The 57,671-nt window shown below is 63.8% G+C and carries 46 protein-coding genes and 1 riboswitch (2 of these 47 only partly in view); of the genes, 14 read left to right on the top strand and 32 right to left on the bottom strand.

Translation table 11 applies throughout. From position 1 onward, the window contains the following. The 3 genes from P353_RS00470 to P353_RS00460 form a co-directional block, all read left to right on the top strand. Positions 1-76 carry the 3' portion of a TRAP transporter substrate-binding protein gene (locus tag P353_RS00470; protein ID WP_034364182.1) on the top strand. It extends 908 nt beyond the left edge of the window, so only the last 76 of its 984 coding nucleotides appear in the window; the start codon falls outside the window, past its left edge; its stop codon occupies positions 74-76. 79 nt (positions 77-155) lie between these two features. Continuing rightward, positions 156-662 carry a TRAP transporter small permease gene (locus P353_RS00465; RefSeq protein ID WP_034364180.1) on the top strand — a complete coding sequence of 169 codons (507 nt, stop codon included), beginning with the start codon at positions 156-158 and terminating at the stop codon, positions 660-662. Continuing rightward, positions 655-1,950 (top strand): TRAP transporter large permease, encoded by a 1,296-nt coding sequence (locus tag P353_RS00460; RefSeq protein WP_034364178.1) that lies wholly within the window; start codon positions 655-657, stop codon positions 1,948-1,950. Before P353_RS00465 ends, P353_RS00460 begins: the two co-directional genes overlap by 8 nt. A 398-nt stretch (positions 1,951-2,348) precedes the next feature. Here the strand turns inward: P353_RS00460 and glmS are convergent, their stop codons facing one another. Continuing rightward, entirely contained in the window at positions 2,349-4,265 is a 1,917-nt protein-coding gene (gene glmS / locus P353_RS00455; protein ID WP_034364176.1) for a glutamine--fructose-6-phosphate transaminase (isomerizing), read from the bottom strand. A gap of 136 nt (positions 4,266-4,401) precedes the next feature. On the opposite strand from glmS, the gene P353_RS00450 reads away from it, so the two are divergent. Next, the gene (locus tag P353_RS00450; RefSeq protein WP_034364174.1) at positions 4,402-4,902 is read left to right on the top strand and encodes an Lrp/AsnC family transcriptional regulator; all 501 of its coding nucleotides are present in this window, start codon (positions 4,402-4,404) and stop codon (positions 4,900-4,902) included. Between the two features lie 127 nt (positions 4,903-5,029). Then, positions 5,030-6,163, top strand: a complete 1,134-nt coding sequence (locus P353_RS00445) for a diguanylate cyclase AdrA (protein ID WP_034364172.1) — start codon at positions 5,030-5,032, stop codon at positions 6,161-6,163. Positions 6,164-6,167: 4 nt separating this feature from the next. On the opposite strand, the gene P353_RS00440 is transcribed toward P353_RS00445, so the two are convergent. After that, on the bottom strand, positions 6,168-6,965 hold the full coding sequence (locus P353_RS00440; protein ID WP_052084610.1) for a sensor histidine kinase: 798 nt from the start codon (positions 6,963-6,965) through the stop codon (positions 6,168-6,170). Continuing rightward, positions 6,965-8,422: a bifunctional UDP-N-acetylglucosamine diphosphorylase/glucosamine-1-phosphate N-acetyltransferase GlmU gene (gene glmU / locus P353_RS00435; RefSeq protein ID WP_034364170.1), complete on the bottom strand. Its 1,458-nt coding sequence runs from the start codon at positions 8,420-8,422 to the stop codon at positions 6,965-6,967. Before glmU ends, P353_RS00440 begins: the two co-directional genes overlap by 1 nt. Before the next feature lie 104 nt (positions 8,423-8,526). Here glmU and P353_RS00430 point away from each other — a divergent pair, with 104 nt between their 5' ends. Next, a complete protein-coding gene (locus P353_RS00430; RefSeq protein WP_034365349.1) occupies positions 8,527-9,507 on the top strand; it encodes a LysR substrate-binding domain-containing protein in 981 nt (326 codons plus the stop codon). Positions 9,508-9,702: 195 nt separating this feature from the next. Here P353_RS00430 and tyrS read toward each other — a convergent pair whose 3' ends face one another. Then, positions 9,703-10,935 (bottom strand): tyrosine--tRNA ligase, encoded by a 1,233-nt coding sequence (gene tyrS, locus P353_RS00425; protein WP_034364168.1) that lies wholly within the window; start codon positions 10,933-10,935, stop codon positions 9,703-9,705. A 191-nt stretch (positions 10,936-11,126) separates the two neighbouring features. Between tyrS and P353_RS00420 the strand changes: the two genes are divergently transcribed. Both P353_RS00420 and P353_RS00415 read left to right on the top strand, forming a co-directional pair. Continuing rightward, positions 11,127-12,485, top strand: coding sequence for a M23 family metallopeptidase (locus tag P353_RS00420; RefSeq protein ID WP_034364166.1), 1,359 nt, complete (start codon positions 11,127-11,129; stop codon positions 12,483-12,485). 141 nt (positions 12,486-12,626) lie between these two features. Then, complete coding sequence (locus tag P353_RS00415) at positions 12,627-13,766, top strand: anhydro-N-acetylmuramic acid kinase (RefSeq protein WP_052084607.1); 1,140 nt, start codon at positions 12,627-12,629, stop codon at positions 13,764-13,766. A 33-nt stretch (positions 13,767-13,799) separates the two neighbouring features. Here P353_RS00415 and P353_RS00410 read toward each other — a convergent pair whose 3' ends face one another. The 11 genes from P353_RS00410 to rplM form a co-directional block, all read right to left on the bottom strand. After that, positions 13,800-15,152, bottom strand: a complete 1,353-nt coding sequence (locus P353_RS00410) for an LLM class flavin-dependent oxidoreductase (protein ID WP_034364164.1) — start codon at positions 15,150-15,152, stop codon at positions 13,800-13,802. Positions 15,153-15,165: 13 nt separating this feature from the next. Then, positions 15,166-15,891 carry an ABC transporter ATP-binding protein gene (locus tag P353_RS00405; protein WP_034364163.1) on the bottom strand — a complete coding sequence of 242 codons (726 nt, stop codon included), beginning with the start codon at positions 15,889-15,891 and terminating at the stop codon, positions 15,166-15,168. Beyond that, positions 15,888-16,745, bottom strand: coding sequence for an ABC transporter permease (locus tag P353_RS00400; RefSeq protein ID WP_034364161.1), 858 nt, complete (start codon positions 16,743-16,745; stop codon positions 15,888-15,890). Before P353_RS00400 ends, P353_RS00405 begins: the two co-directional genes overlap by 4 nt. Positions 16,746-16,757: 12 nt before the next feature. Beyond that, positions 16,758-17,747, bottom strand: coding sequence for an ABC transporter substrate-binding protein (locus P353_RS00395; RefSeq protein WP_034364159.1), 990 nt, complete (start codon positions 17,745-17,747; stop codon positions 16,758-16,760). A gap of 413 nt (positions 17,748-18,160) precedes the next feature. Beyond that, on the bottom strand, positions 18,161-19,462 hold the full coding sequence (locus P353_RS00390; RefSeq protein ID WP_034364157.1) for an NCS2 family permease: 1,302 nt from the start codon (positions 19,460-19,462) through the stop codon (positions 18,161-18,163). A gap of 162 nt (positions 19,463-19,624) precedes the next feature. Next, on the bottom strand, positions 19,625-22,051 hold the full coding sequence (xdhB, locus tag P353_RS00385; protein ID WP_034364155.1) for a xanthine dehydrogenase molybdopterin binding subunit: 2,427 nt from the start codon (positions 22,049-22,051) through the stop codon (positions 19,625-19,627). Between the two features lies 1 nt (position 22,052). Continuing rightward, entirely contained in the window at positions 22,053-23,657 is a 1,605-nt protein-coding gene (xdhA, locus tag P353_RS00380) for a xanthine dehydrogenase small subunit (protein WP_034364153.1), read from the bottom strand. 318 nt (positions 23,658-23,975) lie between these two features. Continuing rightward, positions 23,976-25,556, bottom strand: coding sequence for a multidrug transporter subunit MdtD (mdtD, locus tag P353_RS00375; RefSeq protein ID WP_269799944.1), 1,581 nt, complete (start codon positions 25,554-25,556; stop codon positions 23,976-23,978). Beyond that, positions 25,513-25,878: an iron-sulfur cluster insertion protein ErpA gene (gene erpA / locus P353_RS00370; protein ID WP_034364149.1), complete on the bottom strand. Its 366-nt coding sequence runs from the start codon at positions 25,876-25,878 to the stop codon at positions 25,513-25,515. The genes mdtD and erpA overlap by 44 nt, the downstream gene beginning before the upstream one ends. 212 nt (positions 25,879-26,090) lie before the next feature. After that, positions 26,091-26,483, bottom strand: a complete 393-nt coding sequence (gene rpsI / locus P353_RS00365) for a 30S ribosomal protein S9 (RefSeq protein ID WP_003059002.1) — start codon at positions 26,481-26,483, stop codon at positions 26,091-26,093. A gap of 10 nt (positions 26,484-26,493) precedes the next feature. Then, positions 26,494-26,922 carry a 50S ribosomal protein L13 gene (rplM, locus tag P353_RS00360; protein ID WP_003059004.1) on the bottom strand — a complete coding sequence of 143 codons (429 nt, stop codon included), beginning with the start codon at positions 26,920-26,922 and terminating at the stop codon, positions 26,494-26,496. A gap of 332 nt (positions 26,923-27,254) precedes the next feature. Between rplM and P353_RS00355 the strand changes: the two genes are divergently transcribed. Continuing rightward, the gene (locus P353_RS00355; RefSeq protein ID WP_034364147.1) at positions 27,255-28,121 is read left to right on the top strand and encodes a 23S rRNA (adenine(2030)-N(6))-methyltransferase RlmJ; all 867 of its coding nucleotides are present in this window, start codon (positions 27,255-27,257) and stop codon (positions 28,119-28,121) included. A 93-nt stretch (positions 28,122-28,214) separates the two neighbouring features. On the opposite strand, the gene P353_RS00350 is transcribed toward P353_RS00355, so the two are convergent. The 12 genes from P353_RS00350 to P353_RS00295 form a co-directional block, all read right to left on the bottom strand. Beyond that, on the bottom strand, positions 28,215-28,892 hold the full coding sequence (locus P353_RS00350) for a septal ring lytic transglycosylase RlpA family protein (protein WP_034364145.1): 678 nt from the start codon (positions 28,890-28,892) through the stop codon (positions 28,215-28,217). A 139-nt stretch (positions 28,893-29,031) separates the two neighbouring features. Then, positions 29,032-29,859, bottom strand: a complete 828-nt coding sequence (gene metF / locus P353_RS00345) for a methylenetetrahydrofolate reductase [NAD(P)H] (protein WP_034364143.1) — start codon at positions 29,857-29,859, stop codon at positions 29,032-29,034. Positions 29,860-29,937: 78 nt separating this feature from the next. After that, positions 29,938-31,134 (bottom strand): TlyA family RNA methyltransferase, encoded by a 1,197-nt coding sequence (locus P353_RS00340; protein ID WP_034364141.1) that lies wholly within the window; start codon positions 31,132-31,134, stop codon positions 29,938-29,940. A gap of 343 nt (positions 31,135-31,477) precedes the next feature. Beyond that, a complete protein-coding gene (gene ahcY / locus P353_RS00335; RefSeq protein ID WP_034364139.1) occupies positions 31,478-32,908 on the bottom strand; it encodes an adenosylhomocysteinase in 1,431 nt (476 codons plus the stop codon). 75 nt (positions 32,909-32,983) lie between these two features. Further along, positions 32,984-33,081, bottom strand: a riboswitch (S-adenosyl-L-homocysteine riboswitch). 18 nt (positions 33,082-33,099) lie between these two features. After that, positions 33,100-33,807, bottom strand: coding sequence for a response regulator (locus tag P353_RS00330; RefSeq protein ID WP_034364138.1), 708 nt, complete (start codon positions 33,805-33,807; stop codon positions 33,100-33,102). Between the two features lie 35 nt (positions 33,808-33,842). Further along, positions 33,843-36,536 carry a sensor histidine kinase gene (locus P353_RS00325; protein ID WP_034364136.1) on the bottom strand — a complete coding sequence of 898 codons (2,694 nt, stop codon included), beginning with the start codon at positions 36,534-36,536 and terminating at the stop codon, positions 33,843-33,845. Between the two features lie 29 nt (positions 36,537-36,565). After that, complete coding sequence (locus P353_RS00320; protein WP_034364135.1) at positions 36,566-37,453, bottom strand: TorF family putative porin; 888 nt, start codon at positions 37,451-37,453, stop codon at positions 36,566-36,568. 88 nt (positions 37,454-37,541) lie between these two features. Further along, complete coding sequence (kdpB, locus tag P353_RS00315; RefSeq protein ID WP_034364134.1) at positions 37,542-39,632, bottom strand: potassium-transporting ATPase subunit KdpB; 2,091 nt, start codon at positions 39,630-39,632, stop codon at positions 37,542-37,544. A gap of 3 nt (positions 39,633-39,635) precedes the next feature. Further along, positions 39,636-40,349, bottom strand: coding sequence for a K(+)-transporting ATPase subunit C (kdpC, locus tag P353_RS00310; protein WP_034364133.1), 714 nt, complete (start codon positions 40,347-40,349; stop codon positions 39,636-39,638). A 64-nt stretch (positions 40,350-40,413) separates the two neighbouring features. After that, on the bottom strand, positions 40,414-42,120 hold the full coding sequence (gene kdpA, locus P353_RS00305) for a potassium-transporting ATPase subunit KdpA (protein WP_034364132.1): 1,707 nt from the start codon (positions 42,118-42,120) through the stop codon (positions 40,414-40,416). A gap of 115 nt (positions 42,121-42,235) precedes the next feature. Then, positions 42,236-42,331: a K(+)-transporting ATPase subunit F gene (gene kdpF, locus P353_RS00300; RefSeq protein ID WP_003059029.1), complete on the bottom strand. Its 96-nt coding sequence runs from the start codon at positions 42,329-42,331 to the stop codon at positions 42,236-42,238. A 108-nt stretch (positions 42,332-42,439) separates the two neighbouring features. After that, positions 42,440-43,714: an MFS transporter gene (locus P353_RS00295; RefSeq protein WP_034365344.1), complete on the bottom strand. Its 1,275-nt coding sequence runs from the start codon at positions 43,712-43,714 to the stop codon at positions 42,440-42,442. Between the two features lie 265 nt (positions 43,715-43,979). On the opposite strand from P353_RS00295, the gene P353_RS00290 reads away from it, so the two are divergent. The 5 genes from P353_RS00290 to P353_RS00270 all read left to right on the top strand — a co-directional run bounded on the left by P353_RS00290 (position 43,980) and on the right by P353_RS00270 (position 49,955). Then, a complete protein-coding gene (locus P353_RS00290) occupies positions 43,980-45,608 on the top strand; it encodes a peptide chain release factor 3 (RefSeq protein WP_034364131.1) in 1,629 nt (542 codons plus the stop codon). A 151-nt stretch (positions 45,609-45,759) separates the two neighbouring features. Beyond that, positions 45,760-46,560, top strand: a complete 801-nt coding sequence (locus P353_RS00285) for an HAD-IIB family hydrolase (protein WP_034364129.1) — start codon at positions 45,760-45,762, stop codon at positions 46,558-46,560. A gap of 251 nt (positions 46,561-46,811) precedes the next feature. Next, positions 46,812-47,798 carry a TRAP transporter substrate-binding protein gene (locus tag P353_RS00280; protein ID WP_034364127.1) on the top strand — a complete coding sequence of 329 codons (987 nt, stop codon included), beginning with the start codon at positions 46,812-46,814 and terminating at the stop codon, positions 47,796-47,798. 201 nt (positions 47,799-47,999) lie between these two features. Next, positions 48,000-48,515 (top strand): TRAP transporter small permease, encoded by a 516-nt coding sequence (locus P353_RS00275; RefSeq protein ID WP_034365341.1) that lies wholly within the window; start codon positions 48,000-48,002, stop codon positions 48,513-48,515. Between the two features lie 153 nt (positions 48,516-48,668). Next, entirely contained in the window at positions 48,669-49,955 is a 1,287-nt protein-coding gene (locus P353_RS00270) for a TRAP transporter large permease (protein WP_034364125.1), read from the top strand. A gap of 75 nt (positions 49,956-50,030) precedes the next feature. Here P353_RS00270 and P353_RS27440 read toward each other — a convergent pair whose 3' ends face one another. The 5 genes from P353_RS27440 to P353_RS00245 all read right to left on the bottom strand — a co-directional run. Beyond that, a complete protein-coding gene (locus P353_RS27440) occupies positions 50,031-50,642 on the bottom strand; it encodes a 4'-phosphopantetheinyl transferase family protein (RefSeq protein ID WP_052084605.1) in 612 nt (203 codons plus the stop codon). Continuing rightward, entirely contained in the window at positions 50,642-54,748 is a 4,107-nt protein-coding gene (locus tag P353_RS00260) for a Pls/PosA family non-ribosomal peptide synthetase (protein WP_034364123.1), read from the bottom strand. Before P353_RS00260 ends, P353_RS27440 begins: the two co-directional genes overlap by 1 nt. Before the next feature lie 335 nt (positions 54,749-55,083). Next, positions 55,084-56,322 (bottom strand): alpha-hydroxy acid oxidase, encoded by a 1,239-nt coding sequence (locus P353_RS00255; protein WP_034365335.1) that lies wholly within the window; start codon positions 56,320-56,322, stop codon positions 55,084-55,086. Positions 56,323-56,478: 156 nt separating this feature from the next. Beyond that, a complete protein-coding gene (locus P353_RS00250; RefSeq protein WP_034364121.1) occupies positions 56,479-57,459 on the bottom strand; it encodes a Bug family tripartite tricarboxylate transporter substrate binding protein in 981 nt (326 codons plus the stop codon). A gap of 28 nt (positions 57,460-57,487) precedes the next feature. After that, positions 57,488-57,671: the final stretch of an RraA family protein gene (locus tag P353_RS00245; protein ID WP_034364119.1), read on the bottom strand. It continues 512 nt past the right edge of the window; only the last 184 of its 696 coding nucleotides appear in the window; its start codon lies off the right edge, out of view; its stop codon occupies positions 57,488-57,490.

The following is a 57,671-nucleotide window of genomic DNA, read 5'->3' as shown; positions in this document are numbered from 1 at the left end:
CGTGATCAAGGAATGGACGGACAAGGCCGGCGCTGACGGCCAGGCCATTCTCGACGGCTACAAGGCTGGCAAGTAAGGCGCAGATTGCATCGGCTCGCCCGGCCCCGGCATTCGGGGCCGGTGGCCGATGACCTCATCCCCTCAGGAAGACAAGCATGCGCAAGTTACTCAACGGCCTCTATGACGGCAGTGCCTGGCTTGCCGGCATCGCCATGATCGGCGTGCTGGCGATGGTGCTTCTGACCATCACCAGCCGACTCTTTGGCTTCAGCGCCCCGGGCACCGATGCCTACGCAGGCTACGCCATGGCGGGCGCCGGCTTCATGGCCCTGGCCAGCACCTTGAAGAAAGGTGAACATATCCGCGTCACCCTGCTGCTCGGTGCACTCAAGGGCAAGGCCTACAAGGCGCTGGAGCTGACCGCCCTTGGCATCGCCACCATTCTTTCGGCCTTTCTGGCTTTCTATTCCACGCGCCTGGTCTGGCAGTCCTGGGAGATCGAAGACATCTCCGTGGGCATAGACGCCACACCGATGTGGATTCCGCAGATTTTCATGGCTCTGGGCACGATTGTTTTCTTCATCGCGTTCTGCGACGAACTGGTGCTGGAGCTGCTGGGCAAACGCAAGGCGGTAGAGAAGGAGGGAACCCCTCATGAATGAAATCACCGCAAGCATTGCACTGATCGTGGTACTGCTGGTCCTGCTTGGCGGCGGTGTCTGGGTCGGACTGACTCTGGCAGGCGTTGCCTGGTTCGGCATGGAATTCTTCACCGCGCGCGCTGCGGGCGATGCCATGGCCATGACCATCTGGGGCTCTGCGAGCAGCTGGACCTTGACGGCCTTGCCGCTGTTTGTCTGGATGGGCGAGATTCTCTACCGCACCAATCTGTCCGAGAGCATGTTTCGCGGTCTGGCGCCCTGGGTCAATGCGCTGCCGGGCCGCCTGCTGCACACCAATGTCATCGGCTGCACGATTTTTGCGGCGGTCTCCGGCTCCTCGGCCGCCACCTGCGCCACCGTGGGCAAGATGAATGTGCCCGAGCTGCGCAAACGCGGCTATCCCGAGAACATGGTGATCGGCTCGCTGGGAGGCCCCGCCACACTGGGTCTGCTGATCCCGCCCTCCATCATCTTGATCGTCTATGGCGTGTCGGCCGAGCTGTCGATCTCCAAGCTCTTCATGGCGGGCGTGCTGCCAGGCATCATGCTGGCACTGATGTTCAGCGGCTGGATCGTGGTCTGGGCCCTGATGAACCCGGACAAGGTGCCCAAGGCCGACAGCTCCATGAGCTTCAGGCAAAAAGTCTACGAGTCGCGGCACCTGATCCCCGTCGTGCTGCTGATCTCGGGCGTGATTGCCAGCATCTACAGCGGCATTGCCACGGCGACCGAAGCGGCCGGCATAGGCGTGATGGGAGCGCTGATTCTGTCAGCCCTGCAAGGAGCTCTGAGCTGGAAGAACTTCAAGGAATCGCTGTTCGGAGCCACCCGTCTGTACTGCATGATTGCGCTGATCCTCGCCGGTGCAGCCTTCATGACCTTGTCCATGGGCTATATCGGTCTGCCACGCCAGTTGGCCCAATACGTGGGCAGCCTGAACCTGTCGCCTGCCATGCTGATTGCGGTGCTGGGCCTGTTCTACATTCTCATCGGCTGCTTTCTGGACGGCATCTCCACCATTGTGCTGACCTCCAGCGTGGTTCTGCCCATCATCCAGGCCGCAGGAATCGACCCCCTGTGGTTCGGCATCTTTCTAGTGATCACGGTGGAGACCGCCCAGATCACGCCACCGGTGGGCTTCAACCTGTTCGTGCTCCAGGGCATGACGGGCAAGCAGATCACCTATCTGGCCCGCGTCTGCGCACCGTACTTCCTGCTGATGGTGCTGGCACTGGTCATACTGTGGTTCTTCCCGCAGATCGTGACCGTGCTGCCCAATAATATGTAAGCAAAATCGCTCTGCACAAACGCCCCGAAAGGGGCGTTTGTCATGGGCGAGCCAGGATGGCTGCATGCATGCCAGGACATGCGGACTTCAGCGCCGGGGTGTGGATGTCGAATCCCTCTGACAGGGTGTTACGAAAAATGCGCACTACGCTGTTAGATTAGTTGGGTTAGCCATCCAGACACATCGCAATGAAAGAAAAAATCAACTTCATTGAGAGGGAGCGCCTCTACCGACATGAACTCAAACGCCGCCGCGTGAAATTTCTGCCCATGCAGGTACTGCGCCGGGTCTTCAAGGCAGCAGGAGTCTAGCCAGCGCTGAAGCCAGCCATCCACCTGCAATGCCACAACAAAAAAGCGCTCCCATGGAGCGCTTTTTCGTGGCACGAAGCAATAGGCTTATTCCACCGTGACCGACTTGGCCAGGTTGCGCGGCTTGTCCACATCGGTGCCGCGTGCCACCGCCGTGTGATAGGCCAGCAGCTGCAGCGGCACCACGTGCAGGATGGGGCTCAGGGCACCATAGTTCTCGGGCATGCGGATCACATGCATGCCTTCGCTGCTTTCGATATTGGTCTTGGCATCGGCCAGCACATAAAGGACGCCGCCGCGGGCACGCACTTCCTGCATATTGCTCTTGAGCTTTTCCAGCAGTTCGTCGTTGGGTGCCACGGTGACCACAGGCATCTGGCTGTCCACCAGTGCCAGCGGGCCATGCTTGAGCTCGCCGGCGGGATAGGCCTCGGCGTGGATGTAGCTGATTTCCTTGAGCTTGAGTGCACCTTCCAGTGCAATGGGGTAGTGAATGCCGCGACCCAGGAACAGTGCGTTTTCTTTTTTCGCAAAGTCTTCAGCCCAGCTGATGATTTGCGGCTCCAGCGCCAGCACGGATTGCAGGGCAACGGGAAGGTGGCGCATGGCCGTCAGATATTGCTGCTCCTTGTCTTCCGCCAGGCGTCCCTTGGACTGAGCAAGCGCCAGCGTCAGCAGGAACAGGCCGGCCAGCTGCGTCGTGAAGGCCTTGGTCGATGCCACGCCGATTTCCACGCCGGCGCGCGTGATATAGGCCAGCTCGCACTCGCGCACCATGGCGCTGGTGGCCACATTGCAGATGGTCAGGCTGTGCTTCATGCCCAGGCTCTGGGCATGACGTAAGGCCGCCAATGTATCAGCGGTCTCGCCCGACTGGCTGATGGTCACGATCAGCGTCTTGGGATCGGGCACGCTGGTGCGATAGCGGTACTCGCTGGCCACTTCCACATTGCAGGGAATGCCGGCAATCGCCTCTATCCAGTACTTGGCCGTGCAGCCGCTGTAATAGCTGGTGCCGCAGGCCAGAATCAGGACCCGGTCGATCTCCTTGAACACGCGCCAAGCCGCCGCGCCGGTCTTGCCTTCCGAGGTGACGCCGTCAAACAACTCAGGGGCAATGTTCTTCAGGCCTTCCAGCGTATCGCCCAGGGCGCGCGGCTGCTCGAAGATTTCCTTTTGCATGTAGTGGCGATAAGGGCCCAGTTCGGCTGCGCCGCTGTGAGCCATCACGGTCCTGACCGGACGCTGCTGCTCCGTCAGGCGCTCGCCGCTCCTGCTGATGACCCAGTAGCGTCCCGGCTGCAGATCGATCAGATCGCCCTCTTCCAGGTACACGATCTGGTCGGTCACACCCGCCAGCGCCATCGCGTCGCTGGCCAGGAAATGCTCCGCGCCGTCCTTGCCCACACCCAGAATCAGCGGCGAGCCGGCGCGGGCACCGACCACGCGCTGGGGCTCGTCCCGGTGCATCACGCCAATCGCATAGGCGCCATGCAGACGGGCCGTCGCGGCCTGCACGGCTTCGAAAAGATCGCCGCTGTAGAGGCTGTCCACCAGGTGCGCAATGACCTCGGTATCGGTCTGGCTGGCAAATACATAGCCCTTGGCCTGCAGCTCGGTGCGCAGGGCTTCGTAGTTCTCGATGATGCCGTTGTGCACCAGGGCCACGCGTGCCGGTGCATCGGTATCGGCCACGGGCGAGATGCCGGGGCCATGGCTGAAGTGCGGATGGGCATTGCGCACCGCAGGCTCGCCGTGGGTGGCCCAGCGGGTATGGGCAATGCCGGTGAAACCTTCCACATGTTCGGTCTTGACCTGCTCCATCAGCTCGGCCACGCGGGCGGTGGAACGCGCACGCTGCAGCCCCAGGCTCAAGCCGTTGGCGTCAGTGGCCTGCACCGCCACCCCACAGGAGTCATAACCGCGATACTCGAGTCGCTGCAGACCCTGGACCAGAACCGGAACGATATTGCGATGAGACACCGCAGCAACAATGCCACACATAGAGGTACACCTTAGGTTGTTTGAGCGAGCATGCTAACGGTTGCAATGGAAAATTTTCAATCAATAAAAGCAACGAAATGATTGAAAATTTCATCGAATTAGAATATTGATTATTTATTCAATAAAATTCATATAAATGAATGAAAATTCCATCAATCTCGACGACATCGACTTGCAACTGCTACAGCAATTGCAGCTGGATGCCAGCCTGAGCAACCAGGCCCTGGCCCGGCATCTCGACCTGTCTGCCCCTACCTGCCTGCGCCGGGTCAAGCGCCTGCAGGAGCTGGGCCTGATCGAGAAACAAGTCGCCATTCTGAGCAGCGAACACATCGCCCGCCTCACCGGTCATGGCCTGCAGGCCATTGTGGAAGTCTCGCTGGACCGACAAGACAGCAGCTCACTGCTGCAATTCGAGCACAAAGCCGTGGCCGAACCCGGCGTGCAGCAATGCTGGCGCGTCTCTCCCGGCCCCGACTTCATCCTCGTTATTGCCAGCATCGATATGCCCGCCTACCTGGCATTGAGCCAGAAGCTGTTCACGCAGGATGCCAATGTGCGCAATGTCAAGGCCTTCTTCAGCATCAAGCGAGCCAAATTCAGTACCGCACTGCCCTTGCCCGTCCCCAATCATTAGGGACTTGCACGCCTTTATTTTTGAACCGCCATGTGTGGTGCGGATGCCGCGCAAGCCCCTCAATACTTGATACAAATTGTATTAATTAGATTATTCTCGCAACCTTGACTTAAGCCAATTCCACCAGATGCCCTTGCATCGAGATATTCACCGCCGGACCTACCCTCTGCGCGCCTCTTATATGGCACTGGGCGGAGCGGTGGTGGCTGCGAGCCTGTCATATCTCCCGACCAATCTCGCCTGGTGGGCATTCACGACGGTCAGTGCGCTGCTATGGCCGCATATTGCTTTTTTGCATTCGAGCCGGCAACAGGATCAGTTCCATGCGGAGTATTTCAATTCTCTGATAGATGCGCTGATCGTCGGCTGCTGGATTTCTCTGATGCACTGGAGCCTGCTGCCCAGCATCTGCATTCTGGCCATCGGCGTGGCCGACCGCTTCTATACCGGTTTGAAGCGCCGCTGGCTGCCTTCCTTGATCGCGCTGCTGTGCGGCATGCTGTTCATGAGCATCGCCATAAAGCCCACCCCGCAATGGGACGCACCACTGGCGGTGCAACTGAGTCTGCTGCCGCTGATCATTTTGCACAGCGCCTATGCAAGCTGGTCCAACAGCCGAATGCTCAAGACTCTGGCCAGGCAGAACCTGCAGCTCAAGTTACTGGGGCGCATTGATCCGCTGACCACGGTATACAGCCGCGACTACTGGTGGAAGAAAGCCCGTGCCGCGCTGCACCAGCACCGCACCGTCAAGGAGCAGACCTGCCTGCTGGTGATTGACATTGACCGTTTCAAAAGCGTGAATGATCTGTACGGCCATATTGTGGGCGACGATGTTTTGAAAATGATCGGGCTGGCGATTAGAAACAGCCTGCGCAGCAACGATATTGCAGGGCGCTACGGCGGCGATGAATTCACCGTGCTTTGCAAGCACACCACGGCCAAGGAGGCATATTCGGTTGCCATGCGTATTTGCGAGAAAATTGCTCAGATACGCATTCGCGAATATCCACAGCTGCACATCAGTGCGAGTATCGGCGTTGCTGCAGCCGATGAGGGTTTTGGCTCGGTGACCGAGTGGATAAAAGCGGCCGACAGTGCGCTTTACAGCGCCAAGAGCGGCGGGCGCGACCAGGTGATGGATGCCACGCAGCAACCCGAGCGGCAGCACAGTCCCTCGACCATGCCCATGCGACCGGAATCCACGCGAATCAGCCCGGCAAGTGCCGGCCAGGAAAGCCTGGACCGCGACGTGGTCTGAGCACTCAGGGCAGGCAGGTGGGCCAGTGCATCTGCAACTGGCATCCCGCATTGAGCTGGGCTTGAATTTCCGCCTCGCCGCCATGACGGCGACAGACATCTCGCACCAGTGCCAGACCGACGCCGAGGCCCTCGAACTCGGCCTCGCGATGCATGCGCTGAAAGACGCCAAACAGCTTGCCCGCGCGCGCCTGCTCGAAGCCGACTCCGTTGTCCGTCACCGAGATGCAGCAACCGCCTTGCCCGTCGCGCTGCACATCGACCTGAATGCGCGCCAAAGACATGGTGCGCGTGAACTTGACGGCATTGGCAAGGGCCGCACTCAAAGCCTGCTCCAGCAGATGAGGATCGGCCTGCAACATGGGCGCTGCAGCAGGCAGACACCACTCGATGCTTCGGCCTTTCGAGCCAGCCTGCAAACGCTGCCCAATACCGAGCAGCAAGGCCTGCAAGTCCACGGGCTGAAGCTGCAGCACATGGCCCTGAACCCGATTCAGCTGCAGCAACCCGTCGAACATGGCCGCCATGCGCTGGGAGGACTGCTCCATGGTCTGCAAGAAGCTGCGCGCCTCCTCCAGGTCCTCGGCACTGGGGCTGGCGGACTCCAGCAACTCGGCCACCAGCGGATTGAACGCCAGCAGATGGCGCAGCGGCGCCCGCAAATCATGCGAGACGGCATGCATCCATTCCTGCTGGGCCATGCGCAAGGCGGCCAGCTCGGCCTCGCGCCTGGCCAGCAGCGCCAGCGCTTCGTCCAGCGTCTGCGGCGCCACGCAGCCAAAAGTCTGCTGCACTTGTTCCATCAGGCTTTGGGCAGCTTCTCGGGGCGCTTCCAGTTGCGGATGCTGACCTGCCTGCCACGTCCTACCGTCAACGCTCCTGCCTCCGTATCCTTGGTCACGGTGGAGCCACCGCCCACCGTGCCGCCGGCGGCAATGGTCACCGGAGCCACCAGCACGCAGTTGCTGCCGATATGCACATCGGCCTCGATCACGGTGCGGTGCTTGTTCACGCCGTCATAGTTGGCGGTGATGCTGCCTGCACCATAGTTCACGCGCTCGCCCACCGTGGCGTCGCCCAGATAGGCCAGGTGGTTGGCCTTGGCGCCGTCGGCCAGGGTGGAGTTCTTCACTTCCACGAAGTTGCCGATATGCACTTCGCGGCCCAGTCTGGCTCCGGGGCGCAGGCGGGCAAACGGGCCGATCAGCGCGCCCTGGCCCACTTCCACGCCGGCCTTCTCGCCATCGATGTGCGTGAAGGGGTGGATCACGGCATCGTCGGCAATGCTCACATTGCTGAGATGGCAGTTGGCCCCAATCCTGGCGCCGGCGCCAATCGTCACCTTGCCGGCAAAGATGCAGTTCACGTCGATTTCCACATCCTGGCCGCAGCTCAGGCTGGCCTTGGTGCCGCGGGCATCGTCACGCAGGTCGAAGCGCGCAGGATCGGCCATGCGCACGCCCTGCTCCATCAGCTCGCGCGCCTGGCGCAGCTGGTGGGCGCGCTCCAGCTCTGCCAGTTGCAGCGGACTGTTGACGCCCGCCACCTGCAGTGCATCGGCAATGCGGTGGCCCACCACGGGCACGCCGTCGGCCACGGCCATGGCGACGATATCGGTCAGGTAGTACTCGCCCTGGGCATTGTTGTTGTCGAGCTTTGCAAGCCAGGCCGTCAGATGCCTGGCTGGCACGGCCATGATGCCGCTGTAGATCTCGGTGATGGCGCGCTCGGCTTCGCTGGCGTCCTTTTGCTCGACGATGCGCTGCACCGTGCCGGCATCGTTGCGCACGATGCGGCCGTAACCCGTGGGATCGGCCATGGTCACGGTCAGCAGCGCCATCTTGTCGCTGCCTGCAGCATCGAGCAGACCTTGCAGCGTATCGGCCTGGGTCAGCGGCACATCACCCGACAGCACCACGACCAGACCATCGTCCTTGAGTGCAGGCACGGCCTGCTGCACGGCATGGCCGGTTCCCAGCTGGGGCTCCTGGCGCACAAACTTCAGGTCCATTGCACCATGGGTGCCATCCGCGCCATCCGCGCCATCCGCGCCATTGGCAGCGGCGATGGCCGCTTCCACCTCTGCTGCACCATGGCCCGTCACCACCACGGCCGAGCGCGCCTTGAGCTGTGCAGCGGTATCCAGCACATGCTGCAACAGGGCACGACCGGCCAGCTTTTGCAGCACCTTGGGATGGCGGCTTTTCATGCGGGTGCCTTTGCCGGCAGCCATGACGACGATGTCCAGAGGTGCAGTCATATTGATTTGTGGGATGAAAACCGCCTGATTATCGACCCATAGCCGTGGTCGGCAACTGCAAGCGCAGGCAACAGTGGCCGCAAACGCCTTATGCTTTCCCTGCCATGCCTCATGCAACCACCAGCCCCACTCCGCTGCTTCGCACCCGCGCCGTCGGCGCCGGCCATCTGCGCGCCTTTGTGGCCGTAGCCCGACACCTGAACTTTCGTGCCGCAGCCGACGAGCTGGCACTGACCCAGTCTGCCGTCAGCCGCCAGATCCAGTCGCTGGAAGACGAGGTTGGCATCCCGCTGTTTCTGCGCCATTCGCGCGCCGTGGAACTCACGGGTGCCGGTGCCCAGCTGCTGCATGCCGTGCAACCTGCATTGGAGTCGATCGACGCCACCGTGCGTCAGATCCGCCAGACCGTGGGCCGCAAGAGCGTGGCCATCACCACCTGGGCCAGCTTTGCCGCCATGTGGCTGATTCCGCGCCTGGAAGCTTTCCAGCGCGCCTATCCCGATATCGACATTCGCATAGACACGGGCGACGCCGTGGTGGATCTGGAGACCACCGATGTGGACCTGGCCATACGCTACAGCGCCGGAGTCTCCGATGCCGCAGCAAAGGCCCTGTTCGGTGAAGAGCTGGTGCTGGTCGCAAGCCCAGCCCTGCTCAGGAGCGGCCCCGCCGTGCGCAGCCCCGCCGATGCGGCCCGCTATACGCTGATTGAAACCGGCGACGTGCACCGCATGCCCCAGCTGGAGTGGCTGAGCTGGCAGCGCTGGTTTGCCGCCAACGGCTGCGACCAGCTGCAGCCGCCGCGCTGGCTGTACTTCAACTACGCCCACCAGATCGTGCAGGCCGCGCTGGCGGGCCAGGGCCTGGCCATCGCGCGTCTGCCGCTGGTGGCCGATGCGCTGGCAGCCGGCACCCTGATCGAGGTATTGCCCGAGCATCGCCTGGCGTCGCCCCTGTCGTACTGGCTGCTGCAAGGCCCGCGCAGCAGCGAGCGGCCCGAAGTGCAGGCCTTCTGTCAGTGGCTGCTGGAGCAGGCCGGCCAGACGCGCGACGCCATGCAGAGCACGAGCCAGCAGGCTCAATAAAAAAGAGAGCTGCTTGCGCATGACCTGTAACGATTTCAAATACAAATTGATTTGAAACGTATATGTATCAAGCGTAAACAGCTCTCATTTTTACCATCCCTCTTTAGACCGCGCCACAGCGGCAAAGGCCTTGCCCTGTGGCACTCAACGCCAAAGAGGCAAAAGAGGCGAACGAGGCGAGGCGCCTCGGGGCGCTCAGCTCAGCGTGACACGCGCAAACTTGCGCTTGCCCACCTGCAGCACAAAGGTGCCGGCATCCAGCTTGAGCGCGCGGTCGCTGATGACGTTGCCGTCAACGCGCACACCTCCGCCATCGATCAGACGGTTGGCTTCGCCGGTCGATGCAGCCAGATTGGCCTGCTTGACCAGCGCACCGATGCCCAGCGGAGCGCCGGGCAGGCTGATTTCAGGGATGTCGTCGGGGATGCCGCCCTTGGAGCGGTTGATGAAATCCTGCTCGGCCGCATCGGCGGCTTCGGCGCTGTGGAAGCGCGCGGTGATCTCCTTGGCCAGCGCCACCTTGGCATGCTTGGGATTGCCGCCGGCCTCGATCTCGGCCTTGAGCGCGGCGATCTCGGCCAGGCTCTTGAAGGACAGCAGGGTGTACCAGTCCCACATCAGCTCGTCCGAGATCGACAGCACCTTGGCGAACATGGTGTTGGCGTCCTCGGTGATGCCGATGTAGTTGTTCTTGGACTTGGACATCTTGTGCACGCCGTCCAGGCCCACCAGCAGCGGCATGGTGAGCACACACTGCTGCTCTTGACCATACTCTGCCTGCAGATGCCTACCCATCATCAGATTGAACTTCTGATCGGTGCCGCCCAGCTCCAGATCGGACTTGAGCGCCACCGAGTCATAGCCCTGCAGCAGCGGATAGAGAAACTCGTGCAGGCTGATGGAGCTGCCGTCGGTAAAGCGCGTATGGAAGTCGTTGCGCTCCATCATGCGCGCCACCGTGTACTTGGCCGACAGCTGGATCATGCCGCGCGCGCCCAGCTGGTCGCACCACTCGCTGTTGTAGCGCACCTCGGTCCTGGCCGGGTCCAGCACCTTGGCGGCCTGGGTGTAGTAGGTCTCGGCGTTGAGCTTGATCTGCTCGGCCGTCAGCGGCGGGCGTGTGGAGTTGCGGCCCGAAGGGTCGCCGATCAGCGTGGTGAAGTCGCCGATCAGGAAAATCACCTGGTGACCCAGATCCTGCAGCTGGCGCATCTTGTTGAGCACCACGGTATGGCCCAGGTGAATGTCGGGAGCTGTCGGATCCAGACCCAGCTTGATGCGCAGGGGCACGCCGGTGGCTTCGGACCTGGCCAGTTTCTGGACCCACTCGTCCTTGGGCAGCAGCTCATCGACTCCACGCAGAGTGACTTCCAGCGCCTGGTTCACTCTGTCGGTCACGGGAAAACTTGTAACAGCAGATTGATTCATAAGGGTTTTTCGGCAGGCGAGGTAGGACGCGGCCGATATACTTGGAGGTTTGGTGTTACGGTCAATTCTAGACTGCTCCCTCATAAAGACCTCTTTGGATGGACTTATGGCACGGTAGAGCTGCTGGAGACGTGTCAGTCGTAACAAATACCAACTCCACCGACACGCTTTCCCAAGGATTTGATGTTTTGATGACTGGCTTGAAAAATGCCGGCGGTGCTCTGCTTGCGCGGTTGACATCGGCTCTGCAAAAACACCCCAAGCGCGCCACGGCGGCGCTGGCGACGGTTTTGCTGACCGGTGGCAGCGGCGCCTTCGCAGTGGCCAGCCTGGGCCCCGACCCCGCCGACCTCCCCGTACGCACACTGACCGAACCCGTCACCTCCCTGGCCGCCGGCCAGGATCTGGCCGATCTGACGGATCTGCAGTCTTTCTCCCTCTATCGCTCCGAATACACCCGCAGCAACGACACCACCGAGTCGCTGCTGCAGCGCCTTGGCATTGCCGACCCGCAGGCCGCAGCCTTCATGCGCAGCAACGAAGCCGTGCGCCAGAACGTGCTGGGCCGCGCCGGCCGACTGGTGTCAGCGCAGACCACGCCCGACCAGCAGCTGAGTCAGCTGACCGTGCGCTGGGCCCCCAGCGAAGACGGCAGCTTTCAGCGCCTGACCGTGGAACGCGTGGACGGCAAGCTGCAGTCCAAGATCGAGACCGGCAAGCTCACGGCCAGCCCCCGCCTCGCCGGTGGCGTGATTCGCTCCTCCTTCTTTGCCGCCACGGATGCCTCCGACATTCCCGACAGTGTCTCCATGCAGATGGCCGACATCTTCCAGGGCGAGCTGGACTTCCGCCGCGGCCTGCGCAAGGGCGACCGCTTTGCCGTGGTCTATGAATCGCTGGAAGCCGATGGCGAGCCGCTGCGTGCCGGCCGCGTGCTGAGCACCGAGTTCTACAACAATGGCAAGTCGCATCAGGCCATGTGGTTCCAGGAAGCCGGCAAGAAAGGCGCCTACTACACGCTGGACGGCAAGAGCCTGCGCCAGGCCTATCTGAACTACCCCGTGGAGTTCTCGCGCATCAGCAGCGGTTTTTCCATGCGCGTGCACCCCATCCAGAAAACCTGGCGCGCTCATCTGGGCACCGACTTTGCAGCCCCCACGGGCACCAAGGTGCGCACCGTGGGCGACGGCGTCGTGTCCTTTGCCGGCGTACAAAACGGCTACGGCAATGTGATCTTTGTCGATCACGCCAACCAGCACACCACCGTGTATGCCCACCTGAGCCGCGTCGACGTCAAGCGCGGTCAACGCGTGGACCAGGGCGACATCATCGGCGCCGTGGGCTCCACGGGCTGGGCCACCGGCCCTCACCTGCACTTCGAGTTCCGCGACAAGGGCGAGCAGCGCGACCCGCTGACCATTGCCCAGATCACCGACGCCGCCCAGCCCATCTCCAAGGCCGCCCGCCCGGCCTTCGAGCAGCAGGCCGCGCAGATGCGCATCGAACTCAACGCCGGCACGCAGTCGTATGCCTTGGCCAGCGCGCGCTGATCCACCGCGCAAGACAACCTGAGGGCTGCAAATTGCAGCCCTTTTTCATTTGCCGCATCAGGATCGTTTGCAGCGACCGCCAGGAAAGCCGCAAACGCTACAGCTAAGATAGTAAACCGCACGCCAACCCTCTGATCTGCCATGCCCAATGCCATTGAACAAGCCGCTCAAAGCTCCCTCTATATCGGCCTGATGTCCGGTACATCGCTGGACGGCGTCGACGGGGTTCTCGTGGACTTCAGCCAGGCAACGCGAGTGCTGCAACATGCCAGCTGCGGCTTCGACGCGGCCTTGCGCACCGAGTTGCTGGCCCTGAACACCGCTGGCGGCCAGGACGAGCTCCATCGCGCCGCCCTGGCCGCCAACGCACTGGTGCGCCACTATGCACAGGTGGTGCAGCAACTGCTGACCGCAGCCGGCATCGAGGCCGGGCAGATCGCAGCCATTGGCGCCCATGGCCAGACCGTGCGCCACCGTCCGCAGATGTTCGATGGCACGGGCTATACGCTGCAGCTCAACAGTCCCGCCCTGCTGGCCGAGCTGACCGGCATCACCGTCGTCGCCGACCTGCGCAGCCGCGATGTGGCAGCAGGTGGCCAGGGCGCGCCGCTGGTGCCGGCATTTCATCAAAGCGTGTTCGGCAAGCCCGGGGAAACAGCCCTGGTGCTCAATATCGGCGGCATTGCCAATCTCAGCGTGCTGGGTGCCGACGGCTCGGTGCTGGGCTTCGATACCGGCACCGGCAATGCGCTGATGGACGGCTGGTGCCTGGAGCATACCGGCAAGAGCTATGACGAGAGCGGCCGGTGGGCCGCCAGCGGCAAGGTCCTGCCCGAGCTGCTGGCCGCCATGCTGGGCGATCCCTATCTGGCCCAGCAGCCGCCCAAGAGCACGGGGCGCGATCTGTTTCATGCCGGCTGGCTGGAGCGGCATCTGCAGCAACATGCGGCGCAGGCCGCCGCGGTCGATGTGCAGGCGACCCTGGCCGAATTCACGGCCGCCAGCTGCGCCCATGCCGTGCAGTGTTTCGGCAGGGGCGGCACCGAACTGCTGGTCTGCGGCGGCGGCGCACTGAACACCTATCTGATGCAACGCCTGGCCGCGCTGCTGCCCGGTGTGAAAGTAGCCTCCACGGCAGAGCGCGGCCTGCCCCCGCTTGAAGTGGAGGCCGCCGCCTTTGCCTGGCTGGCACGCCAATGCCTGCTGGGCCTGCCCGGCAATCTGGCCAGCGTGACGGGCGCCAGCGGCCCGCGCATTCTGGGCGCCATCCACCCCGCCTGAGACTGATAGCCGGCTGCCCTCCCGCCTGCAGGTTCAGGCCGCTACTGCGGCATCCGCCTGCAGTCTGTGCTGCACAGCCGGCAGATCGGGCAAGCCGAAGTGACCGCGCAGCGTGCTGCTCTGGTAGTCGCTGCGGAACAGCCCGCGCTTGCGCAAAATGGGCACGACCTCGCTGGCAAACAGCTCCAGCTGCTGCGTGATGACCGGTGGCATCACATTGAAGCCATCGGCGGCGCCCGTGCGGAACCAGTCTTCAATCGTGTCCGCCACCTGCTCGGGCGTACCGGCAATCGCCAGATGCCCGCGCGCGCCTGCCAGTCGCTTGAGCAGCTGACGCAGCGTGAGCCCGTCGCGCAGCGTGGTCTCCACATAGCCTATGACGCGACTCCTGGAAGCCTCGACCAGCGCGGGGTCCGGAAAGTCGTCGCGCGTGAGCCGACGGTCCAGCGGCAGACTGCTGAAATCATGTCCGCCAAACCGTGCCGACAGGCGCCCCAGTCCCACTTCGATGCTGGTCAGGCTGTCGAGCTCCTCCCACACCTGACGGGCTTCGTACTCCGTCGATCCAATCGCGGCGCTGATGCCCGGCAGGATCACGATGCCCTCGGCACTGCGCCCCAGCGCCTTCGCCTGTCCCTTGATGTCGGCATAGAAGCCTTGCGCCGACTCCTTGCTGCCATGCGCCGTGAATATGGCCTCGGCCCATTGCGCGGCAAAGGCCCGGCCGGTTTCGGACTGCCCGGCCTGCACCAGCACCGGACGGCCCTGGGGACTGCCCGGCACATTCAGCGGTCCGCGCGTACGGATATGCGTGCCCGCATAGTTGACGGGGCGTACCTGGCCGATGTCCAGGTACTGGCCCGATTCGGCATCGTCCACCACCGCACCGCCCGGAAAGCTGCGCCACAGCGCATCCACTGCGGCCACGAATTCTTCGGCGATGCGGTAGCGCTCGGCATGCTCGACGTTGTGCTGCAGTCCGTAGTTTTCGCCGGCCCTGGGCAGCCAGGAAGTCACGATATTCCAGCCAGCCCGGCCCCTGGAGAGATGGTCCAGCGTGGCGAACTGACGCGCCAGCGTATAGGGCAGGCTGTAGGTGGTGGACGCCGTGCCGATCAGCCCGATGCGCTCGGTATGCTGCGCCAGTGCAGCCAGCAGCAGCAGCGGCTCCAGCTGGCCTGAAGAGGCCATCTGCCCGCTGTCGGGCCCGACCAGCCCGTCGGCCAGAAACACGGCATCGAACTTGGCGGCCTCGGCGATGCGGGCCGCATCCACATAGAGCTCAAGATCAGTCAGGGCCTTGCGATGGGCTCCGGGGTGACGCCAGGCACCTTCGTGGTGGCCGCGCGTCATCAGAAACAGGTTCAGGTGTAGTTGTCTTGTCATGGCAGGGCTTCTTTCAGGCAAATTCGGTTTCCACACCCAGACTGCGCAGCAAGATCGCGCGCAGCTGCATGAAAGCGGGGTGATCGGGGCGCCGCGGATGGGCCAGATCCAGCGCATGGTCTTCGGCGATCTTTCCGTTCCTGAGCACCAGAATCCGGTCTGCCAGCAGCAGGGATTCGTCCACATCGTGGGTCACCAGAATCACCGTCGGACGTATGCGCTCCACCATGCGCCTCAGCAGACCCTGCATGCGCAGGCGGGTCAGCGCATCCAGGGCGCCAAAAGGCTCGTCGGCCAGCAGCACATGGGGCTCGCGCAGCAAGGAGCGAGCCAGTGCCGCGCGCTGCTTTTGACCGCCCGACAAGCTGGCGGGCCAGGCCGCGGCCTTGTCTGCCAGCCCCACCTCGCGCAGCAACTGAGCTGCGGCAGGCCGGGCAGCCTGTGCGTCCAGCCCCAGCGTCAGGTTGTCCAGCACCGTGAGCCAGGGCAGCAGGCGCGAGTCCTGGAACAGCACGCTGACATTTCCGTGGGCCAGCGCCACTCCCGAACTCCAGGCCTCGACATCGAGGCCGGCCAGGGCTCGCAACAGCGTGGTCTTGCCCGAGCCCGACTCCCCCAGCAATGCCACGAACTGCCCGGGTGCGATATCGAGCTGGATGTCATCGAGCACCTGCCTGCCTTGGAAGCTGCGGCTGAAGCCGTGCAGTTGCACGGAACCGGTCAATGATGGATTGCTCATGATCCCAGCGACCTCCGGTAGGAGAGCACGCGAGCCTCAAGGCGCCGCACAGCGGCGTCCGACAGCAGACCCAGCAGCGCGTAGATCAGGATGCCCACCACGATCACATCGGTCTGCCCCCAGTCGCGCGCACGGTTCATCAGATAGCCGATGCCGGTCTGCGTGTTGATCAGCTCCAGCACCACCAGCGCCGTCCAGCACAGCGAGACCGCCATGCGCAGGCCCACAAAAAAGCCCGGCAAGGCACCCGGCAGCGCCACCTTGCGGATGAATTCGGCACGCGACAGTCCCAGCGTCTGCGCCAGCTCCACATGGCCGATGTCTATGCTGCGCAGCGCTGCATGGGTGTTGATGTAGATGGGAATCAGCACTGCGGTGAAGATGAGGAAGACTTTCATCGCCTCGCCTATGCCCAGCCAGATGATGGCCAGCGGAATCAACGCCAGCGTGGGCACGGCCCGCTTGATCTGCACCAGACCGTCGATCAAGGCCTCGCCGCTGCGGCTCAGTCCGGCGGCCAGCGCCAGCAGCACCCCCACCACAATGCCCAGAAACAGCCCCGTGTAGGCGCGCCCAGCTGAAGCCAGCAGATGCGGCAGCAGGCTTCCATCAAGGGCCATTTCATAGCCTGTGCGCAATGCCTGCGACGGCGCGGTCAGCGTCTCGGGCGAGAGATACCCCAGGCGCGATGCAGCCTCCCACAACAGCAGCAGCAGGGCCGGCCCGGCCAGCAGCATGCCCGGCGACAGGCGGGCCGGCACCAGCGCCGGGGCTTTGCGGTGTGGCGCGGCAAGCGGCGATCCGGCCTGAGACTGCCAGCCGGCCAAGCGCGCTTCCAGAGGAATCGGTGTCATCACGGCAGCTCCTCAGCGATTGGCGACGATCACGCCGTCATAGCTCGCCACAAAGGAGTCCCTGGCATCCAGACGTCGGGGCAGACTGCCTGCACTGTGCAGGATGTCGATGAGCTTTTGATGATGAGGCTGGGCCTGTGCAGCGGTCTGGAACTCCAGCGGAGCCTGCGCCGCCTGTATGGCCGCCGCGCTCTCGACATCGAGACGCTGGAAATTGCGCAGGTAATGCTGCTCCCATTCCTTGCGATGGGTATTGCTCCAGCGCCCTGCACGCACGAAGGAGCCCAGGAATTCGCGGATGGCCTCGGCCTTTTGCGGATCGGCCAGCACCTCCGGACGGGCATAGATATAGGAAGTGGAAGGCAGCAGCTGACGCTCCAGGGGATCGGGCACCACACGCGCACCGACCTGCCTGGACAGCCGCGTGACATGCGGCTCGGCAATGGTGGCGACATCCACGGCACGGGTGCGCAAGGCATCGTTGAGTTCGGCCACGCGCAGATGCACCAGCGTGACATCCTTGAGCGTCAGGCCCGCCCGGTTCAGCGCCTCGATCAGAAAAACCTGACGACCCGAGCCCTCCACATAGCTCACGCGCTTGCCGCGCAGATCACTCAGGCGCTCCACCCCCGCGCCGGCATGCTGGAGCAAGCGATATTCCGCTCTGGCTCGGGTGAAGGTCGCGATGATGGGCAGGTTCACGCCTGCGGCCCGCGCCTGTATGGGAGGCGTATCTCCCACATAGGCCATGTCCAGTGCCCCGGCGCGGATGGCCTCGAAAATGGCCGGACCGCCGGCAAAATTGGGCAGCTCCAGCTGAAAACCGGTCTTCTTGCGTTCGCCGCTGGCATCCAGCAGATGGCGAATCAGCTCGCTCTGGTCAGCGACAACCAGCCTGGTCCTGGCGTCTGCCGCAGCATGCGCAGCACCGGCTGCGCCCATGGCAGCCACTGCCAACACCGAAGGCCCTGCCAGCAGGAATCGACGCTTGTCCACTTCCATCTCCCATGTATGCAATGGGACGGATGCTAGGGAGCAGTCGGCAGATCAAAAAATATTGATTTCAAATTTGGAAACAACCAACTCATCCGAGCACCGGAGTCAGCTCACCGGCCTCGCATGAATTTCACTGTGCTGCCAAGTACTTAAGACTGCACGAGTTGATTTCCGCAACCCGCAAGGCGCGCAACAAGCTTTGATTCAGCAATATGCTCATGAAATCAATGTTGTTGAAGCCCGGGGAAATCGGCGCCCGCCCGGGCTCTGTCCATCAAGGCACAGGCCATCGGCAGGCCTGCCGCTCGCAATGCAAAAAGCAGCCCGACCCACCAGTAGCCGGACTGCTTTTCGCATCTTGGATGTCCTGCCCGGCCGGCTCCATCGAGCCAGGCCGGGTTAGATCGGCGCATGAACGCTCAGTGACCGCCGACGTAGATGAACTTGAACAGGAACAGGGCAGCAATCACCCACATGATCCAGTGCACCTCCTTGACCTTGCCCGTGCACAGCTTGAGTACGGCATAGGTGATGAAGCCGAAGGCCAGACCGTTGGCGATGGAGTAGGTGAAAGGCATCATCAGCGCGGTGACGACTGCCGGTATGGCTTCGGTGGTTTCATCCCACTGCACTTCCGTCAGGTCACGCAGCATCAGGCAGGCCACGAACAGCAAAGCAGGCGCAGTGGCATAGCCGGGCACCACACCGGCCAGCGGCGCGATGAACAGGCAGGCCAGGAACAGCATGGCAACCGTGAGAGCCGTCAGACCGGTACGACCGCCAGCCTGCACACCGGCAGCGCTCTCCACATAGGCGGTGGTGCTGGAGGTACCCAGGATGGAGCCCACGAAAATCGCGCCCGAATCGGCCAGCAGCGAGCGGTTGAAACGCCCCATGCGCTCAGGCACCAGCAGGCCGGCGCGACGCGCCACGCCCATCAGCGTGCCGGTGGCATCAAACAGCTCCACCAGGAAGAACACCAGCACCACATTGAGGAAGCCCGTGGTCAGCGCCGTCTTGATGTCGAGCTTCATGAAGGTGGGCTCGATGGAGGGAGGTACCGAGAAGATGCCGTGGAAGGTATTGCCGCCGAAGAAGAACGAGGCCACCGTCACGGCCAGGATGCCGATCAGCAATGCGCCCGGCACCTTGAGACGATCAAGTATCACAATCAGCAAAAAGCCCAGCAGCGCCATGATGACCTCGGGCTTGTGCAGATCGCCCAGCGTCACATAGGTATTTTGGTCAGCGGCAACCACACCGGCGGTCTTGAGCGCAATCAGCGCCAGGAAAAGACCCAGACCCACGGTGATGGACACACGTATGGACTGCGGTATGCCCTTGATGATGAGCTCACGCAGGCCCAGCATCGTGCAGATCAGGAACAGACATCCCGAGACGAACACCGCCCCCAGGGCCGCCTCCCACGTATAGCCCATCTTGAGCACCACCACGTAGGCAAAATAGGCGTTCAGCCCCATGCCCGGCGCCAGCGCGATCGGGTAGTTGGCATACAGCGCCATGATGGTCGAGCCCAGCGCTGCGATCAGGCAGGTGGCGACAAAGACCGAGCCTTTTGGCATGCCCGCATCCCCCAGAATGGAGGGGTTGACGAACATGATGTAGGCCATTGAAAGAAAGGTCGTCAGTCCTGCGACCAGTTCGGTGCGCACATTGGTGTTGTGCTCCCTGAGTTTGAATATCCGCTCTGTCCAGTTCATTGCATAGTCTCCGTGTTGTTTTGCATGCGAGGCGCAACGCGAGGAACGCGCCCGGTCCTGCGCCGCCAAATGAGCGGCGCAGCACATGGCCTTGCCCCGCGGCAAACAGCCATGACTCAAATGGCTGCCGCCCCGCAAGGCGACAACACCTGTGAGGAAAAACTAGCCAGTGTGCCCTTGAACGGCTTCCACTGCGCGCAGGATGGCTTCTGACGTGGCAGGTGCCTGCAGTGGAGGGTTCATCCGGTGCTCGCCGGCGGCCGACACCGCATCGCGAATCGCGAAGAACACCGAGAACGGCAGCAGCAGCGGCGGCTCGCCCACGGCCTTGCTGCGGTGGATGGAGTCTTCATAGTTGTCACCCTCGAACAGGCGCACATTGAAGACCGGCGGGCAGTCATTGGCAGTAGGAATCTTGTAGGTGCTGGGCGCATGGGTCGTGAGCTTTCCGGTTTGCGGATGCCACACCAGCTCCTCGGTGGTCAGCCAGCCCATGCCCTGGATGAAGGCGCCCTCCACCTGGCCCACATCGACGGCCGGGTTCAGCGAGCGGCCCACGTCATGCAGCACATCAGCGCGCAACAGCTTCCATTCGCCCGTCAGCGTATCGATGACCACTTCGCTGACGGCCGCGCCATAGGCAAAGTAGAAGAAGGGGTGGCCCTTCATGCGCTTGCCATCCCAGTGCAGGCCGGGCGTCGCATAGAAGCCATCCGACCACAGCTGCACACGCTGCAGATAGGCAGCGCGCACCAGCTCGGCAAACGGCACATTCTGGCCATTGACCTGCACCGCATTGTTGGCAAAGCGCACGTCATGGGCATCGCCGCCATGCAGGCGCGCGGCGCATTCGGCCAGGCGCTCGCGCAGCTGACGTGCGGCATCCTGTGCGGCCTTGCCGTTGAGGTCGGCCCCCGTCGAAGCCGCCGTGGCCGAGGTGTTGGCCACCTTGCTGGTATCGGTGGCCGTCACACGCACATTCTCGAAGGCCACGCCCAGCTCATGCGCCACCACCTGAGCCACCTTGGTGTTCAGGCCCTGGCCCATTTCGGTGCCGCCATGGTTCACGAGAATCGAGCCATCGGTATAGATATGGACCAGTGCGCCGGCCTGATTGAAGTGGGCCACATTGAAGGAGATGCCGAACTTCAGCGGCGTCAGCGCCAGGCCGCGCTTGAGCACGGCACTGGTGGCGTTGAAGGCATTCACGGCCGCACGGCGCGCACGGTAGTCGCTGGACTCCTCCAGCTCGGCCACCAGCTCGTGAATCACGTTATCGGTCACGACCTGCTCGTAGGGTGTGATGTTGCGCTCGCCCTTGCCGTAGAAGTTGACGCGCCGCACATCGAGCGGATCGCGCCCCAGGCTGCGGGCCACCGTATCCAGAATGTTCTCGATGGCAATCGCGCCCTGAGGTCCGCCAAAGCCACGGAAAGCCGTATTGCTCTGGGTGTTGGTCTTGCCCATATAGCCATGCATGAGCACATCGGGCAGCCAGTAGGTATTGTCGAAATGGCACAGCGCACGCGTCATCACCGGCGCCGACAGATCGGCAGAGTGACCGGAGCGCGAGACCATGGAGATCTCGGCTCCCAGCACGCGGCCTTCATCGTCATAGCCCACGTCGTACTCATACCAGAAGCAGTGACGGCGACCGGTGATCATGAAGTCGTCGTCGCGGTCCAGGCGCAGCTTGACCGGCTTTTGCAGCCGGGTGGCCGCCACGGCAGCCACACAGGCGAACAGCGCCGACTGCGACTCCTTGCCGCCGAAGCCGCCGCCCATGCGCCGGCATTCCACATGCACGCTGTGCGAAGCCACGCCCAGGGCATGCGCCACCAGATGCTGCATCTCGCTGGGATGCTGGGTGGAGCAATGAATATGCACAGCCCCGTCTTCCTTGGGCGTGGCGTAGCTGATCTGCCCTTCCAGATAGAACTGCTCCTGCCCGCCCACATCGAAGGAGCCCTTGAGGCGGTGCGGCGCGGCATCCATGGCGGCGCGCGCGCCGCCTTCGCGGGTGCTGCGCTCCAGGTGCATGGGCGGCATCACATACTGCCCCAGCTCATGGGCCCGGCGCGGCGTCAGCACGGGCGCCAGCTCACTGATGGTGGCGGCCGCCTTGGCCAAGGCGGCCGCACGCCGCGCCGCATCGCGCGAGCGGGCAATCACGGCAAACAGGGGCTGGCCTACGTAGCGGATCTCGCCATCGCAGAGGATGGGGTCGTCATGAATGATGGAGCCGCAGTCGTTGACGCCGGGAATATCTGCCGCCGTGATCACGTCCACCACTTCGGGCATGGCGCGCACGGCCTCCAGCGCCAGCGCCGTCAAACGGCCGTGGGCCACGGGAGAGAGACCCAGTGCGCAATGCAGCGTGCCTTCCAGCTCGGGCAGGTCGTCGATATAGGCGGCTTCGCCGGCCACATGCAGGTGTGCGGACTCATGCTTGCGGCTGACACCCACGCGCGCGCCCTGATCATGGGCCTTGGCCTCGGTCACTTCGTCAATGCGATAGGCCTGATTCTTGCGGTAATCGGCAAAGGCTTCGGCCACCAGTTCATTCGTCAATTCAAGGGGGTGGTTCATTTCAGACTCCTTGCTCCACGGCGGCGGGAACGACATGGGGCATCACGCTCCAGACACTGGTCGCATCAGTGCCCTGCGGCTGATCGGCGCGCGTTTCCAGCCACAGGCGCTGGATCAGGTTCTGCGCCACCTTGAGGCGGTAATCGGCGCTGGCGCGCATATCGCTCATGGGCTTGAAATCCTGAGCCAGCGCGGCCTGAGCAGCCTTCACGTTTTCAAGGCTCCAGGGCTTGCCCAGCAGGGCCGCTTCGGCTGCCGCCGCTCTTCTGACCGTGGCGGCCATGCCGCCAAAAGCCAGCCTGATGGATTGCACGATCTCGCCATCGAGCTCGATGGCAAAGCCGGCGCACAGGGCCGAGATATCGCAGTCGAAGCGCTTGCTGATCTTGTAGCCGCGCACCTGGCGCTGCATGGCCGCCAGCGGCACCGCCAGGGCCTGCACGAACTCGCCCGCCTCCAGCTGGTTCTTCATATAGTCCAGATAGAAATCCGTCAGCGGCATGCGGCGCACACGCTCGCCCTTGCGCAGCTCGATCTGGGCATCCAGCGCCATCAGCACCGGCGGCGAATCGCCGATCGGCGAGCCGTTGGCCACATTGCCGCCCATGGTCCCCGCGTGGCGGATGGGTGTGGAGGCAAAGCGCAGCCAGACATCGGTCAGGCTGGGCCAGCGCTGCACCAGCGCACTCCAGGCCGATTCCAGCGAAGCCCCGGCGCCGATATACAGCTCGCCGCCCTCGGCGTCGGGCCGCACTTCGATGCGCTTCATCTCGGCCACGTCGCCGACGTAAATCATGTCGCCCAGGTCGCGGAACTGCTTGTTGACCCAGAGCCCCACATCGGTGGAGCCTGCCACGATGCGCGCCTTGGGCTTGGCCTCGCACAGGCTGGCCAGATCTGCCAGCGTGCGCGGAGCGTGGAAGAAGTCAGTGCGCAGGCCCTGGGGCGCCGCATAGTTCAGCCCTGCATTGCCGGCCTGCAGGCCTTGCAGTGCAGCCACCACGGGCGCCGTGTCCAGACGCACCGCAGGCAGATCGAACATGCGCTGGCCGGCATCGAGAATCGGGCGGTAGCCCGTGCAGCGGCACAGATTGCCCGAGAGCTCGTCGGCCAGTTGCTGACGCGTGGGCTCGCTGCCCTGCTGCTGGTGATGCTCATAGGCCGACCACAGCGTCATCACGATGCCGGGCGTGCAGAAGCCGCATTGCGAGCCATGGCACTCCACCATGGCCTGCTGTACCGGATGCAGGCTTTGCGGGCCTGCAGGCTTGCCGGCGCAGGCAGACTTGCCAGCGCACTGGCTCTTGAGGTCTTCCACCGTGAACAAGGCCTTGCCATGCAGGCTGGGCAGGAACTGAATGCAGGCATTGACGGTCTGCAGGCGCAGGCCGTTGATGGCCTCGGTATCGCCGGCTTCGGCCAGCTCGCCGATGACTACCGTGCAGGCACCGCAGTCGCCTTCGTTGCAGCCCTCCTTGGTGCCGGTGCAATGGGCATCCTCGCGCAGCCATTGCAGCACGGAGCGTGTGGGGTGCGGGCCTTGCACTTCCACCACCTCGCCGCGGTGGAAGAAGCGTATCGGTTGAGAGTTCTGACTGGTGCTCATGATCGTGGGACAGGGTGAGATTGAATGCCTGCATGCAAGATGCATTCCAAACGCAGCATTCGTCAAGATCGAAGGCTACGCCTGCATGGGCAGCTTCTCATACAGACGCGCTCATAGGGGCTATGTAGCGCGTCATATATCCGTGACCAAAATCAAGGGTGAACCCGTACAAAACCCGGCTTCCTACGGGTAAGTCCCAGGAGAAGGGAGCATGGCAATGCTCCCCTATCAATAGCTAATAGTGCCTTCTAATCAACGATTTCAGATTGAAAACAATTTGAAATCGTTGATTGACAAGCGCCTCAAGCTATCAAATTTTCAGGCGTCGCCGCCATCCGGAGCCGGGCGCACAGGCTCGTCGGCATCGAGCTGGCTGAACACCAGCGTCGCCGCCAGCGTCATCAGAGCCACCGTCACAAAGGTGGCGCGAATGGCCTGCATGCGCTCGTCGCTGTGCGCCGGCCACATATCGCTGAAGCCTGTCAGCAGGGCTCCGGCCAGTGCCACGCCCATGCTCATGGCCAGCATCTGCACCATGGACAGCAGGCTGTTGCCGCTGCTCGCAGACTCGCCCTCCATATCCTTGAGCGTGACCGAATTCATGGCCGAGAACTGCATGGAGTTGAAGCCGCCGAAGATGAACAGCTGCACCAGCAGCAGCCACACCGGCGTTCCCGGCACCACCAGCCCGAACGAGGCCAGCATCACCGCCAGCATCACCGAGTTGACCTGCAGCACGCGCTTGTAGCCGAAGCGCTGCACCGTGCGCACGGCAATGCGCTTGACCAGCATGCTGCCGGTGACGGTGGCCAGCATCATCAGACCCGCGTTCATGGGCGACATCTTGAGGCCGACCTGCAGCATCAGCGGGATCAGGAACGGAGCGGCGCCGCTGCCGAAACGCGTGAACAGATTGCCCAGCAGGCCCACGCGCAGCGAGCGCACCTTGAACAGGCCCGGCGCAAACAGCGGCTCATCCACGCGCAGCGCATGCATCCAGTAACTGGCCAGACTGGCCAGGCCGAACACCATGAGCACCACCACCAGCGCCATGCCCAGCCCCATGCCGGACAGGCCGTCCAGCGCGATGGAAATGGCCACCATGCCGAAGGCCAGCATGGCGTAGCCCGCGCCGTCAAAGCGGTGCACGGGCACGGGCGCGCTGCGCGGGAACCAGCGCCAGGTCGCCCACAGCCCGATCAGGCCCACGGGCACATTGATCCAGAAGATCCAGTGCCAGCTGGCGTACTCCACCATCCAGCCGCCCAGGGTAGGCCCCAGCAACGGGCCGACCTGGCCGGGAATGGCAATAAAGCTCATGGCGCGAATGAACTCGCCACGCGGATAGGTGCGCAGCACGGCCAGCCGCCCCACGGGCAGCATCATGGCGCCGCCCACGCCCTGCACCACGCGCGCCGCGATCAAAAACGGCAGGCTGGGCGAGAGCGCGCACAGCACCGAGCCCAGCACAAACAGGCCGATCGCCCAGCCGTAGACGCGCCGCGTGCCAAAGCGGTCGGCCACCCAGCCCGTGGCCGGAATCAGCATGGCCGTGGTCAGTGCATAGGCCACGATGACCGACTGCATCTTCATCGGGCTCTCGCCCAGCTCGGTCGCCATGGCCGGCAAGGCCGTGTTGAGAATGGTCGCATCCAGCGACTGCATGAAAAAGCCGATGGCCACCAGCCACAGCAGTCTTTCTTTATGGGGGGCGCTATGGTGCGCGGCGGGCATCTCACCCATGGGCAGCTCCGAAACGAGGCGGCAAGGCAACAAAAAAGCCGCTGACAGGCAGCGGCTTAAGCAATATGCGGGCGCCAGACCAGAGCGGCCGGCGCGCAGACAATCATTCGACTCAGACCGAGAAGCTGGAGCCGCAACCGCAGGTGGTCGAGGCATTGGGGTTCTTGATCACGAACTGAGCGCCTTGCAGGTCTTCCTTGTAGTCGATCTCGGCACCCACCAGATACTGATAGCTCATGGAGTCGATCAGCAGCGAGACACCGTTCTTGGTCATGGTGGTGTCGTCGTCGTTGGTGATCTCGTCGAAGGTGAAACCGTACTGGAAACCGGAGCAGCCACCACCTTGCACAAAAACGCGCAGCTTCAGCTCGGGATTGCCTTCTTCGGCGATCAGGTCGGCCACCTTGGCAGCAGCGCTGTCGGTGAAGACGATGGGGGAAGGCATTTCGGTGGTCGTGGTTTCAGCAACGGCGCTCATGGCAGTACTCCGTAGTTTCTTGATTGCCTGAAATGGTACAGCAAGGGGCTCGGGAATACCGGCCGTATCTCTTTGTCGCCAGAGCAAGTGGGGGCTTTGCGCAAGCGCTGGACAAGGCGTAAGGCGCCCATGAAAAAACCGCCAGGAACTTGCATTCGAGGCGGTTTTTTCGTGAAAAGACTCCGAAGAGTCTTTCCTGCAGGGGAGGCGGATTAACGCTTCGAGAACTGCTTGGCGCGGCGTGCGGAATGCAGACCGACCTTCTTACGTTCGACTTCACGAGCGTCGCGAGTCACGAAGCCGGCTTGGCTCAGTGCAGGCTTCAGAGCTGCGTCATAGTCGATCAGGGCACGGGTGATGCCGTGACGGGTTGCACCGGCTTGACCGGATTCGCCGCCGCCATGGACGTTCACTTGAATGTCGAAAGTCTCCAGGTTCTCAGTCAGAACCAGGGGTTGCTTTGCGATCATGATGGAGGTTTCGCGGCCGAAGTACTGCTGAATGTCTTTGCCATTCACAGTAATCTTGCCGGAGCCCTTCTTCAGGAAAACGCGAGCGACGCTGGACTTGCGACGGCCTGTGCCATTGTTCCAATCACCAATCATCTAGGTCTCCTTAGATTTCCAGAGCCTTAGGCTGCTGTGCGGTATGGGGGTGCTCAGCACCGCCGTAAACCTTCAGCTTCTTGATCATGGCGTAGCCCAGAGGACCCTTGGGCAGCATGCCCTTGACGGCCTTCTCGAGAGCACGGCCAGGGAACTTGGCTTGCAGGTCGCGGAAGTTGGTAGCAGTGATGCCACCGGGGAAACCGGAGTGACGGTAGTACACCTTGTCCAGGTTCTTGGTACCAGTGACCTTGAGCTTGGAGGCGTTGATGATGACGATGTAGTCACCGGTGTCAACGTGAGGTGTGTAAATGGCCTTGTGCTTGCCGCGCAGACGGAGTGCCACTTCGCTGGCGACACGTCCGAGCACCTTATCGGTGGCGTCAATCACAAACCACTCGTGTTGCACCTCAGCGGGCTTTGCGCTGAATGTAGACATGAGTTTTCTCTTTCAAGAAGGTTTGGCGGTCCCTTTTCCGCGGTCGGTGCTTCTTCTTGAAAAAGACAGGTCTTTTAAAGGAAGCCTCTTAGGCGGGGTTACTCGGACCAATTTAAACTTGGCCCAAGCCTTCGCCGCGGGAACCATAAAATCGCTGCGAAGCCCGCCATTATACAAAAACGCCAGAATCTGCGTGTTTTCGTGCAGCAGCCTGTTGTGAAACAGCCCCTAGTGCCTGTTTCTGCCTCTGCACCCAGGCGCCGACAGCCTTTAAAGACCACAGGGTAAAAAGTGCTGTTCCCCTCTTGCCCTGCTGGTTACCATCCATCTCTATGTTCAGTTACCGCCACGCCTTCCATGCAGGCAATCACGCCGATGTGCTCAAGCACACCATTCTGATTGCCACCGTGCAATACCTCACGCAAAAAGAGGCTGCGCTGACGGTGCTCGACACCCACGGCGGCGCCGGCCTGTACCGCCTGGACGGCGACTACGCCAGCAAGAGCGGCGAGGCCGAAGAAGGCGTGCAGCGCCTGGCTGCCGCCAAGGAGGCCGAGCTGGCCCCGGTGCTGCAGGACTATCTGCAGATGGTGCGCAGCTTCAACCAGGGCAATGCCATCCGCAACTACCCCGGCTCGCCCTTCATCTCCCAGGCACTGCTGCGCGGCCATGACCGCCTCAAGGCCTTTGAGCTGCACCCCACGGACATGCGCTCGCTGACCGGCAACATGGCCCAGCTGGAAGCCAGGCGCCAAGTCGCCATCCTGCACGAGGACGGCTTCGAAGGCGTGAAGAAATTCCTGCCTCCGCCCTCGCGCCGCGCATTGCTGCTTTGCGATCCGAGCTACGAATTGAAGACCGACTACGGCCGCGTGCTGGATATGGTGGCGGACGGCCTCAAGCGCTTTCCCACAGGCACTTACGCCGTCTGGTACCCCATCATCCCGCGCCCGGATGCCCATGATCTGCCCAAGCGGCTCAAGACCATGGCCACCAAGTCCGGCAAGAGCTGGCTGCATGCCACGCTCACGGTCAAGAGCAACAAGACCTCCGAGCGCGGCGGCCTGCCCGCCAGCGGCATGTTTCTGATCAACCCGCCGTTCAATCTCAAGGATCAGCTCAAGCCCGCCATGCCGCAGCTGGTCAAGCTGCTGGGTCAGGACAGCAATGCAGGATTCACGCTGGAGTCTGGCGGCTAACTGCGCGGCTGTGGGGCAGCCCTTGCCGGCCCTCTGCAGTCCGGGCGCACCAGCTGCGCAGGCGGCGCGCCGCCTTCAACCAGCAATAATGGTTCAGCGCTTGCGCTTGGCGGTCTGGGAGACCTTGCGCGAAGGCTGATTCGCGGACGCCGCGCGCGTCTTGGCGGCGGCAGCGCCCTGAGTCACACTTTGGTGACGCTTTCGGCTCGACGCATTGAGCGTGGCCGGGCACTCGTCTTCGTCGGCGTCGAGCTGCCACAGCTCCACGGGCTTGATGCCCAGGCCCAGCATGCCAAGCTCCTGGGCCGCGGCCTTGCTCAGGTCGATGACGCGACCGGGCGCGAAGGGGCCGCGGTCATTGATACGCACCACCACGCTCTTGCCGGTCACGGAACTGCGCACGCAAACGCGCGTCCCGAAGGGCAGGGTCTTGTGCGCTGCCGTCATGTCCATGCTGTCAAAGCGCTCGCCGCTGGCCGTCTTGCGGCCGTGGAACTGCTCGCCATACCAGGAGGCCAGGCCCGCCTGGTCGCTTTCACGCGGCGGGCTCAGCTCGTACTTGGTGCTGTCTTCGGGCAGGTCTGCCTTGTCGGCATCCGCAGGCTTGTTGGCCTTGACGCCCAGGCCCTTGTCGCGATAGTTGCTGCGCGCATAGGCGTCGGGCAGCAGGGGGGCGGAGACCGTGGGCTGCGCGCCCTTCTTTCGGGACTGGCTCTGGACGACGGGAGGCTGTTGCTCGGGCTCTTGCGGCAGCGGAGCACAGCCGGCCATGGTCGCAGTGACGACGGCAAGACCTATCCACTGACAACAACGCAAACGCCAAAATTTCGGTTGCACGGGCGCAATCTCCTTGAAAGCTCAAGTGAGAGCCGCCCAAGACCGGCCGCCTCGCGGCCGGCAAGCTTTTGGCTTACAGACCCAGACGGTCGCAGATCTCCAGAGTGGCGACGCTCTGGTTCATCGTATAGAAGTGCAGCCCGGGAGCACCCTGGCTGCGCAACTGCTCGCATAGATGAGTCACGACATCCAGACCGAACGCACGAATGGAAGCGGTGTCATCTCCGAACGCCTGCAGACGCAGACGAATCCAGCGCGGAATCTCGGCACCACATGCATCCGAGAAGCGCATCAGCTGCGTAGAGCTGGTAATTGGCATGATTCCTGGCACGACCGGCACGTCGAGCCCCAGGGCCTTCACCTCATCGACAAAGCGCATGTATGCGTCGGCATTGTAGAAGTATTGCGTGATGGCGGAATCTGCACCAGCGCGCACTTTAGCAACAAATGCGTCCAGATCGCTGCGAGGGGACTTTGCTTGGGGGTGAGTTTCGGGATAAGCGGCCACTTCGATGTGAAACCAGTCGCCGAACTCCTGGCGCACGAATGCCACCAGATCGCTGGCGTACTGGAACTCGCCGCCCAGGCCGTAGCCGCTGGGCAGGTCGCCGCGCAAGGCGACGATGCGCTTGACGCCCATGGCCTTGAGTTCGTTCAGTTCGGCGCGAACTTTTTCATGCGTGGCGCCGATGCAGGAGAAGTGCGAGGCCGCGCCCACGCCCTCGTTCTGGATGTCGCGCACCATGGTGAAGGTGCCGGCCTGGGTGGAGCCGCCCGCGCCATAGGTCACGGAGCAGAACTCGGGCTTGCGCGCATACAGGGCCTGGCGCACGCCCACATGCTTGGCAGCGCCCTCGGGGGTCTTGGTAGGAAAAAACTCGAAGCTGACGGGAAAGCTCATGGCGGTCTATGTCTCTGAATCCTGGATCATGTGCGGGCGTCGAAGGCTCGGCACCCGCCACGCTTTTTTACTCAACGCTCAACGTTCGTTGCGCTTTTTCTGCTTGCTGCGGCCCGGGCCGGGCTGACCGAAGCTGGCCACCTCGGGGTCTTCGTAAAGCTCCTGCTTGGCGCGCTGGGCCTTGATGTCGGCACGCGAAGGGCGCTTGGCGGCCGCCTTGACGGCTGGCCTGGCCGCAGCCGATTCGTCTGCAACAGCCGGGGCCGGAGCCTTGACTTCAGCGCCCTGCTGGGCCCAGACAAAGAATTCGTGATTGCCGTCGCCGCCTTCAATGGACGAGTCCAGCCACTGCTTGACGCTCAGCCCCAGATCGCCGAGGCAGTCGCGAATGCGCTTTTCGACTTCGGCGTACAGGGCCGTGTCGCGCACAATGCCGCCCTTGCCGATCTGGCCGGGCTGCAGCTCGAACTGGGGCTTGACCAGCATCAGCAGCTGACCATGGGGCTTGAGCAACTGCACCACGGCAGGCAGCACCAGGGTCAGCGAGATGAAGGACAGATCGCCGGTCACGAAATCAAAGGCCGGGCTGATGTCGATATTTTCGGTGCCGGGCTTGCGGCGCAGCTCCACCGGAGCCAGACCTTCGGCCCGGGCCTTGGCCTTGGCGGCGCGCTCGGCCTTGAAGCTCTCGACATCCTGCTCCTTGGCATCGTCGCTGTCGTCATAGTCTTCATCGACCTGACCGCCGTTGCGCATCCAGGCATAGGGGGCGACGGGCTGGGTGTCGTTGTCCTCTTCTTCCTCGATGACTTCGCACAGCGCCTCGTCGCAGGCCTTCTCCAGCAGCTCGGGCGTCAGCGCGCGGGCGTTGAAGCCCTCGACGCAGACCACGCGCTCGTCACTTTTCAGGCGCTCGTGCAGCTGGCCGTGCCCCACGTCGATGCCGATGACCTGGGTCGCACCGGCCTGCAGCAGGCAATCGGTGAAGCCGCCCGTGCTCTGACCCACGTCCAGGCAGCGCAAGCCCTTGACGCTGAGGCCAGTCGCGGCCAGCGCGCCCTCGAGCTTGAGCCCGCCGCGCGAGATGTATTTGGCCTCGGCGGCATCCAGCAGCTGCAGCTCGGCACCGGCAGGAATCTCGTCGCCGTTCTTGGCCACTTTCTTCCATGGCGCCAGCGGCGTCAGGCGCCACTCCACACCCGAGGCGATCAGGCGCTGGGCCTGGGAACGGGTGGCAGCATGACCTGCTTCAACCAAAAAAACATCTGCGCGCATAGCGTCGCTTCCTTTGAAATAAACCGGCGCCAGACGCTGCACGGCGTGCAGCGGGCAAATAAATCACATTTTTGATAGCTGCTCGCGCCCGCCTTGATTGAGATTCAGATAGATAACTATCTGAAATCATTACCCAACAAGCGAAAACAGCTATCAAATAAGTCAACACAGTCTCAGTACTGGCTCACACCAAGCAAGTGACAGCGAGCAAGGGCCTGGGCGGCCCCGCCGCCCCGCAGCGAGTGCTGCCCCAGCGAGGCTGTCGTCCCCCTCCCGCATTGCGAAGCAAAGCGAGAGAGGGGCGCCCGGCTAGGGGGAAGCGGCGGGGCCGCTCAGGGGGTGCTTAGTAGCGGTATGTTTCAGGCTTGTAAGGGCCTTCCTTCTTCACGCCGATATAGGCGGCTTGCGCTTCGGTCAGCTCGGTCAGCATGGCGCCCACCTTCTTCAGGTGCAGGCGAGCCACCTTTTCGTCCAGCACCTTGGGCAGCACATAGACCTTGCCCACTTCGTAGGCGTCGGGGCGGGTGAACAGCTCGATCTGCGCCAGGGTCTGGTTGGCGAAGGAGTTGGACATCACAAAGCTGGGGTGACCGGTGGCGCAACCCAGATTCACCAGACGGCCCTTGGCCAGCAGGATGATCTTCTTGCCATCGGGGAAGGTGATGTGGTCAACCTGGGGCTTGATCTCTTCCCACTCGTACTTCTCGATCGATGCGACATCGATTTCGTTGTCGAAGTGACCGATGTTGCAGACGATGGCCTCATCCTTCATCGCGACCATGTGCTCGTGGCGGATGATGTCCTTGTTGCCGGTGGTGGTCACGAAGATGTCGCACTTGTCGGCGGCATATTCCATGGTCACTACACGATAGCCTTCCATGGCGGCCTGCAGGGCGTTGATGGGGTCGATCTCGGTCACCCACACCTGGGCGCGCAGTGCGCTCAGAGCCTGAGCGCAGCCCTTGCCCACATCGCCGTAACCGGCCACCACAGCCACCTTGCCGGCGATCATCACGTCGGTGGCGCGCTTGATGCCGTCCACCAGCGATTCGCGACAGCCGTACAGGTTGTCGAACTTGGACTTGGTCACCGAGTCGTTCACGTTGATCGCGCGGAACAGCAGGCTGCCGTTGGCCGACATTTCGTTCAGACGGTGCACGCCGGTGGTGGTTTCTTCGGTCACGCCCAGGATCTGGGCCGACTTGCGGCTGTACCAGGTGGAGTCCACGGCCAGCTTGGCCTTGATGGCGGCAAAGACGATGCGCTCTTCTTCCGAACCGGGGTTGGCCAGCACGGACAGGTCTTTTTCGGCGCGCTTGCCCAGGTGCATGAGCATGGTGGCATCGCCGCCGTCGTCCAGGATCATGTTGGGGCCTTCGCCCTCGGTGCCAGCGGCGCCGAATTCAAAGATGGAGTGGGTGTAGTTCCAGTAGTCTTCCAGCGACTCGCCCTTGATGGCGTAGACAGGCACGCCGGTTTCGGCGATGGCGGCAGCTGCGTGGTCCTGGGTCGAGAAGATGTTGCACGAAGCCCAGCGCACTTGTGCGCCCAGAGCCGTCAGCGTCTCGATCAGCACGGCCGTCTGGATGGTCATGTGCAGCGAGCCGGTGATGCGCGCGCCCTTGAGGGGCTGGGCAGCGGCGAACTCTTCACGCACAGCCATCAGACCGGGCATTTCGGTTTCGGCGATCCTGATTTCCTTGCGGCCCCAGGCAGCCAGGGAAATATCGGTAATGGCCGAATCAGCGGGGTTGAAGCGCACGGCAGCGTTCATGGTTTTCTCCAAATCTTGAATGAAAAACCACGTTCTGCAGCAGAGGGGGAATAAACCGGCTCACCGCACAGAAAGCGTGGGCGAGCGTCGTTGCGGGATGAAATCCGAGCCTCACGCCCCGCGCAGACCAGCTCATGGCTGGCCGGGGGAACGCTGCAACGCTCCTCGGATGGACGGCGATTATAAAGGAATCAGCCTTCCAGGCCCACCAAGCGATAACCGACTTGCAACTCGGTTACCAGATGCCGGGGCTGGGCCGGATCGAGCTCTAGCTTCTGGCGCAGATTGGCCATGTGCACACGCAGATAGTGGGGGCGGTCCAGATATTCAGCGCCCCATACCTGCAGCAGCAACTGGCGGTGGGTCAGCACCTTGCCATGGCCGGCAATCAGGGCCGCCAGCAGACGAAACTCTATGGGTGTGAGGTGCACGGCCACACCGTCACGCCTGACATCGTGCGCCGCCAGATCCACCACCAGAGCACCGAAACGCGCACAGCTGCCGGGCTTGTCTGACGCCGATGCCTGCTGGCGGCGGCGCAGCATCACGCGCAGCCTGGCCAGCAGCTCGGGCACGCCAAAGGGCTTGGTCAGGTAGTCATCGGCGCCAGCGTCCAGCGCCGCCACCTTTTCTTCTTCCCGCTCGCGCGCGGACAGGATCAGAATGGGCAACTGGCTCCAGCCGCGCAGCTCGGCAATCACGGTCTTGCCATCCGCATCGGGCAGCCCCAGGTCCAGCACCACGGCGTCGGGCTGGCGGCTGGCGGCCTCGATCAGGCCGCGCCTGGCGGTTTCGGACTCGAACACCTGCCAGCCTTCGTCCTCCAGTGCCAGGCGCACAAAGCGGCGGATGCTGGCGTCGTCTTCAATCAGCAAGATGCGGGGTGCGGCGCTTGTCATGTTCGGATTTGCATGTGATGCACGGGATTGTCGGCTCATTCGTCCATGGCCGGTTGCTCGGGCACGGGCAGGTATACGCTGAAAATGGTGCCCGGCCCAGGATCTGCCGCCGCCACCCGCAATCGGCCGCCATGGGCTTGCACGATGCGCTGCGCCAGCGCCAGCCCGAGCCCCATGCCAAACACGGCACTCTCCGCCTGGCCACGCGTGAACGGCTCGAACAGTTGCTCGACAGGCAGATGCCCGGGCAGACCCGGCCCCGCATCCTGCACGCTCAGCACGCAGTCACTGCCCAGCACGCGCGCGGCCACGGTGATCGTCGTGCCTTCGGGCGTGTACTTGATGGCGTTGTCCAGCAGATTGACCAGCACACGCTCCATCAGCACGGCATCGAGCTGCAGCAAAGGCAGATCGGCCGGCAGCGAGGTCTGCAGCGCATGAGCGGCCAGTCGCTCGCGCATCTGCGCCAGCGCGCTGCCCACCAGCTCGTCCACCGGCAGCCATTCGCGCTTGAGCTGCACGCCGCCTTGCTGCAGGCGCGCCATGGCCAGCAGGTTGTCCACCAGTTGCTGCAGCGCCTGAGCCTGATTACGAATCTGCACCAGCATGTGATGCGCCGGCCCCTGGGGCGCATGCGGCAAGGCCGCCTGGGCGGCACCCAGGATGCCCGTCAGCGGCGTGCGCAGGTCGTGCGAGACGGCCGAGAGCAAGGTGTTGCGCATGCGCTCGCCCTCCATGGCGATCTGGGTCTGCTGCGCCACCTCCACAAAATGCACACGCTCCAATGCCAGGGCGATCTGGCTGGCACAGGCGTCGAGCAGGCGGCGCTCCTCGGGTACCCTCAATTTCTGCGGCGCACGCAGCTGCAGCACCAGCACGCCGCGCGAGCGCACGGGCGCCATCAGCGGCACATAAAGCGCCGGCGCGGCGGCCAGGGTATCGGTGCCGTGGCCGGCCATCTGGCCATGCTCCATGCTCCAGCGGCCCACGCTGGTGTCGATCTGACCTTCGCTGCCCTGCGCCAACTGCAGGCGCTCATCGGCATCGGGCACCAGCAGCCCGGTCTGGGCATCAAAAACGCCTGAAATCGTAGTCAGCGCGATCTGCGTGACCTGCTCCTGCGTCAGCGCACCCGACAGGTCACGCGCCAGCCTGGCCAGCGCGCCGGCCCGCCTTTCGCGCTCTGCGGCCACGCGCGCCTCGTGGCGCAGCCGCGCCGTCAGCTGGCCGCAGACCAGGGCCACACCCAGCATCAGGCTGAAGGTGAACAGGTATTGCGTATCGTTGACGCTGAAAGAGTTGCGCGGCGGCACAAAATAGAAATCAAACAGCAGCACTGACAGCAGGGCCGCCCATGCTCCGGGGCCGCGCCCCCAGCGCACGGCGGACAGCACCACCACCAGCAGGAAAAGCATGACCACATTGGCCGGGTCGAACACCCGCAGCAGCAGCTCCGCCACCGCTGTAGCGGCCAGACATGCCAAGGTCACGCCCGCATAGCCCTTCCACGGAATGGCCTTTTCACGCACAGCCGGCAATCGCAAGGTGCTGTCATTCCTGCTTTGCTTGACGGACAGCAGCAGCACGTCCAGGCCGGGATCCAGCGCCGCAATCTGCTCAGACAGGCTGGGGGCACGCCAGCGCAGCCAGCGACTCAAAGGTTCATGCACACGTGCCAGCACCAGATGGCTGGCATTGCGCTCACGCGCAAAGTCCACCAGCGCCTGGGCCACATGGGCACCGGGAATGGTGGCCGTTTCCGCGCCCAGACGCGCAGCCAGCGCCAGTGTCTTGAGCACGGCCTCCTGCGCCGCCCGAGGCCGATGCTGGCGTTCCGGCGCATCCACATAGACCACCACCCAGTCGGCCTCCAGCCGCCTTGCCAGGCGTGCCACCTGGCGCACTAGGGCATCGTCACCGGCGCGGCCGCCCACGCCCACCAGCAGGCGTTCGCGCGTGGGCCAGACATCGCCGATGGAGCGCTCGCGGCGGTAGTCGCGCATATCCTCATCGACACGATCGGCCGTGCGGCGCAAGGCCAGCTCGCGCAGCGCCAGCAAATTGCCCTGGCGAAAGAAATTGCGCGAAGCCCGCTCGGCCTGCTCCAGCGGGTAGACCTTGCCCGACTTGAGACGCTTGAGCAGCTCCTCGGGTGGGATATCGACCACGATGACCTCGTCGGCATCGTCAAAGATATGGTCGGGCACGGTCTCATGGACCTGTATGCCCACAATGCCGCCCACCACATCGTTGAGGCTTTCCAGGTGTTGAACGTTGAGCGTGGTCCACACCTCGATACCCGCCTCCAGCAGCTCCTGCACATCCTGCCAGCGCTTGGGGTGGCGCGAGCCGCTCACATTGCTGTGCGCGAGCTCATCGAGCAGCAGCACCTCCGGGCGGCGCTCCAGAGCTGCATCGAGGTCGAACTCGTCCAGCTGCCTGCCCTGGTAGGCCAGCGTGCGCCGCGGCAGCAGCTCCAGGTCATGCAGTTGCTGCTCGGTCTCGGCGCGGCCATGCGTCTCCACCAGCCCCACCAGGACCTTGCGCCCGGCCTGCCGCTCGCGCTGCGCGGCCGCCAGCATGGAATAGGTCTTGCCGACTCCGGCATTGGAGCCAAAGTAGATGCGCAGCTTGCCGAGATGGGCGCGCTGCCGATCCGCCTGCAGTTGAGCGACCAGCGCGTCGGGGTCGGGGCGCTGCGCGGCCGATGATGGTGTGGATGAAGGCATCAGGCGATCAGCGTATCACTCAAGCCCGCTCAGAACCCGGCACTCAGGCCCAGCAGCCAGCCGCTGCGTGCCAGATCACGCCATTGGCCACGACTGTTGACGGCGCTGTAGTACCTGGCATCGGCCGAGGTACCCGCGTACGCAAGCGATGCGGTCCATGGTCCCCAGGCCCTGGATAGCGAGATGCGCCAGTCGGCATAGGAGACATCGCTGTAATTGCGCACCCAGGTATAGCCGCCATGCAGGCCCAAGGTGGCGAGATCGCCCAGCGGATGCTGATAGTTCAGATCCAGATACTGGCTGCCGCGGCTGCTGCCTGCCGGTTGCAGCGCAGTGGCAAACGCTGAGTCGGCGGTACTCTGGCCCAGGCCGAAATAAGGCGTCAGTGCCACAGACCATTTGAGGCTCAGACCACCATGAGTCGCCCCCAGATAGAGCTCGGTGGTGTCAAAGCGTTTGCTGCTGCCATCGCTTGCGCCCAGGCGTGCGCCGGGGTAGCGGTACTGCAAAAGCCCGGCATCCAGCAACCAGTCAGGCACGATCTCGCCGCGCCAGCCACCATAGATATCGTGCTCCAGCCCCTGGCCGCGGCCGTAGCTGTTGGTAGAGACATTGGACAGCGACGTGCCCACATAAAAGCCCTTGGGCAAGGCCAGCTCCACTGCGCCCTGCACTGCCGCACCTTGCCAGGTCTGCGAGATGCCGCGAAAGCGGTAGTCACTGATCAGGCTCAGCGAGCCGGTCAAGGAAGACTTGCTGTCGGCCTGCACAGTGGCTGAGCTTTCAGAAGCAGATTGCGCTTTGGCTTCCTCGGCAGCAGAGGAATTTGCATAGCTCAAAGCAATCATCAGCAACGCAGAGCTGATGACCCAGGAACGCGATGCGTGAAATGGTTTTTGGAGATGGGAGAGACGCATGATGGTGAAGCAAACAGATCAGACTTGCCGCGCCCGCTGGGAACGCGGACAAGCCACAGAGACGAGAGAGCAAGGCTCTGGATAGGACTTAGACGAGGCCCAGCACGGTCAGCAGCATGTCGATGAGCTTGATGCCCACAAACGGCACGATCAGCCCGCCCAGGCCATAGATCAGCAGGTTTCGGCGCAGCAGCAGGGCCGCACCCACGGCGCGATACTGCACACCACGCAAGGCCAGCGGCACCAGGGCGATGATGATCAGTGCATTGAAGATCACGGCACTCAGGATGGCGGAATCGGCGCTGTGCAGCTGCATCACGTTGAGCGAGGCCAGCTGCGGATAAGTGCCCACAAAGGCAGCAGGAATGATGGCGAAATACTTGGCCACATCATTGGCAATGCTGAAGGTGGTCAACGCGCCGCGCGTCATCAGCATCTGCTTGCCGGTTTCCACCACCTCGATCAGCTTGGTGGGGTTGGAGTCCAGATCCACCATGTTGCCGGCCTCCTTGGCGGCCTGGGTGCCGCTGTTCATGGCCACGGCCACATCGGCCTGGGCCAGGGCCGGCGCATCGTTGGTGCCGTCCCCCGTCATGGCCACCAGACGGCCCGCCGCCTGGTGCGAGCGGATCAGCTGCAGCTTGTCTTCGGGCCTGGCTTCGGCCAGGTAATCATCGACGCCGGCCTCGGCGGCAATGGCGGCTGCCGTCAGCGGGTTGTCGCCCGTCACCATCACCGTCTTTATGCCCATGCGGCGCAGTTCGGCAAAGCGCTCGCGCATGCCTGGCTTGACGATGTCCTTGAGCTCGATCACGCCCAGCACCTTGGCGCCATCGGCCACCACCAAGGGCGTGCTGCCCTTGCGCGAGACGTTGTCCACGGACAGTTGCACCTGAGCCGGGAAGCTGCCTCCCAGCGCCTCGACATGCCGGCGCACGGCATCGGCGGCTCCCTTGCGCAAGCTGCGCAAGCCTTGCGGGCTCTGCAGATCCACCCCGCTCATACGCGTCTGTGCGGTAAAGGGGACGAACTCGCCCGGGAAATCCGCACTGCTGCGATCGGGCAGGCCATGGCGCTCCCTGGCCAGAGCCACCACGCTGCGGCCTTCAGGTGTCTCATCTGCCAGAGACGCCAGCTGTGCGGCTTCGGCCAGCTGCGCGGCGCTCACTGCGGGGGCCGGCAAAAACTCGCTGGCCTGGCGGTTGCCCAGGGTGATGGTGCCGGTCTTGTCCAGCAGCAGCACGTCCACATCACCGGCAGCCTCCACGGCCCGGCCCGAAGTGGCGATGACATTGGCCTGCATCATGCGGCTCATGCCGGCCACGCCAATGGCCGACAGCAGGCCGCCAATCGTGGTCGGAATCAGGCAGACCAGCAGCGCAATCAGCACGGCGATGCCGACCACCGAGCCCGCTCCGGCCTGCGTCACCGCAAAGACCGAGAACGGCCACAGCGTGACGATGACCAGCAAAAAGACCAGCGTCAGCCCCACGAGCAAAATCGTCAGAGCCATCTCGTTCGGAGTCTTCTGGCGCTTGGCCGACTCGACCATGGAGATCATGCGATCCAGAAACGACTCGCCAGGGTTGACCGTGACTTCCACCACCAGCCAGTCCGACAGCACGCGTGTGCCGCCGGTCACCGACGAGAAGTCGCCTCCGGCCTCGCGGATCACGGGCGCGGATTCGCCGGTGATCGCGCTTTCGTCCACCGAGGCAACGCCTTCTATCACCGTGCCGTCAAGCGCAATCGTGTCGCCGGCTTCCACGAAGATGACCACGCCCTTGCGCAGTTCGCTGGCGCGCATGGGAATCCATGAGCTGCCGAAATGCGGCTGCTGCAGCAGCTTGGCCACGGTATCGCGCTTCATGCCGCGCAAGCTGGCGGCCTGGGCGCGGCTGCGGCCCTCGGCCAATGCTTCGGCAAAGTTGGCAAACAGCACGGTGAACCACAGCCACAGCGCAATCGCCAGAACAAAGCCGCTGTTCTCGCTGCCCGGCTCCATCAGGCTCTGCCACCACAACAGAGTGCTCAGGATCGCACCCAGATACACCACAAACATCACTGGGTTGGCCCACTGCGTACGCGGCGAGAGTTTGCGCACCGCATCCCACAGAGCCGATTTCACCAGCTTGGCATCGAGCAGGCTGCGGCCTGCCGTCATTTTCTTTGTGCTCATGGCTTACTCCTTCACTGCGCCGGTGGCGGGCTGCAAGGCGTCCAGCGCCAGATTGAGCTGCAGCACATTCACGCGCGGCTCGCCCAGCAAGCCCAGCGTGCGCTGCTCTGTTTTCTGCGCCAGCAACGGCTGCACCTGGTCTGGCGAGAGCCCTCGCGCCTTCGCCACACGCGGCAGTTGCAGCAGCGCATTGGCCATCGAGATATGCGGGTCCAGGCCAGATGCCGACGCAGTGACCGCATCCACCGGCACCGCCAGGTCAGCGGCCAGACCGTTATCGGCGCGGTACTGTGCGACACGCTGCGCCACGGCTTCGGACAAGTCCTTGTGCGTTGCCCCTTGGTTGCTGGCACCAGACAGGCCGGCGTTGTAGGGAGCAGCAATGTTTGCCCCTTCCTGACCCGGATCGGGAGCGACTGTGGCGCTGGGACGGCCGTGGAAGTAGTGCGGTCCGGTGAATTGCTGGCCGATCAGTGCAGAGCCCACGATCCGGCCCTGGCGCTCGATCAGGCTGCCATTGGCTGCATGGGCAAACAGTGCCTGCGCCACACCCGTGGTCAGCAAGGGATAGGCAATGCCGGAGACCACCATCACCAGCAGGGCGGCGCGCACGCTGGTGCCCAGCAGACGTGACCAGGAGGCGGATTGCGCCTCGGGCTGCGCTTGTGCATGGCTTGGCAGCACTGAAGCGCAAAGAGTTTGAGTCGATGTTTTCATGATTTGCTCCCTGCTCTGCAGCCGTGCATGGGCTGCAGAGCATTGGCATCAATTGGATGGAACGTTAGGCGTACAGCTGAGCCACAAGCATTTGCAGGTGTTCGATCACGGGCCCCAGGGCCAGCGCCGGCAGAAAGGTCAAACCACCCACCACCAGCACGACAAACACCAGCAGACCCATGAACAGCGGCGTGGCCGTGGGGAAGGTTCCCGGGCCTGCGGGCACGGTGGCCTTGGCCGCCAGGCTGCCAGCCACGGCCAGCATGGGCACAAGCGTCAGAAAGCGCCCCGCCAGCATGGCCAGGCCCGTGGTGGTGTTGAAGAACGGCGTGTTGGCATTCAGCCCTGCAAAGGCCGAGCCGTTGTTGGCCGTGGCCGAGGCATAGGCGTAGAGAATCTCCGAGAAACCATGCGGGCCGCGGTTGTTGAGACTGGCTGCGGCATCGGGCCAGAGCACGGCCAGGGCCGTGAATCCCAGAATGCAGGCCGGCGGCACCAGCACCGCGAGCATGACCAGCTTGATCTCGCGCACTTCGATCTTCTTGCCCAGGAATTCGGGCGTGCGGCCAATCATCATGCCGGCCAGAAACACCGTGAGGATGGCGTACTGAATCAGATTGATCAGTCCCACACCGTCACCGCCGAAGACGCAGTTGAGCATCATCTGCGCCAGCGGCGTGATGGAGCCCAGCGGGGTCAGCGAATCGTGCATGGCGTTGACCGATCCCGTGGTGGCCGCTGTCGTGGTGGCCACAAACAAGGCCGTATCGGCAATGCCGAAGCGCAGCTCCTTGCCCTCCATATTGCCGCCGCTCTGGGCCAGGCTGTATTGCTGATCGGCTCCGGCGCGCGCCAGCAGCTGGCTGCCGTTTTGCTCGGCCACGAACACCAGGCTCAGAAAGCCGACGAACATCACCATGCAGGCTGCGAACAGCACCCAGCCCTGCTTGCGGCGCAGCAGCATGGAGCCAAAGGCGTAGGTCATGCCGGCCGGGATCAGCAGCATCGAGAGGATGTGCAGCAGATTGGTCAGCGGCGTCGGGTTCTCGAACGGATGGGCTGCATTCATGCCGAAGAAGCCGCCGCCATTCGTGCCCAGATGCTTGATGCTCTCCAGGCTGGCCACGGGTCCCATCAGCAGCTGCTGCCGGCCTCCTTCGAGCGTCGTCGCCACGGCTTCGGCGTGCAGGGTCTGCGGGATGCCCTGCCAGACATAGATCAGGGCCATGATGAAGGACAGCGGCAGCAGCACGCGCCAGAACACGCGCACGAAGTCGACCCAGAAGTTGCCGATATCCTGTGCGCTTGAGCGCGCCAGACCGCGCACAAAGCCGGCACCCGCGGCGACACCGGTGGTGGCACCGGCAAACATCAGAAAGGTGATGACCACCATCTGCGTCGCATTGCTCAGGCTGTTCTCACCCGCGTAGGCCTGCCAGTTGGTATTGGTGATGAAGGAGGCTGCGGTGTTGAAGGCCAGGTCGGGCGCCTGCGCCGCGATCTCCAGCGGATTCAGCGGCAGTGCGCCCTGCAGGCGCAGCAGCCCGTAGCCCAGCAGCATCATCAGCGCATTGCTCAGTACCAGAGCGGCGCCATAGCGCTGCCAGCCCATGCGCTCTTGCGGATTGACGCCCATGGCCCGGTAGCTCAGGCGCTCCAGCCAGCCATGGTGCTCGCCGGTAAAGCAGCGCGCCAGCCATTGGCCCATGGGAATCGTCAGCAAGGTCGCCGCCGTCAGCACGGCGGCAAATTCCATCCAGGGTAACCACATGATGTACCCCTTTCACAGACGCGCCAGGGCGCGCGCAAAGCCCAGCAGTCCGACAAAGCAGACCACCGTCAGGCTCACAAAAATCAGGTCTTGCAGCACTTGCATGGCGGCCCCTTCAGAATTTCTCGGGGCGCAGCAGCGCATAGCCCAAATAGGCAAACAGCCCCAGCGCCGTCAGGGCGGCCAGGGCTTCGATCCAGGTGATGCTCATTTCATTCCTCCCGCAAGCCGTTCACGCGGCTTGATTGCGATGGAGGAACTGTAGAAATTTGCCCGTCAAGAACGGGTAGAGATTGGGCGTGCCGATATCAAGATGGCATCAAGAAGCGGCCCGATTCGCGGCCGCGACCTTGGCCAGCCACTGCACGCGCAGGGCCAGCACGATGACCAGCGCCAGCACAGCCAAGGCCACGGAGCCCACGCCCGTCCAGCTCCAGCGCGACCAGAACCAGCCCGCCCCGGCCCCCAGCACGCTGGAGCCCATGTAATAGCCCCAGAGGTATAGCGACGATGCGTGCCCCTTGGACTGCGTGGCCAGCCGCCCCACCCAGCCGCTGGCCACCGAATGCGCAACAAAGAAGCCGGCCGTCAGCAGGACCATGCCGGCCACGATGGCGACCAGGGGCGGCAACAGGGTCAGCGCCACGCCGGCGGCCATCAGCAAAGTGCCCGCGACCAGCACCGGCCCGCGGCCCAGCCTGTCGGCCAGCCCCCCGGCAATCGGCGACGCCGCCGTACCCAGCAGATAGGCATAGAAGATATGGCTGATCTGCAGCTGGCTCAGACCATAGGGCGATGCGCTGAGCAAAAAGCCGGCATAGTTGTAGATGCTGACAAACACGCCCATCAGGCCGAAGGCGATCAGGAACAGCAGCGGCAGGCCCGGGTAGCGCAGATGCCGGCCCCAGGCCTGCAGGTGATACCGGGCACCCAGCCCGCTCTTCTTGACGAAGTTGCGCGAGTTGGGCAGCAGCCAGACAAAGCCCAGGGCGGCCAGCAGATCGAGCACCGAAAGCGCAGCCATGGCGTGGCGCCAGCCCCAGAACTCGGTCATGGCGCTCATGCCGACCCGGCCCAGCATGCCGCCCAGTGCCGTGCCGCCCACATACAGGCCCATGGCAAAGCCCAGGCCCGGCGGATCGATCTCCTCGGACAGATAGGCCATGGCCACGGCGGGCACGCCGCCCAGCAGCAAGCCTTCCAGCGCGCGTGCAGCAAGCAGCGCATGCCACTGCGGCATGAACGAAGCCAGCAGATTGCACAGCGCCGCCAGGGCCATGGAGATGAACATCAGCTTGCGCCGCCCCAGCCCCTCGGACAAGGCCCCTGCCAGCACGATGGAGCCGGCCAGGCAGGCCGTGGATACCGACAGCGCCAACGCGCTCTGGGCCGGACTGACGGCAAAGCTGTGGGCCAGCTCGGGCAGCAGCGGCTGCACGCAGTACAGCAGGGAGAAGGTGGCAAACCCCGCCAGGAACAGCGCCACGCTGACCCGCCAGTACTCGGGCGTGCCGCGCTTGATCCATACCGGGGCGGCAGAGGCGGGAGGCTGGGCGGGTAAGGAGGTGTTCACATCCTGCGGGGCGCTGTTCATGAGGGAAAAATGAGGGCCGGAGACTAGGCCCCTATTGTGCTGCGCATCTGCCGCCAGCCACAGCTGCAAGCCTTAGCCAATGACGTCGCCCGGCCCGCATTTCCGCAGCATCTCCAAGAATTGGCCCTGCCGTTAAAATAAGCGCCCTCAAGACTTATTCACAGGTCTGCCCTGCATGGGTGCGGGCCTGGTGCGGCAAACGGACCGCCGCACCTTTTGTTGTCACAGCCGGCGTTCTCCGGCTGTATTTACAGCTCTCAATACTGTGTCATACGCCCCAGAAACCCGGCGCCGTCGTACGTTCGCCATCATCTCCCACCCGGACGCGGGTAAGACCACGCTGACCGAAAAGCTGCTGCTGTTCTCGGGCGCGATCCAGATTGCCGGCGCCGTCAAGGGCCGCAAGGCCTCGCGCCACGCCACCTCCGACTGGATGGAAATCGAGAAGCAGCGCGGCATCTCGGTGGCCTCGTCGGTGATGCAGATGAGCTACCGCGACCATGTGATCAACCTGCTCGACACTCCCGGCCACAAGGACTTCTCGGAAGATACCTACCGCGTGCTGACGGCCGTGGACTCGGCGCTGATGGTGATCGACGCGGCCAATGGCGTGGAATCGCAGACCCGCCGTCTGATCGAGGTCTGCCGCCAGCGCAACACCCCCATCATCTCCTTCGTCAACAAGTTCGACCGTGAAGTGCGCGACCCGCTGGACATCATGGACGAAGTCGAGCGCGAGCTGGGCATGCCCTGCTGCCCCATCACCTGGCCCGTGGGCCAGGGCAAGAGCTTCGGCGGCATCATCAATCTGCGCACGCAGAGCATGACGGTTTTCACGCCCGGCAGCGACCGCGGCCCCAAGGACTTTGAAGTCATTGCGCTGAGCGAAGGCGACAAGCTGCGCGCGCGCTTTGGCAAGGCTTTCGACGATGCCCTGGAATCCATGGAACTGGCCGTTGGCGCCTCGGCCGAATGGGACCATGAGGCCTTCCTGGCAGGCAAGCTGACCCCCGTGTTCTTCGGCTCCGGTGTGAACAACTTCGGTGTGATGGAAGTGCTGGACGCCGTGGTCGACATGTCGCCCCCGCCCGGCCCGCGCGTTGCCTTCACCGAAGTGAACCGCCAGCGCGAAGAAGTCACCATCCACCCCGAAGACAAGACCTTCGCAGGCGTGGTGTTCAAGGTGCAGGCCAATATGGACAGCAACCACCGCGACCGCATTGCGTTCGTGCGCGTGGCGTCCGGCAAGTACACCCCCGGCATGAAGATGAAGGTGCAGCGCACCGGCAAGGAGCTGCGCCCCACGTCCGTGGTGACCTTCATGTCACAGCGCCGCGAGGCCGTCGACGAGGCCTATGCGGGCGACATCATCGGCTTCACGATTCACGGCGGCGTGCAGCTGGGCGACTCCATCACCGACGGCCCCAATCTGCAGTTCACCGGCCTGCCCTTCTTCGCACCCGAAATGTTCATGACCGTGGTGCTCAAGAACCCGCTGCGCACCAAGCAGCTGCAGCAAGGCCTGATGCAGCTGGGCGAGGAAGGCGCGATCCAGGTCTTCAAGCCCGATGTCGGCGGCAACATGCTGCTGGGCGCCGTGGGTCAGCTGCAGTTCGAAGTGGTGCAGCACCGCCTCAAGACCGAGTACGACTGCGACGTCCGCCTGGAAGGCTGCCAGTACACCGGGGCACGCTGGATCACGGCCGATTCGCCGGCCGAGCTGCGCGAGTTCGAGAACGCCTACCCCATGCGCCTGGCGCATGATGCGGCCGACACCCTGGCCTATCTGTGCACCAGCCCCTATGACGTGCGCCTGGCGCAGGAGCGTTTCCCCAAGATCCACTTCCACCCGCTGCGCGAGCATGCGGGCCTGGCACTAGGCTCAGCGAATTGAGCGTGATCACCCCCTGAGGCGCTTCGCGCCTTCCCCCTCTCTGGCTTTGCCGGAGGGGGACGACATCCTCGCTGCGAGGCGGCTCTTGCTCGATGTCTCTGAGTTGGACCGCGCTAGCTTCAGGCGAGGATCAACATCGAGAGAGTTTGTTGTGAGCCAAGAATTTCTGCGCCCTTTGTCTGAACTGCGGACACCTGCCAAGCTGCTGGGCGTGCTGACCGATATCGACGACACGCTGACCACCGACGGCGTGGTGCCCGAGCATGTGGTGGCCGCGATTGCGCGCCTCAAGGATGCGGGTCTGAAAGTGGTGCCCATCACCGGCCGCCCCGTGGGCTGGAGCGTGCCGTTTGCATCGGCCTGGCCCGTGGATGCCATCGTGGCCGAAAACGGTGCCGTGGCCCTGCGCCGCAATGCCGAGGGCGGCCTGGACAAGCTCTACCAGCAATCTGCCGATGAGCGCGCCCGCAACTTTGCCCGTATGCAGCAGGTGCTCGAGCAGATCGAGGCCACCGTGCCCGGCGCCAAACGCGCCACGGACTCGGCCGGCCGCGAATGCGATATCGCCGTGGATCACAGCGAATTCACGAACATGCCCCAGGCACAGATCGATGAATGCGTGGCCATCATGAAGGCGGCCGGCATGAATGCCACCGTCAGCTCCATTCACATCAACGGCTGGTTCGGCGAGCACAACAAGCTCGAAGGCGCGCGCTGGATCGCTCGCGAGCTGTTCGACATCGATCTGGACGCCACGCTGGCGCGCTGGGTGTATATCGGCGACTCGACCAACGACCAGCAGATGTTCGAGCACATGCCCCACAGCGTGGGCGTGGCCAATATTGCGCGCTTCGTGCCCCAGCTCAGGCATCTGCCGCGCCATGTGACCACGGCCGAGCGCGGCGACGGTTTTGTGCAACTTGTCGATCAGTTGCTGGCTCCGCAAAAATAGTAGCTGCAACCGCTGGCTGTTTAACGATTTCAATATCAAAACAATCTGAAATCGTTTGAGAACAAGCGCAAGCAGCTCTCATTTTCAAAGGCCTCTGTGCTTGCCGGCACAGAGGCCTTTTTTGAGGCCCACCCATCGCCAGGCACGATGCACCCACCCGTACAAGACGATCCCCGGATGCGTAAAAACCCACGGTTGGCACTCACTACAATTTTTGATTCATTTCAAAACATTTCTGAGAGACCAACACCATGCGCATGATTCGCCGCACCTTCGTCGCCACGGCCGTGGCAGCAACAGCCGCCCTGACCGCAGGCACTGCATTTGCCCAGGGCAAGGAAGTCAAGATCGGCTATGCGCTGGCCGTCAACTCCCACTACGGCGCTGCTGCCAACGCCTGGGCTGAAGGCGTGGAAAAAGGCACCAACGGTGCCTACAAGTTCAAGCAGTTCCCCGCCTCCGCCCTGGGCGGCGAGCGCGAGCTGATCGAAGGCCTGCAGCTGGGCACCGTGGAAGCTGCCATCGTCTCCACCGGCGCCCTGAGCAACTTCGTGCCCGATGTGGGTGTGGTGGACATCCCCTTCCTGTTCCGCGACACCCAGCACGCACGTGCCGTGATGGACGGTGCCTTCGGTCAGGAGCTGCTGGCCAAGTTCCAAAAGCGCGGCCTGATCGCGCTGGCCTGGGGCGAGCAGGGCTTTCGCCATCTGAGCAACAACAAGCATGCCGTCAATGGCGTGCCCGACCTCAAGGGCCTGAAGATCCGCGTGACCGAGAACCCCGTGCACATCACGGCCTTCCGCACCCTGGGTGCCTCGCCCACTCCCATGTCCTGGCCCGAAGTCATCGGTGCGCTGCAGCAGGGCACGATTGACGGCCAGGAGAACCCCATCTCCGTGCTGGTATCCGCCAAGCTGTGGCAGGTGCAAAAGCACCTGACCCTGACCTCCCACGTCTACGCCCCCATGGCCCTGATCGTGTCGCCCTCGTTCTGGGGATCGCTGAACGCCGCCCAGAAGACCGCCTTCACCGAAGCCGCCAAGAAGGGGGCACTGGCCTCGCGCGCCTTTGTGGACAACGTGGAGAAGAAAGGCGTGGAAGAAGCCAAGGCCAACGGCATGAAGGTCGTGGAAAAGGTCGACCAGACCGCTTTCCGCACCGCGCTGGAGCCCGCGTACAAGGAATACGCCAAGAAGTTCGGCCAGAAGACGCTGGACTCCATCACCGCCGTCAAGTAAGCACTGCCAACATGGGCCTGTCTCCGCGCAGGCGGGCCCATGCATTTTTCTCCCACCTGGGCACGGCAGGTCCTTGCCCGGCTGCGGTCAGCACGAATGGACTTGCGCCAATTCCTGCCGATGATGAAGCAGCTCTCAACTTTGTGACGCAGCCGGCTCTTGCGGCAGGTTTCGCCGCTGCCTCTGCTCACCCCCACTCCTATGCTTGATCGTATCGAACGCATTCTCGTGGCCGGCAATCGCTGGCTGCTGATCTTGCTGCTGCTGGCCATGGCCTGCATCGTCTTTGCCAACGTGGTGCTGCGCTACACCACGGGCGACTCCATCGTCTGGGCCGAAGAAGTCGCCCGCCACATGATGATCTGGGTCACCTTCCTGGGCGCAGGCCTGGTGCTGCGCTTTGGCGGCCATGTGGCCATCGACAATCTGCACCGCAGCGTGAGCACGCGCAAGGCACAGGCCATGCGGGGCTTTGTCGTGCTCATTCTGGCGATCTTCTTTGCCGTGATGACCGTGACCTCGTCGCAGTACGTGTACGCCACGCGCTTTCAGACCACGGCGGCCACGGACATCCCGATCTCCTATATCTACGGCGCCATGCCCGTGGGCTTTGTGCTGATGCTGATCCACCTGCTGTTCATCGCACGCGGCTACATCACCGCTGGCAGCTTCGCCGAGTCCGACGAAATGGATGCGGATGCCGCAGCGTCTATATGAAACACCCCCTGTGCAGCTTCGCTGCTTCCCCCTCTCTCGCTTCGCGGGAGGGAGACACACCTTCGGTGCGGGGCGGCCCTTCCTCGGTGTATCTCACTTGGGGCGCGCCAGTTTCATGCGCTGCGCCATGAATCTCTGATTGACTGAAACATCATGGGTATCACTTTATTTGTTGCCATCGTTGCCCTGCTCACGCTGGGCTTTCCGGTGGCGTTTGCGCTGGCCATCTCGGCAGCCCTGGCGGTCTTCGTGGGCGGACGTTATCCACAGCTGATCGTCTTCAAGGAAATGTTCACGGGCATCGACAGCTTTCCGCTGATGGCCGTGCCCTTCTTCATCCTGGCCGCAGAGCTGATGTCGGGCGGTGCGCTCACGGCCGTGCTGCTGCGCTTTGCCGCCCAGTTCGTCGGCCATCTGCGCGGCGGCCTGGGCTATGCCAATGTGCTGTCGCTGACCATGTTCTCGGGCATCTCGGGCTCGGCCCTGGCCGATGCGGCCGGCCCCGGCTCCATGATGGTCAAGATGATGGACAAGGCCGGCTACAGCCGCCCCTATGCGGCCGCGCTGACGGCCAGCACCGCCATCGTCGGCCCCATCATTCCGCCTTCGGTCAGCATGATCATCTATGCGCTGCAGGATGAGAACGTGTCCGTGGGCGGCCTGTTCATGGCTGGCTTCATTCCCGGCATTCTGATTGCGCTGGCCATGGCGGCCGTCAACTGGTGGGTCTGCAAGAAGCGCAACTACCGCAGCACCGAGCCGCGCCCCTCGGCCCGTGAGATGTGGAGCACCAGCTTCAAGGCCATCCCCGCGCTGATGCTCATCGTGCTCATCGTGGTCGGCATCCGCTTCGGCATCTTCACGCCCACGGAAGCCTCCGTCGTGGCCGTGTTCTATGCGCTGGTCTGCGGCAAGTGGGTCTACCGCACGCTCAAGTGGTCGGCCCTGCCCGGCATCCTGGCGCGCTCGGCCATGCTCACGGCCTCGGTGCTGCTGGTGATGGCGACCTCGGCCGCCTTTGCCTGGGTGCTCACGGTGGAAGGCATTCCGCAGTATCTGTCCGAGCTGATCGTGAGCTGGGAACTCTCGCCCGTCATGTTCCTGATTGCCGTGAACATTCTGCTGCTGGTCTTCGGCATCTTCATGGAGCCGCTGCCCGGCGTGATGATTCTGGTGCCCATCCTCGCGCCCATCGCCTTCAGCCTGGGCATCGATCCCACGCACTTCGCCATGGTGGTGATCGTCAACCTCACGCTGGGCATGATCACGCCTCCGGTCGGCGGCCTGCTGTTCGTGACGGCCGTGTCAACGCGCGTGTCCATCACCGAGCTGACGCGCGAGATGCCGCTGTTCCTGCTGGCCCACTTCGTCGTGCTTTGCCTGCTGACCTTCATTCCGGCACTGTCCACCTGGCTGCCGCATACGCTGGGCTTCCAGTAAGCACTGCGCTCACCTGCCAAGGCTGCCTCCGGCAGCCTTTTTTTTGGGCGATCGGAATCATGATATGCCGCCTGTTCAGCGCACGCCGCCGCTGCCGGCAGCGCCGTACCAGGCCACGGCACCCGCATAGCCAGCTGCAGGCTCCAGCGGTGCGCAGTCCATGCCCGTCAGCCGCGCCTGCAGCGAGCTGCTCCATTCCGCCAGACCCAGGCCAGCGCATTTAAGCCGGGCTTCGTGCTGCGTCCAGGCGCTCGCAAATGCTTCGAAGAAAAGAGTATCCGGCGCAATATCCAGAAGCTTTTGAGCGGTCTCCGGCCTCAGAAACAGCCGCGCTACATGCTCCAGCTCGCGGCGCTGCACGGTCGCGTCCACGGCCTGGATATCCACCCCTACCGCAGCCCGGCCATGCCAGGCCAGCAGTGCCAGTCCCGGCGCATGGCTGATGGAACAGTGCGGCGCAGCAAGCGGCTTGCCGCGCAGCAACAGCTGCGGTGCCTGGTTGCGCAGGTTGCTGACCTCCAGCTCGGCCTCGGTACAGCCGAGCTCCGGTGCCAGACAGGTGCGCAGCGCCGCCCGAGCCTGGCTGCGCGCCCCGTCACGGTCTGTGGCATCCAGACCCTGCACCAGCCGCAACTGCGGCGCACCGGCCTGCCGCTCGCCGGCAAAGAGGCAGGGCCGGATCTGCATCAGGCCATCCCGGTGTGGCGCCGGGCCGGTGCGGCCGGCGCGCCCTCCCAGCGCGTGCGCGCGGGCAGGGTCTCGCCCTTCATCACCAGGGTCAGCGGCCCGAGCTGTACGTCGTCGCCTACGCTGGCACTGTAGAGCACAGTGCAGCGCGCGCCCATGGTCACGCGGCTGCCTATGGACACATGGTCTATCTTCATCACCCGGTCCTCGAACAGATGAGTCTGCGGGCAGCACAGCGCGTTGAGCTCGCTGTGAGCGCCGATCGTCACGCAGTCATGCTCGGTGATGTCGGTGGTATCCAGATAGACGCTGGCCGCAATCTTGCTGCCCATCAGGTTCATGGCCAGTGGCAGCCAGGGCGTGCCACGCAGGTAACGCAGGAAATTGGGCACGGCCATGCCCTCATACATATTGGTCGCGGCCTCGGAGAGCCAGACAAAAGGTGTCCACATGGGAACCGCCGTCTTGCCGTAGCGCCTGATCGCCAGCCATTTGAACAGCGCCACCAGAAAGAACGCCACGATCCCGAAGACCACTCCCGAAATGGCCAGATCCAGCACCACGGCCCCCCAGCGCTCTTCAGAAGCCAGAGGCATCGCATCCAGCACAATGGCATAGCCGACGGCAATCACCAGAGCATGTGGAACGGCAATGCGAACGGCCTCCACCAATCCGCGCGCGAGTCGCCGCCAAGGAGAGGGCGCAAACGTCAGGTGCTCGGGATAGCCCTGTGCGAGCTCGCGCGCCGGCAAATTGATCGCGGGTGCTCCCAGCCAGGTGTCGCCACTTTTCATGTCCGCATTGCGCGGCACGGCCGTCATCACGCCTATGAGCACATTCTCGGGGATGGTCGAGCCATCGGGCACATAGGCGCCGTTGCCGATGAAGCTGCGGCGCGACACCACCGTGGGCTTGACCGTCATCCAGCCGCCGTCGATGAGCTCGTCGCCCAGCATCACTGCATCGGCCACAAAGCATTCGTCACCCAGCGTCAGCATATCGGGCACCACGCCCAGCGCCGTGGACAGCTCGGTCTGCTTGCCGACCTTGGCACCCAGCAGCCGGTACCAGGTGGAGGAGTAGACCGTGGCGTAGATGCCGTGCAGCGTGGACAGGCTCGCCTCCTGGATCTGGTTGACCAGCCATTTGCCCAGGTAACGCCCGCTGTGCACCGACCAGGTGCCCGCCCGCGTACGCGGCAGGAACAGATAGCGCACCAGCGCCGCCGCCAGCACCGTGCAGGCCACCAGCACCAGGCTGGATGGCAGGGCCAGCACGAAGAACTTGAGAAGGCGCAGCACGAAGGCCCCACCCGCATCGACCACGCCCTGCTCCAGCAGCGGCCGCACCGAGATCGCCTCGACGTCGAGCACGTCGATCAGCATGAAGGTCGGGAACACCGGCATGAAGAACAGCGTGGCCACCAGCAGCCCCCCCGCCAGGAAGACCAGCATCTCCAGGGCCTGGCGCAGCCGACCGACGCTCTGGCGCGGCGGCAGGCTGGCAGGGTCGAACTCGCCCACGGCCCGCGCCGGCGAGCCGGCCCAGATGCTGCGCGCGGGCTGGACCATGCCGTCGGCCAGCGCCGACTGACCCTCGAGGTGGGCCCAGTCTTCGAGACGGGTATTGCCTTCCACGACCACATATGAGCCTATGCAGACCTCGTTGCCGATGGCGATGCGGCCCAGCACCAGCTCACCGCCTTCCACGCGCGCGTTCTCCAGGCTCACGGCATTGCCCACACTGACGCCGTCGCCTATGACCAGCAGGTCGGGCACACGCACCGTCATCGAGCCGAGATTGGTCTCAAGGCCCACTTTCGCGCCCAGCGCACGCAGCCACAGCGGGTGCAGCGAGGAGCCGGTGATCATCGCGATGGGCACGGCCTCGACCAGCCGGTCGGCAAACCACCAGCGGAAATAGGTCCATCCCCACAGCGGGTAGCGCCCGGGCTTGAGGCGCCCGGCAACCAGCCATTTGCCGGCCCATGCGATCGCGAATTCGGCCAGGGTGGCGATCGCGAAAGCCAGCACCGACATGGCCACGGCAAACCAGACCGAGTCGCTCTCCTCGCCCGTGAAAAAGTGATAGGTGAAGAACGGCGCCAGCCACTGTGCCATCTTGATCAGCACCAGCAGCGGAATCGCCACTGCCTGGGCCGCGCCGCAGCGCCAGCGCCGCCATGCGGAATGGATGCGAAACGGCCTCTGCGCAACGCCGGCTGCCGCCTCATCGTCGCCCAGCTGGGCGGCCTGCAGCGCATCGGCGATCAGGCCTATGTGGCGCTGCTGGTAGATGGTGCTCACCGTGGCCCGGGCAAAGCGCGCATCGGCGCGCAGCAGCGAGGTCAGCCGCGCAGCGAACAGGGAATGTCCGCCCAGGTCGCTGAAGAAATCCAGCCCGCGACGTATGGGCTGCCCCGGGAAAAGCTGGGCCAGGGCAGCGAACAGCACTTCCTCGGCCGGGGTTTCGGGCAGGTCGGAGCCGCAAGCATCCATCGCGGAGGACAGTTGCTGGACCTTGAGTGCCTTGCGGTCTATCTTGCCCGAGGTCAGGCGCGGCATCTCGGCCAGCGCCTCGAAGCGCGCGGGCACCATATAGGGCGGCAGGCGCTCGGCCAGGGCGGCGCGCAGCGCGGAATGCGCGGGCGGTGCGGCAACCTCGGTGGGCACGTAGAAGGCGATCAGCTGGTCCATGCCCTCGTCCTGACGCAGCAGCACCGCCGTGGTACCCACGCCCGGCTGCTGGGCCAGCATGGCCTCGATCTCGCCGAGCTCCACGCGAAAACCGCGGATCTTGACCTGATCGTCGGCCCGGCCCAGGCAGTGGATCTGGCCATGCTCGTCGATGCGCGCCAGATCCCCGGTGCGGTACAGCCGCGTATCGTGCGGGCCCTGAGCCCAGGGATTGGCGAGGAATTTCTCGGCCGTCAGCTCGGGGCGACCCAGATAGCCGGCCGCCACGCCGGGGCCCGTGATGCACAGCTCGCCGACCTCGCCCTGCGGCAAGCCCACCAGAGCGGGCGCAGTGCCGGCCGCAAAGCTGTCGGCCTCGATCACCCGCACCACCACCAGTCCGTAATTGGGCAGCGGCGTGCCAATGGTCACGGGCGCACCGGCCCGGAGCTCGGCCAGGCTGGCCGACACCGTGGCCTCGGTCGGCCCATAGGTGTTGAACATCTGACGCGGACCACCGTCCTCCCGGTTGGCCCAGCGCGCCACCAGCGATTCGGGGCACATCTCGCCGCCGAGATTGATGAGGCGCAGATTCGGCACGTCCTGCGCGAACAGCGCCAGCAGCGTTGGCACGGCATGCAGCACCGTCACCTGCTGCTCCATCAGCGCGCGCGGCAAGGCCTCGGGGTCACCGGCGATCTCGCGCGGCGCCAGCCACAGCGTCGCTCCCACAAGGTAGCTGATCCAGATCTCCTCGAACGACATGTCGAAGGCCACCGAGAAGCCCTGGTAGACCTTGTCGCCCCGGTGCACGCCAAGCCGCGCATTCTCGCTGCGCAGAAAGTGGCAGATGCTGCCCTGGGTGATGGCGATACCCTTGGGCTTGCCCGTGGAGCCGCTGGTATAGATCACATAGGCCGGGTCGCTGGGCTCGGCGCCATCTCTCCGGCGCAGCGCCGTGCCCGGCGGCAGCGGCGCCAGCAGTGCGGCGTCGCTGAAGACCTGCGCTGAAATACCCGCTTGGGCTTTCACCAGATGCGTCTGCCGCTGCGCTATCAATAGCGCCTTGGCATTCGCATCGCCGAGGCAGGTGGCGATGCGTTCGGTGGGCGTTTCTGCATCGAAGGGCAGCCAGGCTGCGCCGGTCTTGGCGATCGCCAGCTGCAGCGTCAGCAGCTCCATGCCGCGCGGCAGCCACAGGCCCACCATGTCGCCAGGACGGATGCCGGCCTCGATCAGCCGGTGCGCGGCGCGGCTGGCATCGGCGTCCAGCTCCGCATAGCTGCACTGACGCAACTGCTCGCCCTGCCCCTCCATCAGCGCGATCTGTTCGGGGTGGGCTGCGGCGGTCGCTTCGAAGATATCGGCCAGCACCTCGTGGCGCAGCAGGTCTGGCCGCTCGGGCCCACGTAAAACAACAGTGTCAGACATAGATCAGTGGCTTACCCGGAGCAACCATGCATCCGAACCTGGTGGTACCACTCTTTTCTGTCCGCCATTATTGAGCGGAGTGCTCGTTTTCAGTGTTGCACAGCCGGCTTGCCGCTCCCGGCGTTGCACATATTTGCATTCATGGAGAGCAGTCGCTGCGGCGGACCTGCCAGGCGGTCGATGGCTGGAGAGGCGATCTCGCGTCAAGGTGCAGCTGCTCCCGGGCACACGCGTCATCGTGCTGGGCCTGCTGCACTTTGTGCCGCCACCAGCCACCGGACCGCCGCATGCGCATATGCCTGCAGCAAGCCATTCGTGGCCTTCCCCCTGCGGGATCAGCTGCAGCAGTGCAAGTGCTCGCGCCGCATGCCGTGCGGGCTCTGCACACCGATCAAGGCCATATTGCGCCGGATCTCCGAGGCCAGAATGCCGGCCGCGTGCAGGACTCCCGCTTCACCCGCCACGGCTCCTGCGTAATTGAAGGGCCGGCCCACAAAGACGAACTTGGCTCCCAGTGCCAGTGCCAGCAGCACATCGTTGCCACGGCGAAAGCCGCTGTCGATCATGACCGCATAGTCCGCGCCCAGGACATCGACCACTTCTGGCAGCGTCTCCAGCGGCGATATCGAGCCGTCGAGCTGCCTGCCGCCATGGTTGGACAGAATGATGCCGTCGGCTCCCGCATCGCGAGCGGACAGCGCGTCCCGGGGCCGCAAAATGCCCTTGACGACCAGATTGCCTTGCCAGCGCTGGCGGATCAGCTCCAGATGTTCCCAGCTCAGGTGGTCGCGTGCCCCGAAGTCGCGCGTGACACTGGAGGAGAGAATGGGCGCGCCGCGCGTGGCCTGCGAGTTCTCGAAATGCGGCATGCCATGACAGACCAGGGTGCGCAGGGCCGTGCCCAACAGCCAGCGCGGATGGGTGATGCCGTCCCAGGCCAGACGCAGGCTGGGCCGCAGCGGTGTCGAGAAACCCGCGCGGATATTGTTCTCGCGATTGCCCGAGACCGGCGTGTCAACCGTGACCACCAGGGTCTTGAAACCTGCGGCCTCGACACGATCCAGCAGCCTGAGGATGCGCTCCTTCTCTCCGGGCACATAGGCCTGGAACCAGCCCTCGGGGTTGGCCCTGGCCACCTCTTCCATCGCGATCAGCGATGTGCCGCTGAGTATGGCCGGGATACGGGCCTGTGCAGCGGCCCGCGTCTGGATCAGATCGCCCCGGTAGGCGGACAGCGCACTGATGCCCATGGGGGCGATGCCGAACGGTGCTGCATAGGTCTGCCCCATCAGCGTCGTTGCCAGCGTACGCCGTGAGGTATCGGTCAGCACGCTGCTCATCCAGCGATAGCTGTCGAATATCTCGCGGTTGCCGCGCAGGGATTTGTCGGTCTCGCAGCCACCGCTCACATAGGCAAAGATGGGCGCCGGCAGATGCCTGCGCGCGGCTGTCTCGAAATCATCGAGCGACAGAATGCCGCGCAGCCTGCGAGGCGTGCCCGGCTGCTCATCTGCGCGGGATGGCGCTGACGATGCAGGAGCATTGAATTTCTCGATATCGAATCGGGTTTGCATGGAAGTGAGCGCTGAAAGGTTGGCACCGGCTTCGGGCAATCGCCGCAAGCGTGTTTTCTGCAATCAGAAAAAAGCTGCTTCGCGACTCCCGTCAGAGCGCATGAGATACGGCGCCGGGGCCCGGTGCCCTTGCTGACCCGCCCCGGCCCGAGGCGCTCAGTTGAGCTTGATCTGGGCTTCGCGGATCAGCTTGCCCCACTTGGCATGCTCGCTCTTAATCCAGGCGCCGAACTTCTCTGCTCCGGCCGGAGTCGGCATGCTGCCCTCCTGCGCCAGCTTGTCCTGCACCTCCTTGGTGGCCAGCAGCTTCATGGTGGCGTCGCCGATGCGCCTGACCACATCGGGCGGCATGTTCGCTGGGCCCACCAGGCCCAGCCAGGTCGAAGCCTCGAAGTCGGCATAACCCTGTTCGGCCACGGTGGGAACGTCGGGCAGGGATGGCACGCGCTGCGCCGAGGTCACGGCCAGCGCGCGAACCTTGCCCGAGGTCAGCTGCTGCATGACGGATACGGTGTTGCCGAAGTACAGCTCCACCTGCCCGCCCAGCAGATCCGTCATCGCCTGATTCGCGCCCTTGTAGGGCACCTGCAAAATCTCTATGCCTGCGCGGCGCGCCAGCATCTCGCCGGCCAGGTGACCCACCGTACCGTTGCCGGCCTGGGCAATGCCGTAGGTGCCGGGCCTGGCCTTGGCGGCCTTGATGAAGTCGCCCAGATTCTTGAACGGAGAGCCGGCGCGCACGGTCAGCACCACGGGCTGCAGGGCCACGCTGACAATGGGCGTGAAGTCCTTGAGCGGATCAAAGGGCATCTTGGCATACAGGCTGGGATTGATCGCCAGGTTCGCGGCCTGGCCCATGCCTATGGTGTAGCCGTCGGGCGCCGCCTTGGCCACGGCATCGAGGCCGATATTGCCGCCCGCGCCCGGCTTGTTGTCCACCACCACCGTCCAGCCCATGCCCAGATTGAGCTTGTCCGCCACCAGTCGCGAAGTGGCGTCGGTGCCGCCGCCCGGCGGGAAGGGCACCACCATGCGCACGGCGCGCTGAGGCCATTCGCCCGCTGCCCGGGCCATGCCCTGCACACCCAGGGCCAGCGTGGCCAGGGCCGTAGCCGTCAGAAATATTCTTTTATGCATGTCTTGTCTCCTGTAAGAATTTCCTGCCTCAGACCGGCAGACCCTTGGCGCGCAGCACCGCATCGAAGCGTTCGGGGTCGGCCGTGCCCTCGCGATTGCTTGCGCGGATGGCGGCTTCCTTGACCAGATGCGCCTGGCTGCGCTGCAGGACTTCGGCCGCATCCGCTGCAGGCACGGCAATCACGCCATCGGCATCGCCCACGATCAGATCG

This window comes from Comamonas testosteroni, assembly GCF_000761245.1.
Taxonomy (GTDB): Bacteria; Pseudomonadota; Gammaproteobacteria; order Burkholderiales; family Burkholderiaceae_C; genus Comamonas; species Comamonas testosteroni_C.
The sequence above is the reverse complement of the archived record's forward strand: the minus strand, read 5'-3'. Positions and strand labels throughout refer to the sequence as shown.

What these genes read in the sequence shown, in the direction of transcription:
- P353_RS00465 (WP_034364180.1), top strand. Translation starts at nt 156, where the DNA reads ATGCGCAAGTTACTCAACGGCCTCTATGACGGCAGTGCCTGGCTTGCC.
- P353_RS00460 (WP_034364178.1), top strand. Translation starts at nt 655, where the DNA reads ATGAATGAAATCACCGCAAGCATTGCACTGATCGTGGTACTGCTGGTC.
- glmS (WP_034364176.1), bottom strand. Translation starts at nt 4,265, where the DNA reads ATGTGTGGCATTGTTGCTGCGGTGTCTCATCGCAATATCGTTCCGGTT.
- P353_RS00450 (WP_034364174.1), top strand. Translation starts at nt 4,402, where the DNA reads ATGAATGAAAATTCCATCAATCTCGACGACATCGACTTGCAACTGCTA.
- P353_RS00445 (WP_034364172.1), top strand. Translation starts at nt 5,030, where the DNA reads ATGCCCTTGCATCGAGATATTCACCGCCGGACCTACCCTCTGCGCGCC.
- P353_RS00440 (WP_052084610.1), bottom strand. Translation starts at nt 6,965, where the DNA reads ATGGAACAAGTGCAGCAGACTTTTGGCTGCGTGGCGCCGCAGACGCTG.
- glmU (WP_034364170.1), bottom strand. Translation starts at nt 8,422, where the DNA reads ATGACTGCACCTCTGGACATCGTCGTCATGGCTGCCGGCAAAGGCACC.
- P353_RS00430 (WP_034365349.1), top strand. Translation starts at nt 8,527, where the DNA reads ATGCCTCATGCAACCACCAGCCCCACTCCGCTGCTTCGCACCCGCGCC.
- tyrS (WP_034364168.1), bottom strand. Translation starts at nt 10,935, where the DNA reads ATGAATCAATCTGCTGTTACAAGTTTTCCCGTGACCGACAGAGTGAAC.
- P353_RS00420 (WP_034364166.1), top strand. Translation starts at nt 11,127, where the DNA reads ATGACTGGCTTGAAAAATGCCGGCGGTGCTCTGCTTGCGCGGTTGACA.
- P353_RS00415 (WP_052084607.1), top strand. Translation starts at nt 12,627, where the DNA reads ATGCCCAATGCCATTGAACAAGCCGCTCAAAGCTCCCTCTATATCGGC.
- P353_RS00410 (WP_034364164.1), bottom strand. Translation starts at nt 15,152, where the DNA reads ATGACAAGACAACTACACCTGAACCTGTTTCTGATGACGCGCGGCCAC.
- P353_RS00405 (WP_034364163.1), bottom strand. Translation starts at nt 15,891, where the DNA reads ATGAGCAATCCATCATTGACCGGTTCCGTGCAACTGCACGGCTTCAGC.
- P353_RS00400 (WP_034364161.1), bottom strand. Translation starts at nt 16,745, where the DNA reads ATGACACCGATTCCTCTGGAAGCGCGCTTGGCCGGCTGGCAGTCTCAG.
- P353_RS00395 (WP_034364159.1), bottom strand. Translation starts at nt 17,747, where the DNA reads ATGGAAGTGGACAAGCGTCGATTCCTGCTGGCAGGGCCTTCGGTGTTG.
- P353_RS00390 (WP_034364157.1), bottom strand. Translation starts at nt 19,462, where the DNA reads ATGAACTGGACAGAGCGGATATTCAAACTCAGGGAGCACAACACCAAT.
- xdhB (WP_034364155.1), bottom strand. Translation starts at nt 22,051, where the DNA reads ATGAACCACCCCCTTGAATTGACGAATGAACTGGTGGCCGAAGCCTTT.
- xdhA (WP_034364153.1), bottom strand. Translation starts at nt 23,657, where the DNA reads ATGAGCACCAGTCAGAACTCTCAACCGATACGCTTCTTCCACCGCGGC.
- mdtD (WP_269799944.1), bottom strand. Translation starts at nt 25,556, where the DNA reads ATGCCTCGACCACCTGCGGTTGCGGCTCCAGCTTCTCGGTCTGAGTCG.
- erpA (WP_034364149.1), bottom strand. Translation starts at nt 25,878, where the DNA reads ATGAGCGCCGTTGCTGAAACCACGACCACCGAAATGCCTTCCCCCATC.
- rpsI (WP_003059002.1), bottom strand. Translation starts at nt 26,483, where the DNA reads ATGATTGGTGATTGGAACAATGGCACAGGCCGTCGCAAGTCCAGCGTC.
- rplM (WP_003059004.1), bottom strand. Translation starts at nt 26,922, where the DNA reads ATGTCTACATTCAGCGCAAAGCCCGCTGAGGTGCAACACGAGTGGTTT.
- P353_RS00355 (WP_034364147.1), top strand. Translation starts at nt 27,255, where the DNA reads ATGTTCAGTTACCGCCACGCCTTCCATGCAGGCAATCACGCCGATGTG.
- P353_RS00350 (WP_034364145.1), bottom strand. Translation starts at nt 28,892, where the DNA reads ATGGCCGGCTGTGCTCCGCTGCCGCAAGAGCCCGAGCAACAGCCTCCC.
- metF (WP_034364143.1), bottom strand. Translation starts at nt 29,859, where the DNA reads ATGAGCTTTCCCGTCAGCTTCGAGTTTTTTCCTACCAAGACCCCCGAG.
- P353_RS00340 (WP_034364141.1), bottom strand. Translation starts at nt 31,134, where the DNA reads ATGCGCGCAGATGTTTTTTTGGTTGAAGCAGGTCATGCTGCCACCCGT.
- ahcY (WP_034364139.1), bottom strand. Translation starts at nt 32,908, where the DNA reads ATGAACGCTGCCGTGCGCTTCAACCCCGCTGATTCGGCCATTACCGAT.
- P353_RS00330 (WP_034364138.1), bottom strand. Translation starts at nt 33,807, where the DNA reads ATGACAAGCGCCGCACCCCGCATCTTGCTGATTGAAGACGACGCCAGC.
- P353_RS00325 (WP_034364136.1), bottom strand. Translation starts at nt 36,536, where the DNA reads ATGCCTTCATCCACACCATCATCGGCCGCGCAGCGCCCCGACCCCGAC.
- P353_RS00320 (WP_034364135.1), bottom strand. Translation starts at nt 37,453, where the DNA reads ATGCGTCTCTCCCATCTCCAAAAACCATTTCACGCATCGCGTTCCTGG.
- kdpB (WP_034364134.1), bottom strand. Translation starts at nt 39,632, where the DNA reads ATGAGCACAAAGAAAATGACGGCAGGCCGCAGCCTGCTCGATGCCAAG.
- kdpC (WP_034364133.1), bottom strand. Translation starts at nt 40,349, where the DNA reads ATGAAAACATCGACTCAAACTCTTTGCGCTTCAGTGCTGCCAAGCCAT.
- kdpA (WP_034364132.1), bottom strand. Translation starts at nt 42,120, where the DNA reads ATGTGGTTACCCTGGATGGAATTTGCCGCCGTGCTGACGGCGGCGACC.
- kdpF (WP_003059029.1), bottom strand. Translation starts at nt 42,331, where the DNA reads ATGAGCATCACCTGGATCGAAGCCCTGGCCGCCCTGACGGCGCTGGGG.
- P353_RS00295 (WP_034365344.1), bottom strand. Translation starts at nt 43,714, where the DNA reads ATGAACAGCGCCCCGCAGGATGTGAACACCTCCTTACCCGCCCAGCCT.
- P353_RS00280 (WP_034364127.1), top strand. Translation starts at nt 46,812, where the DNA reads ATGCGCATGATTCGCCGCACCTTCGTCGCCACGGCCGTGGCAGCAACA.
- P353_RS00275 (WP_034365341.1), top strand. Translation starts at nt 48,000, where the DNA reads ATGCTTGATCGTATCGAACGCATTCTCGTGGCCGGCAATCGCTGGCTG.
- P353_RS00270 (WP_034364125.1), top strand. Translation starts at nt 48,669, where the DNA reads ATGGGTATCACTTTATTTGTTGCCATCGTTGCCCTGCTCACGCTGGGC.
- P353_RS27440 (WP_052084605.1), bottom strand. Translation starts at nt 50,642, where the DNA reads ATGCAGATCCGGCCCTGCCTCTTTGCCGGCGAGCGGCAGGCCGGTGCG.
- P353_RS00260 (WP_034364123.1), bottom strand. Translation starts at nt 54,748, where the DNA reads ATGTCTGACACTGTTGTTTTACGTGGGCCCGAGCGGCCAGACCTGCTG.
- P353_RS00255 (WP_034365335.1), bottom strand. Translation starts at nt 56,322, where the DNA reads ATGCAAACCCGATTCGATATCGAGAAATTCAATGCTCCTGCATCGTCA.
- P353_RS00250 (WP_034364121.1), bottom strand. Translation starts at nt 57,459, where the DNA reads ATGCATAAAAGAATATTTCTGACGGCTACGGCCCTGGCCACGCTGGCC.